Annotated in this window: 48 protein-coding genes and 2 tRNA genes; 17 read left to right on the forward strand and 33 right to left on the reverse strand. The window is 67.1% G+C overall.

The window, feature by feature from the left end; genetic code table 11:
- Positions 1 to 108: 108 nt before the first annotated feature.
- From ACLJK8_RS13325 to ACLJK8_RS13350, 6 genes are all read right to left on the reverse strand, one after another.
- The gene (locus ACLJK8_RS13325; RefSeq protein ID WP_413150774.1) at positions 109 to 1,719 is read right to left on the reverse strand and encodes a hypothetical protein; all 1,611 of its coding nucleotides are present in this window, start codon (positions 1,717 to 1,719) and stop codon (positions 109 to 111) included.
- Between the two features lie 321 nt (positions 1,720 to 2,040).
- Positions 2,041 to 2,670 (reverse strand): 3-oxoacid CoA-transferase subunit B, encoded by a 630-nt coding sequence (locus ACLJK8_RS13330; RefSeq protein ID WP_413150775.1) that lies wholly within the window; start codon positions 2,668 to 2,670, stop codon positions 2,041 to 2,043.
- 42 nt (positions 2,671 to 2,712) lie between these two features.
- Positions 2,713 to 3,513 (reverse strand): hypothetical protein, encoded by an 801-nt coding sequence (locus ACLJK8_RS13335; RefSeq protein WP_413150776.1) that lies wholly within the window; start codon positions 3,511 to 3,513, stop codon positions 2,713 to 2,715.
- Positions 3,510 to 4,601, reverse strand: coding sequence for a GSCFA domain-containing protein (locus ACLJK8_RS13340; RefSeq protein WP_413150777.1), 1,092 nt, complete (start codon positions 4,599 to 4,601; stop codon positions 3,510 to 3,512). Before ACLJK8_RS13340 ends, ACLJK8_RS13335 begins: the two co-directional genes overlap by 4 nt.
- Positions 4,602 to 4,603: 2 nt before the next feature.
- A complete protein-coding gene (locus tag ACLJK8_RS13345; RefSeq protein WP_413150778.1) occupies positions 4,604 to 5,302 on the reverse strand; it encodes a CoA transferase subunit A in 699 nt (232 codons plus the stop codon).
- A gap of 102 nt (positions 5,303 to 5,404) precedes the next feature.
- Entirely contained in the window at positions 5,405 to 6,028 is a 624-nt protein-coding gene (locus ACLJK8_RS13350) for an AAA family ATPase (RefSeq protein ID WP_413150779.1), read from the reverse strand.
- Positions 6,029 to 6,202: 174 nt separating this feature from the next.
- On the opposite strand from ACLJK8_RS13350, the gene ACLJK8_RS13355 reads away from it, so the two are divergent.
- Positions 6,203 to 6,526: a 2Fe-2S iron-sulfur cluster-binding protein gene (locus ACLJK8_RS13355; protein ID WP_413150780.1), complete on the forward strand. Its 324-nt coding sequence runs from the start codon at positions 6,203 to 6,205 to the stop codon at positions 6,524 to 6,526.
- 228 nt (positions 6,527 to 6,754) lie between these two features.
- On the forward strand, positions 6,755 to 8,236 hold the full coding sequence (locus ACLJK8_RS13360; protein WP_413150781.1) for a nucleobase:cation symporter-2 family protein: 1,482 nt from the start codon (positions 6,755 to 6,757) through the stop codon (positions 8,234 to 8,236).
- 124 nt (positions 8,237 to 8,360) lie between these two features.
- Here the strand turns inward: ACLJK8_RS13360 and ACLJK8_RS13365 are convergent, their stop codons facing one another.
- The 7 genes from ACLJK8_RS13365 to tkt form a co-directional block, all read right to left on the reverse strand.
- Positions 8,361 to 9,677, reverse strand: coding sequence for a pyruvate dehydrogenase complex dihydrolipoamide acetyltransferase (locus ACLJK8_RS13365; RefSeq protein ID WP_413150782.1), 1,317 nt, complete (start codon positions 9,675 to 9,677; stop codon positions 8,361 to 8,363).
- An 11-nt stretch (positions 9,678 to 9,688) separates the two neighbouring features.
- Entirely contained in the window at positions 9,689 to 11,068 is a 1,380-nt protein-coding gene (locus ACLJK8_RS13370) for a pyruvate dehydrogenase complex E1 component subunit beta (RefSeq protein WP_413150783.1), read from the reverse strand.
- 12 nt (positions 11,069 to 11,080) lie between these two features.
- The gene (pdhA, locus tag ACLJK8_RS13375) at positions 11,081 to 12,073 is read right to left on the reverse strand and encodes a pyruvate dehydrogenase (acetyl-transferring) E1 component subunit alpha (protein WP_413150784.1); all 993 of its coding nucleotides are present in this window, start codon (positions 12,071 to 12,073) and stop codon (positions 11,081 to 11,083) included.
- Positions 12,074 to 12,174: 101 nt separating this feature from the next.
- Positions 12,175 to 12,519, reverse strand: coding sequence for an FtsB family cell division protein (locus ACLJK8_RS13380; RefSeq protein ID WP_413150785.1), 345 nt, complete (start codon positions 12,517 to 12,519; stop codon positions 12,175 to 12,177).
- Positions 12,520 to 12,643: 124 nt separating this feature from the next.
- Positions 12,644 to 13,573 carry a class I fructose-bisphosphate aldolase gene (locus ACLJK8_RS13385; RefSeq protein ID WP_413150786.1) on the reverse strand — a complete coding sequence of 310 codons (930 nt, stop codon included), beginning with the start codon at positions 13,571 to 13,573 and terminating at the stop codon, positions 12,644 to 12,646.
- Positions 13,574 to 13,620: 47 nt separating this feature from the next.
- Positions 13,621 to 14,814 (reverse strand): phosphoglycerate kinase, encoded by a 1,194-nt coding sequence (locus ACLJK8_RS13390; protein ID WP_413150787.1) that lies wholly within the window; start codon positions 14,812 to 14,814, stop codon positions 13,621 to 13,623.
- Positions 14,815 to 14,851: 37 nt separating this feature from the next.
- Complete coding sequence (gene tkt, locus ACLJK8_RS13395; RefSeq protein WP_413150788.1) at positions 14,852 to 16,870, reverse strand: transketolase; 2,019 nt, start codon at positions 16,868 to 16,870, stop codon at positions 14,852 to 14,854.
- Between the two features lie 225 nt (positions 16,871 to 17,095).
- On the opposite strand from tkt, the gene ACLJK8_RS13400 reads away from it, so the two are divergent.
- Both ACLJK8_RS13400 and ACLJK8_RS13405 read left to right on the forward strand, forming a co-directional pair.
- Positions 17,096 to 17,353, forward strand: coding sequence for a hypothetical protein (locus tag ACLJK8_RS13400; RefSeq protein WP_413150790.1), 258 nt, complete (start codon positions 17,096 to 17,098; stop codon positions 17,351 to 17,353).
- Positions 17,346 to 17,786 carry a cell division protein ZapA gene (locus tag ACLJK8_RS13405; RefSeq protein ID WP_413150791.1) on the forward strand — a complete coding sequence of 147 codons (441 nt, stop codon included), beginning with the start codon at positions 17,346 to 17,348 and terminating at the stop codon, positions 17,784 to 17,786. Before ACLJK8_RS13400 ends, ACLJK8_RS13405 begins: the two co-directional genes overlap by 8 nt.
- A gap of 209 nt (positions 17,787 to 17,995) precedes the next feature.
- On the opposite strand, the gene grxD is transcribed toward ACLJK8_RS13405, so the two are convergent.
- The 5 genes from grxD to purL all read right to left on the reverse strand — a co-directional run bounded on the left by grxD (position 17,996) and on the right by purL (position 22,578).
- A complete protein-coding gene (gene grxD, locus ACLJK8_RS13410) occupies positions 17,996 to 18,358 on the reverse strand; it encodes a Grx4 family monothiol glutaredoxin (RefSeq protein ID WP_413150821.1) in 363 nt (120 codons plus the stop codon).
- A gap of 21 nt (positions 18,359 to 18,379) precedes the next feature.
- Positions 18,380 to 18,622, reverse strand: coding sequence for a BolA family protein (locus ACLJK8_RS13415; protein WP_413150792.1), 243 nt, complete (start codon positions 18,620 to 18,622; stop codon positions 18,380 to 18,382).
- Positions 18,623 to 18,759: 137 nt separating this feature from the next.
- Entirely contained in the window at positions 18,760 to 19,695 is a 936-nt protein-coding gene (locus tag ACLJK8_RS13420) for a YncE family protein (RefSeq protein WP_413150793.1), read from the reverse strand.
- 63 nt (positions 19,696 to 19,758) lie between these two features.
- Positions 19,759 to 20,304 (reverse strand): SRPBCC family protein, encoded by a 546-nt coding sequence (locus ACLJK8_RS13425; RefSeq protein ID WP_413150794.1) that lies wholly within the window; start codon positions 20,302 to 20,304, stop codon positions 19,759 to 19,761.
- Positions 20,305 to 20,370: 66 nt separating this feature from the next.
- The gene (gene purL, locus ACLJK8_RS13430; RefSeq protein WP_413150795.1) at positions 20,371 to 22,578 is read right to left on the reverse strand and encodes a phosphoribosylformylglycinamidine synthase subunit PurL; all 2,208 of its coding nucleotides are present in this window, start codon (positions 22,576 to 22,578) and stop codon (positions 20,371 to 20,373) included.
- A gap of 175 nt (positions 22,579 to 22,753) precedes the next feature.
- On the opposite strand from purL, the gene ACLJK8_RS13435 reads away from it, so the two are divergent.
- The gene (locus tag ACLJK8_RS13435; RefSeq protein ID WP_413150796.1) at positions 22,754 to 23,365 is read left to right on the forward strand and encodes a hypothetical protein; all 612 of its coding nucleotides are present in this window, start codon (positions 22,754 to 22,756) and stop codon (positions 23,363 to 23,365) included.
- Between the two features lie 3 nt (positions 23,366 to 23,368).
- Positions 23,369 to 24,208: an alpha/beta hydrolase gene (locus tag ACLJK8_RS13440; protein ID WP_413150797.1), complete on the forward strand. Its 840-nt coding sequence runs from the start codon at positions 23,369 to 23,371 to the stop codon at positions 24,206 to 24,208.
- 194 nt (positions 24,209 to 24,402) lie between these two features.
- On the opposite strand, the gene ACLJK8_RS13445 is transcribed toward ACLJK8_RS13440, so the two are convergent.
- Complete coding sequence (locus ACLJK8_RS13445) at positions 24,403 to 25,326, reverse strand: LysR family transcriptional regulator (protein ID WP_413150798.1); 924 nt, start codon at positions 25,324 to 25,326, stop codon at positions 24,403 to 24,405.
- Between the two features lie 370 nt (positions 25,327 to 25,696).
- Here ACLJK8_RS13445 and ACLJK8_RS13450 point away from each other — a divergent pair, with 370 nt between their 5' ends.
- The 4 genes from ACLJK8_RS13450 to ACLJK8_RS13465 all read left to right on the forward strand — a co-directional run bounded on the left by ACLJK8_RS13450 (position 25,697) and on the right by ACLJK8_RS13465 (position 28,089).
- Positions 25,697 to 26,131, forward strand: a complete 435-nt coding sequence (locus ACLJK8_RS13450) for a hypothetical protein (RefSeq protein WP_413150799.1) — start codon at positions 25,697 to 25,699, stop codon at positions 26,129 to 26,131.
- 13 nt (positions 26,132 to 26,144) lie between these two features.
- Complete coding sequence (locus tag ACLJK8_RS13455) at positions 26,145 to 26,672, forward strand: hypothetical protein (protein ID WP_413150800.1); 528 nt, start codon at positions 26,145 to 26,147, stop codon at positions 26,670 to 26,672.
- Between the two features lie 95 nt (positions 26,673 to 26,767).
- Positions 26,768 to 27,352 (forward strand): HdeD family acid-resistance protein, encoded by a 585-nt coding sequence (locus ACLJK8_RS13460; RefSeq protein WP_413150801.1) that lies wholly within the window; start codon positions 26,768 to 26,770, stop codon positions 27,350 to 27,352.
- Positions 27,352 to 28,089 carry a polysaccharide deacetylase family protein gene (locus ACLJK8_RS13465; protein WP_413150802.1) on the forward strand — a complete coding sequence of 246 codons (738 nt, stop codon included), beginning with the start codon at positions 27,352 to 27,354 and terminating at the stop codon, positions 28,087 to 28,089. Before ACLJK8_RS13460 ends, ACLJK8_RS13465 begins: the two co-directional genes overlap by 1 nt.
- Here ACLJK8_RS13465 and cbiB read toward each other — a convergent pair.
- On the reverse strand, positions 28,082 to 29,017 hold the full coding sequence (gene cbiB / locus ACLJK8_RS13470) for an adenosylcobinamide-phosphate synthase CbiB (RefSeq protein WP_413150804.1): 936 nt from the start codon (positions 29,015 to 29,017) through the stop codon (positions 28,082 to 28,084). The two genes, ACLJK8_RS13465 and cbiB, sit on opposite strands and share 8 nt — an antisense overlap.
- Positions 28,999 to 29,853: a propanediol utilization protein gene (locus ACLJK8_RS13475; protein ID WP_413150805.1), complete on the reverse strand. Its 855-nt coding sequence runs from the start codon at positions 29,851 to 29,853 to the stop codon at positions 28,999 to 29,001. Before ACLJK8_RS13475 ends, cbiB begins: the two co-directional genes overlap by 19 nt.
- Before the next feature lie 227 nt (positions 29,854 to 30,080).
- Between ACLJK8_RS13475 and ACLJK8_RS13480 the strand changes: the two genes are divergently transcribed.
- Complete coding sequence (locus tag ACLJK8_RS13480; RefSeq protein WP_413150806.1) at positions 30,081 to 30,305, forward strand: DUF1127 domain-containing protein; 225 nt, start codon at positions 30,081 to 30,083, stop codon at positions 30,303 to 30,305.
- 114 nt (positions 30,306 to 30,419) lie between these two features.
- The gene (locus ACLJK8_RS13485; RefSeq protein ID WP_413150807.1) at positions 30,420 to 30,626 is read left to right on the forward strand and encodes a DUF1127 domain-containing protein; all 207 of its coding nucleotides are present in this window, start codon (positions 30,420 to 30,422) and stop codon (positions 30,624 to 30,626) included.
- A 788-nt stretch (positions 30,627 to 31,414) separates the two neighbouring features.
- On the opposite strand, the gene ACLJK8_RS13490 is transcribed toward ACLJK8_RS13485, so the two are convergent.
- Positions 31,415 to 31,491, reverse strand: a tRNA-Asp gene (locus tag ACLJK8_RS13490).
- Between the two features lie 289 nt (positions 31,492 to 31,780).
- On the opposite strand from ACLJK8_RS13490, the gene ACLJK8_RS13495 reads away from it, so the two are divergent.
- Complete coding sequence (locus ACLJK8_RS13495; RefSeq protein ID WP_413150808.1) at positions 31,781 to 31,930, forward strand: hypothetical protein; 150 nt, start codon at positions 31,781 to 31,783, stop codon at positions 31,928 to 31,930.
- Between the two features lie 143 nt (positions 31,931 to 32,073).
- Complete coding sequence (locus ACLJK8_RS13500; protein WP_413150809.1) at positions 32,074 to 32,310, forward strand: hypothetical protein; 237 nt, start codon at positions 32,074 to 32,076, stop codon at positions 32,308 to 32,310.
- Between the two features lie 188 nt (positions 32,311 to 32,498).
- Here the strand turns inward: ACLJK8_RS13500 and ACLJK8_RS13505 are convergent, their stop codons facing one another.
- The 3 genes from ACLJK8_RS13505 to ACLJK8_RS13515 all read right to left on the reverse strand — a co-directional run bounded on the left by ACLJK8_RS13505 (position 32,499) and on the right by ACLJK8_RS13515 (position 33,957).
- Positions 32,499 to 33,368 carry a transglutaminase-like domain-containing protein gene (locus ACLJK8_RS13505; RefSeq protein WP_413150810.1) on the reverse strand — a complete coding sequence of 290 codons (870 nt, stop codon included), beginning with the start codon at positions 33,366 to 33,368 and terminating at the stop codon, positions 32,499 to 32,501.
- A gap of 290 nt (positions 33,369 to 33,658) precedes the next feature.
- Positions 33,659 to 33,784 (reverse strand): type B 50S ribosomal protein L36, encoded by a 126-nt coding sequence (ykgO, locus tag ACLJK8_RS13510; protein ID WP_413150811.1) that lies wholly within the window; start codon positions 33,782 to 33,784, stop codon positions 33,659 to 33,661.
- Positions 33,785 to 33,882: 98 nt separating this feature from the next.
- Positions 33,883 to 33,957: transfer RNA gene (locus ACLJK8_RS13515), tRNA-Val, on the reverse strand.
- Positions 33,958 to 34,095: 138 nt separating this feature from the next.
- Between ACLJK8_RS13515 and ACLJK8_RS13520 the strand changes: the two genes are divergently transcribed.
- Positions 34,096 to 34,956 (forward strand): N-formylglutamate amidohydrolase, encoded by an 861-nt coding sequence (locus tag ACLJK8_RS13520; RefSeq protein ID WP_413150812.1) that lies wholly within the window; start codon positions 34,096 to 34,098, stop codon positions 34,954 to 34,956.
- Positions 34,957 to 35,207: 251 nt separating this feature from the next.
- On the opposite strand, the gene ACLJK8_RS13525 is transcribed toward ACLJK8_RS13520, so the two are convergent.
- From ACLJK8_RS13525 to ACLJK8_RS13550, 6 genes are all read right to left on the reverse strand, one after another.
- The gene (locus ACLJK8_RS13525; RefSeq protein ID WP_413150822.1) at positions 35,208 to 36,461 is read right to left on the reverse strand and encodes a DNA polymerase IV; all 1,254 of its coding nucleotides are present in this window, start codon (positions 36,459 to 36,461) and stop codon (positions 35,208 to 35,210) included.
- 60 nt (positions 36,462 to 36,521) lie between these two features.
- Positions 36,522 to 37,133 carry a class I SAM-dependent methyltransferase gene (locus tag ACLJK8_RS13530; protein ID WP_413150823.1) on the reverse strand — a complete coding sequence of 204 codons (612 nt, stop codon included), beginning with the start codon at positions 37,131 to 37,133 and terminating at the stop codon, positions 36,522 to 36,524.
- 110 nt (positions 37,134 to 37,243) lie between these two features.
- On the reverse strand, positions 37,244 to 38,479 hold the full coding sequence (locus ACLJK8_RS13535; RefSeq protein ID WP_413150813.1) for a DUF3419 family protein: 1,236 nt from the start codon (positions 38,477 to 38,479) through the stop codon (positions 37,244 to 37,246).
- Positions 38,479 to 39,291, reverse strand: a complete 813-nt coding sequence (locus ACLJK8_RS13540) for a UDP-2,3-diacylglucosamine diphosphatase (RefSeq protein WP_413150814.1) — start codon at positions 39,289 to 39,291, stop codon at positions 38,479 to 38,481. The genes ACLJK8_RS13535 and ACLJK8_RS13540 overlap by 1 nt, the downstream gene beginning before the upstream one ends.
- Positions 39,292 to 39,399: 108 nt before the next feature.
- A complete protein-coding gene (gene pyrF / locus ACLJK8_RS13545; protein WP_413150815.1) occupies positions 39,400 to 40,107 on the reverse strand; it encodes an orotidine-5'-phosphate decarboxylase in 708 nt (235 codons plus the stop codon).
- Positions 40,108 to 40,232: 125 nt separating this feature from the next.
- Entirely contained in the window at positions 40,233 to 41,909 is a 1,677-nt protein-coding gene (locus ACLJK8_RS13550) for an SLC13 family permease (protein WP_413150816.1), read from the reverse strand.
- 151 nt (positions 41,910 to 42,060) lie between these two features.
- Here ACLJK8_RS13550 and ACLJK8_RS13555 point away from each other — a divergent pair, with 151 nt between their 5' ends.
- Complete coding sequence (locus ACLJK8_RS13555; RefSeq protein WP_413150817.1) at positions 42,061 to 42,315, forward strand: type II toxin-antitoxin system CcdA family antitoxin; 255 nt, start codon at positions 42,061 to 42,063, stop codon at positions 42,313 to 42,315.
- Between the two features lie 29 nt (positions 42,316 to 42,344).
- On the opposite strand, the gene ACLJK8_RS13560 is transcribed toward ACLJK8_RS13555, so the two are convergent.
- Together ACLJK8_RS13560 and ACLJK8_RS13565 are read right to left on the reverse strand one after the other, a co-directional pair.
- Complete coding sequence (locus tag ACLJK8_RS13560; protein ID WP_413150818.1) at positions 42,345 to 42,935, reverse strand: HEPN domain-containing protein; 591 nt, start codon at positions 42,933 to 42,935, stop codon at positions 42,345 to 42,347.
- Positions 42,932 to 44,011, reverse strand: a complete 1,080-nt coding sequence (locus ACLJK8_RS13565) for a ParA family protein (RefSeq protein WP_413150819.1) — start codon at positions 44,009 to 44,011, stop codon at positions 42,932 to 42,934. The genes ACLJK8_RS13560 and ACLJK8_RS13565 overlap by 4 nt, the downstream gene beginning before the upstream one ends.
- Before the next feature lie 239 nt (positions 44,012 to 44,250).
- Between ACLJK8_RS13565 and clpB the strand changes: the two genes are divergently transcribed.
- On the forward strand, positions 44,251 to 46,851 hold the full coding sequence (gene clpB / locus ACLJK8_RS13570; RefSeq protein WP_413150820.1) for an ATP-dependent chaperone ClpB: 2,601 nt from the start codon (positions 44,251 to 44,253) through the stop codon (positions 46,849 to 46,851).
- The last annotated feature ends 112 nt before the right edge of the window (positions 46,852 to 46,963 follow it).

Here is a 46,963-nt window from a genome sequence, read left to right on the forward strand (position 1 = left end):
TCATGGTCGGTCAGTTCGTACCGGCGACGTGTCATCCAGGGCTCCCTCAGTTTCGAGCCTTGAATCAGCCACACAGCAAAACGCCAACCAGATTTATGGCTTTGCCGCCTAGTCCTGTGCGGCCCGGTCGCGGAGGATGCCGAGGATCATGTTCTCCGCGGGGGCCGGGGCGCTCGCCTCGCGCGGGGCGGAACCCGGGAGCCAGAGTTCGAGATAGCCCTCCTTCGGCACCGGCGTGTGCCAGGTGAAGTTGCGCGCGACCGATCCGGTGGCGGTTGCGAGGGCCTGGGCCGCCTCGGCGTCGCCGGCGTGGAAATAGCGCACGTTGGGCCGTTCCTGCGCGACAGCGACACGCGCGCGCTGGACGTTCGGGAACCCGGCCGCCGCGATGGCGGCTTCGGTCGCGACCACGTCGCCCGTGGTGCCGCCGCCGGGGACGTTGACGACGACGCGGGTGCGGTCCCAGGTCGTGAGGACCGGCGCGGAGGCGGTGATGGGCGGCACGTCACCCGGACGGGCGAGCGGCCGGAGAGCCAGCGGGTCCGCGGGCGCCGCGGCGGGCTCGGGCGCGGCGTCCGGCGCCGGAGTTGGTGTCGGGGCGGCGGCCACCTCCGGCTCCGGGAGGGCGGGCTCGGGCGAGGGCATGAGGCCGGGATCGGGCTCCGGCATCGCCTGGGCGGCTGTGAGCTCCGTCTCGGCCAGCGGGTCCTCGGCCGACGCGGGGAGCGCGGTGGGCTCTGGCATGGTCTGGGGGAGCGGTGGCGCAGGGACGGCCTCCACCGCGGCGGTCTCGACGGAAGCGTCCGGTCCCGTGGCTTCCGCGGTGATCTCCCGGGGGGCGTCCGGTGCGACGGCGGGCGCCTCGGCAATGGCCGCCGGGGCCGGTTCGGCGGTCTCGGGCGCGGTCGGCGCGAGGAGATAGGCGCCGGCGACGACCGAGAGACTGGCCAGCACGACGCCCGCCGCGACCATGCGGGGGTTTCCGCGGCCAAAGCGCACCGCCCCCGTGATCCGGTCGGTGAGCGTCGCGGGGATCGTCACATCCGAGGCCAGAGCCGCGGCGCGTGCGCCGAGCCGGGACAGGAACGGCGGCAGGGCCGCGAGGCCCGCGAGCCACCGCCGCTCCGGGCCGGGCGCGATCTCGATCCGGGGGCGGCGTTTCCGGGGCGCCGCGCCGCGCCCGGATGCTCCGTAGGGATCGGAGGCGTGATGGCGGTTGTCCGGGCTGTCCGGCTCCTGGCCGCCAGCTCCCTGATAGATCGGTTCGTGATGGCTCGACTCGCGATCACCCGGTTCGCCCCAGGCCGGTTCGTCTTCCTCCGCCTGCGCCTGTGTTTCCCCCGTCTCGCCCGCCGCGCGGTCATCCGCCCGACCAGCCACCCCGTAAACCGCCTGCCCGTTCTCGGCGGCGCCACTTTCCGGCGTGTCGCCATCCGCGGTCACGCGGGCGAAGGGGGGGACGAAGACCGGGGCCTCGATGTCGCAGGCGCCCGGATGGGTCGGGAGGATCGGGGGCGTCGCGCGACCGTGCCGCGGAGCGGTCGTGGTACGTGTCGTCGGCTTGGTGGCCGCCCTGGTCGCCAGCGCGATCGCGCGCCGGGCGCGGGCGTCGCGCAGCCGCTCCTCGAAGGCGGCGGGATCGAGAAGCTCCGCCAATTCGCGCCAGCGCCCGTTGCCGGGCGAAACGCCGCCACGATTGAGTACAGTATGCTCTATCACTGCCTGCCCCCTTGCCTCTCTCGCCGGGTGCCAACAGGCCCCGATCTCTTTCGGCGGGTAATGCGCCGACTGACCGTCAGGCCGCCCGCGTTCATCCGCGGATCAGCCGTCCGGGTACCCCGTGAACCACCGCCTTTTTGCCTGCTCCGCGGGTCGGTTCACGTCATCCTGCTGATGAAACGCTAGGGGGGCGTACTCTAACAAGTCAAGGAAAGGTCTTGAGAACAAACGAGATCGGCAGGTATGTGCCAATCTCGCCACAGGTCGGGTCACGATCTTGATGGGTGACCGGGACGGCGCTCTATCCTTAGCGCCGACGCCTCAGGCGACGAGCGTCGCCTCCGTCGCGGCCCTGGCCTCGTCCTCGCTCACGCCATCGGCGAGTTCGATGAGTCTGAGCCCGCCCTCGACCACGTCGAACACGCCGAGGTTGGTGATGATTCGATCCACCACACCGGTGCCGGTCAGGGGCAGGGTGCATTCCTTGAGGAGCTTGGACTCGCCGTGCTTGGAGGTATGGTCCATCACCACGACGACGCGCTTGACGCCTGCCACGAGATCCATGGCGCCGCCCATGCCCTTCACGAGCTTCTTCGGGATCATCCAGTTCGCGAGATCGCCGTTCTCGGCCACTTCCATCGCGCCCAGGATCGCCATGTCGATCTTGCCGCCCCGGATCATGCCGAAGGAATCGGCCGAGGAGAAATAGGAAGTGCGGTCAAGCTCGGTGATGGTCTGCTTGCCGGCGTTGATCAGGTCGGCGTCGAGTTCCGCCTCGGTCGGGAAGGGCCCCATGCCGAGCATCCCGTTCTCGGACTGCAGCGTCACGTCGATGCCGTCGGGGATGTAGTTCGAAACGAGCGTCGGGATGCCGATCCCGAGGTTCACATACATGCCGTCGCGCAGTTCCTGCGCCGCGCGGGCGGCCATCTGATCGCGGTTCCAGGGCATCACTCTCGTCCTTTTCTCGTTTCGTCCCTCGGCGGGGCACATTCAGGCGGCGATGGGAGCATCCTGCCGGGCCCAGTCGAGGATCGACCGGAGGCAGAGGGCGCCGTAGCGGGCATTCATGTGAGAGACATCCTCGTCCGGATGCCGCTCGTTGTTCAGGCGGCTCGACCCCCTGGTGTAATCGCCGGAGGTCAGGCCGTTCGCCATCAGGGTTTCCGGCGGCTGGCGCAGGAAATCGATCCCGTGGCGCGCATGGGCGGCGGCCATGGCGATGAAGAGACGCTCGACCATGGCGCGCGCGCCATCCGGCCGGGCCACCACGGCGCGCCAGGGTGCCAAGAGCGGATTCGAGCTCGCTTCCGCGCCTTCGGCGGGCAGGGGACGGGGGAAGGCGGCGAGCCGCGGGATGCGGGTGCCGAACCACCGCGCAGAGGGCAGGGTCGCTTCCGCGTAGCTGTCGCAGAACGCCTCGAAGGCGGCGCGCGACATCCGCCGGGGCGCCCCGGCGGCGCGATAGCCATCGACGTCATAGGTGCCGATCACGGTCGCGAATTCGCTCTGGAGCAGCGATCCGCCATAGAGCACCACCGCGTCGAAGCCCGCGAGGGCGATCGAGGAGGCGCCGTTGATCTTCTCGGCGGTCTCGACGATCACGGGCTGTTCCGACCTGATCCTCGGACGCGGCGCGTAGACGAGATCGCCCTTCAGCCGGAAATGCCGCCGCAGCTTGTCGGGGACGGCGAAGAAGGTGAGATCGACGTTCTCCGGCTTCGGCGCCATCTCGTCCCAGGCGCGCTTCAATGCGCCGACATGGGAGTTGCCGACGATGGCGAGCCGGGTCATCGGGCAAAGGCCTCCAGCAGCTCTTCCTCGCAGACCACATCGGCCCGGCGCTCTCCCTGGGCCTCGCTCCGGGGGGCGTCCAACTGGGCCGCTGGCTTCCTGGGGCCGTCCGCGACCTTGACGCCATGGGCGCGCATGAAAAGGCCCATCGCGGCGCGCACCCCCTGGTCGGAGACTGAGCGGCGATCATCCTCGTAATAGGCGCCGCGCGCGTTCTGCGAGGTGATGATCTCGTAGGAGGGGAAGTAGTCGATGTCGTCGTATTTCGCGGTCAGCATGCCGCAGACCGCGCGCAGCACCGATTTGGAATAGCTCGTCGCGACCTCGACATGACCGCCGCTCGCCGTCGCGGCCAGCGGTACCGGCGAGACGGTGACGAGGAAACGCACGCCGGGATTCACCGCGCGGAGCCGATCGCGGAAGTGCTCGAAATCCGCCAGCACTTCGAAGGCGTCGTAGTTCTTGAAGGCATGAACCGCGGGATCGTATTCGCCGGCGATCGTGCCGGGCGCGGTCGGATAGACGGTGCCGGTCTCGCGGTGGACGAAGGCTTCGGTGAGGCCGAAGGTGAAGACGAAGAGATCGGCCTGGCGAAACACCTCGGAGACCGAGGCGAGATGCGCCTGCCGGTGTTCCAGCACCAGTTCCGCGCTCTCGAGCCCATCGGGCTCAACGTTCGGCCGCTGCGCGTCATGGAAACGCTCGCCGCGGCGCCAGACCGGATCGGCGGGGGTGACGCGCCCCTCGGCCTCGTCGAAGAGTTGCGCCAGTTGGCGCGCGGTATAGACATTGCCGTAGCGCGCCGAATAGAGCCGGTAGCCGAAGCGATGCGCCATCGCATCCGAGACCCGGGGCAGGGGTTCCGCGTCGAGCACGTTGAACCTCGCCTCGCGCAAGGTCCGGCCCACATGTTGCGCGAAGCAGCTTCCGGCGGTGACCACGCGCATGTCGCGCGTGACCGGGAAGCGCGGTTGAAAGAGATCGCCGGGATCGAACTGGTCCCGCCCCGCCACCGCGCCACGCCAGTAGGCGCGGCGGGGCAGTTTGGAATAGGGCGAGCGCGCCCGGGGCGGGGTCGTCTCAGTCATGATCAGGCGGCGCGGATCGTCCGCTGCTCGATGCGCTTCTCGAACTCGCCCTGGATAATGCGGTGGACGAAGATGCCGGGCGTGTGGATGCTGTCGGGGTCGAGGCTGCCCACCGGGACGATCTCCTCGACCTCGGCGATGCAGATCCGGCCGCAGGTGGCGGCGTTCGGATTGAAGTTCCGCGCGGTCTTGCGGTACATCAGGTTGCCCTGAGCGTCGCCCTTCCAGGCCTTGACGATCGAGAGGTCGGCGACGATGCCGCGTTCGAGGATATAGGTCTCCCCGTCGAATTCCTTGTGCTCCTTGCCGTCGGCGATGACGGTGCCGACGCCGGTCTTGGTGTAGAAGCCCGGGATGCCGGCGCCGCCGGCGCGCATCCGCTCCGCCAGCGTGCCCTGCGGGTTGAATTCGAGCTCGAGCTCGCCCGAGAGATACTGGCGCATGAATTCCGCGTTCTCGCCGACATAGGACGAGATCATCTTCCTGACCTGCTTGGATTGCAGAAGCACGCCGAGGCCGAAGTCATCGACACCGGCGTTGTTCGAGGCGACGGTCAGATCCTTGACGCCGGAATCACGGATCGCTGCGATCAGGTTCTCCGGGATGCCGCAGAGGCCGAACCCTCCGGCGGCGATCAGCATTCCATCCGAGAGCACCCCTTCGAGCGCCGCCGCGGCGTCTGGATAGACCTTCTTCTTCATCTGGATCCCCTGTTCGTCCCGCCTACGCGTTCCTCCCGACCTTAGTCTTGGAAGGCGCCGCCCCTGTCAAGCACCGGCGGGGTATCGGGCGGAACCCCCGGGTCAGAGCCGGTTGAGCAGCGCCGTCAGCTCCGCGCGGAGGCCCGCGACCTCGGCGGCGGCGGTCGAGCGCGGCTGGGTCTCGTTCGCCGTCTCCCCGCTCAGGAGTGCGCGGCTGTAGGCGAGGCGATTGCCGAGTTGCGTCGCGAGGAGAAGCGCGCGCGAGTCGCCGAGAAGCCCGAGCACCTCCTCGATAGAGCCATGGCGGGGCGGCACCCGATTGAGCAGGATGCGCAGTTCGGTCCGCGCCTTGCGCGAGGCGTCGAGCACGGAGGCGAGCGCCCAGACATCCATCGCCGATGGCTGGCAGGGGGCGATGATCAGGTCGCTGTCGCGGATCACGCTGTCGAGCAGGGTCGAGGCGGCCCCGGGGCAGTCGACCAGCACATAGTCATGGGTCCGGCGCGCGCCCTTGATGTCGGAGGAGGCGCGGTAGTCCTTCGTCTCGACGAGGGTCAGTTCGGGATCGGCGCGGACGCCGGCCCAATGGCTGAGCGATGCCTGCGGATCGAGATCGACCAGCGCAACGGACCGCCCCGCCATCGCCCAGGCGGTCGCGAGATGGGCGAGCGCGGTGGTCTTGCCCGAGCCACCCTTCTGCTGGGCGAACGTCACGACCTTTCCCATATGCTGGGCCTCCCCGCCGGTTTTCCTCTTTATATTGCGTTTTCGTGATCAGGGAAGCGGCAATTCGCTCGCTCCGGTCGCGGCCCGCTCGCGCGGCCGTCGCGCGAATGTCTATGGCGGGCCACGTGCGCCGGCACTAAAGAGGGGCCGCCGCCGACGGGAGATGAATAGCGCATGGCCAGGATCACCTATATCGAATACGACGGGACCCCGCACGAGGTCGAGGTCGCGAACGGGCTGACGGTGATGGAAGGCGCGCGCGACAACGACATTCCCGGTATCGAGGCCGATTGCGGTGGCGCCTGCGCCTGCTCGACCTGCCATGTCTACGTCGATCCGGCCTGGGTCGATCGCCTGCCGCCCAGGGACGAGATGGAAGCGGACATGCTCGATTTCGCCTGGGAGCCCGATCCGGAAACGAGCCGGCTGACCTGTCAGCTGAAGGTAACCGACGCGCTCGACGGGCTCATCGTGCGGATGCCGGAGAAGCAGATCTGAGCACCTGCCCGGAGACGCCGCGGGCCCTGTTCTTGGGATATACTTTCAGGCGTTTCCCGAAGGTGTTTCGCAGCCACTTTTGTAGACATGACGGTTCTCTGAACGGATGATGCATCCAAGAGAGGTGCATGCCGCGCGGCTGCTCCGTCCCCGGCAGAAGGGACGACCGGCGCGCTCGGATTGGCCGGCCTAGAAAGGCATCCCTTGGTCGCAACAAGGAGATCGTCGATGGCGGAAGCCGTTCATCCAGTAGACGAAATACTGCCGACGCCCAAACTCTTCACGCTCGGACTCCAGCATGTGCTGGTCATGTACGCCGGCGCGGTCGCCGTGCCGCTCATCGTGGGGCGCGCGCTGCAGCTGCCGCCGGAGGACGTGGCCTTCCTCATCTCCGCGGACCTCTTCGTCTGCGGGATCGTCTCGATCGCACAGTCCTTCGGCTTCACGCGCTGGTTCGGCATCAAGCTGCCGGTGATGATGGGCGTGACCTTCGCCGCCCTCGGCCCGATGGTGTCGATCGCCAACACCACTCCGGGCTATGAGGGTGCCCGGCTGATCTTCGGCTCCATCATCGGCGCCGGTATCCTCGCAATGCTGCTCGCGCCGCTCATGGGCCGGATGCTGCGCTTCTTCCCGCCTGTCGTGACCGGAACGATCATCCTCGTGATCGGCATCTCGCTCATGCGCGTCGGCATCAACTGGATCTTCGGCAACCCGGTCGGGCCGACCGCGCCGAAACTGATCGATCCGGCCTATACCGAATGGCTCAGGGCCGCGACCGACGCGGCGGCGACCGGCGCCTTGCCCGCCCCTCCGGCCGGTTTCGTGCCCGCGGCGACGATGAACAACGTGGCCTACGCGCCGCCCGTCAACATCCTGATCTCGGCCATCGTGCTCGCCGTCATCGTGCTGATCGCGCGCTACGCCAAGGGCTTCCTCGCGAATGTCGCCGTGCTCTGCGGCATCGTCGTCGGCGCCGTGCTCGCGACCATCTTCGGCATGATGCATTTCGACAAGATCGGCGAGGCGTCCTGGTTCGCGCTCATCACGCCGCTGCACTTCGGCATGCCGACCTTCGACCCCATCCTCATCATCACCATGACGCTCGTCATGATCGTCGTGATGATCGAATCGACCGGCATGTTCCTCGCGGTGAGCGAGATCACCGGCAAGCCGGTCGATCAGGCCGAACTGACCGCCGGCCTGCGTACCGATGGCCTCGGCACGCTGATCGGCGGGCTCTTCAACACCTTCCCCTATTCGAGCTTCTCGCAGAACGTCGGCCTGGTCGGCGTGACCGGGGTGCGCTCGCGGTACGTCTGCGTCGCCGGCGGGCTCATCATGGTCGTGCTCGGCCTCCTGCCGAAGATGGCGGCGCTGGTCGAGTCGCTGCCGACCGTGGTGCTTGGCGGGGCGGGGCTCGTCATGTTCGGCATGGTCGCCGCGACCGGCGTGCGTATCCTGACGGCGGTCGATTTCTCGAAGGGCCGCAACAACCTCTTCATCGTCGCGATCTCGGTCGGGCTCGGCATGATCCCGCTGGTGGCGCCGAACTTCATCATGTGGCTGCCCCATGCGATCCATCCGCTGATCGACTCGGGCATCCTGCTCGCCTCGATCGCCGCGGTGCTGCTCAACGCCTTCTTCAACGGCGCGGGCGGAACGGCGGAGGAGATGCGCGCCACGGCGATGGCGAGTGGCGACCACTGAGGCCACGCGCCCTGACAAGATCCGGCCGGCCGCTCCTTCGGGGGCGGCCGTTCTCTTTGGTCCGGGCGTGAACGAAAACAGCCGCCCCGAGGGGCGGCTGCGTAGGCTCCGATCGAACGTCTGGTCAGGCGAGCATGCCGAGCGGGTGTTCGAGGTTGTTCTTTACCGCCTCGAGGAAGCCGGCGCCGAGCGCGCCGTCGATCACCCGGTGATCGACCGAGAGCGTGGTCGACATGACCGTCGCGACCTTGATCTCGCCATCCGGCCCGACAACGGGCTTCTTCACGCCCGCGCCGACCGCGAGGATCGAGGCGTGCGGCGGGTTGATCACCGCGTCGAAGTTCTCGATCCCCATCATGCCGAGGTTCGAGATCGCGAAGCTGCCGCCCTGATACTCGTGCGGCGCGAGCTTGCGGTCGCGGGCGCGCTTGGCGAGATCCTTCATCTCCGCCGAGAGCGCGGAGAGCGACTTCGAATCCGCGTCGCGCAGCACGGGCGTGAAGAGCCCGCCCTCGATCGCCACCGCGACGGCGACGTCGGAGGGCTTCAGCTTGAGCACCCGGTCGCCGGCCCAGACGGCGTTGCAGTCCGGCACCTGCTGGAGCGCCAGCGCGCAGGCCTTGATGATGAAGTCGTTGACCGAGAGCTTCACGCCACGGCCTTCCAGCTCCTTGTTGAGCTGGGAGCGGAACTTCATCAGCGCGTCGAGTTCGATGTCGCGGCGCAGGTAGAAATGCGGGATCGTCGACTTGGCCTCGGTGAGACGCGCGGCGATCGTCTTGCGCATCCCGTCGAGCTTGACCTCCTCGTATTCCCGGCCGTCGTACATCGCCTTGATGGCGTCGAGCGACGGGCCGGCGGGCGCGGCGGCCTTCGCCGGGGCGGCCGCGGCGGCGGGAGCGGCGGCGGCCTCCGCCTTGGGAGCGGCGCCGGGCTTCGCGTTCTCGACATCCGCCTTGACGATGCGGCCGTTCGGACCGGAGCCCTTGATCGCCGAGAGGTCGAGACCTTTCTCCGCCGCGATCCGCTTGGCGAGCGGCGAGGCGAAGACCCGGCCACCGGAGGAAGTGGCGGGCGCCGGAGCGGGCGCGGAGGCCGGGGCGGCCGAAGCCGCCGCCGGTGCCTCGGCCGGCTTCGCCTCGGCAGCGGCCGGGGCGGCCGGCGCCGCGGCGGCGCTCGCGAGCGCGTCGGCCGATTCGCCCTCTTCGAGCAGGATCGCGATCGGCTCGTTGACCTTCACGCCCTCGGTACCCTCGGCGACCAGGATCTTGCCGACGGTGCCTTCGTCGACGGCCTCGAACTCCATCGTCGCCTTGTCGGTCTCGATCTCCGCGAGGATCTGGCCGGAGGAGACGGTGTCACCCTCCTTGACCAGCCATTTCGACAGCGTGCCTTCCTCCATCGTGGGGGAAAGCGCCGGCATCAGGATGTTGATGGACATGTGCCGCCCCCTTAGCGATAGGTGACCGTCTTCACGGCGGCGATGACCTCAGCCGTGGTGACGAGCGCGAGTTTTTCGAGATTGGCGGCGTAGGGCATCGGCACGTCCTTGCCGGCGCAGTTGATCACCGGCGCGTCGAGATAGTCGAACGCCTCCTGCATGATCACCGACGAGACGTAGTTGCCGATCGAGCCCTGCGGGAAGCCTTCCTCGACGGTCACGCAGCGGTTGGTCTTCCGGACCGAGGCGAGCACCGTCGCCGTGTCCATCGGGCGCAGCGTCCTGAGGTCGATCACCTCGGCCTCGACGCCTTCCTTGGCCAGTTCCTCGGCGGCCTGCAGCGCGTAGGTCATGCCGATGCCGAAGGAGACGATGGTCACGTCCTTGCCGGGCCGCGCGATTCGCGCCTTGCCGAAGGGAACGGTGAAGTCGTCGAGCTCCGGCACCTCGAACGAGCGGCCGTAGAGGATCTCGTTCTCGAGGAAGATGACCGGGTTCGGATCGCGGATCGCCGATTTCAGCAGGCCCTTCGCATCCGCCGCCGTGTAGGGCATCACGACCTTCATGCCGGGGATGTTGGCGTAGAGCGCGGCGAAATCGTGGCTGTGCTGCGCGGCGACGCGCGCGGCGGCGCCGTTCGGACCCCGGAACACGATCGGACAGCCCATCTGGCCACCGGACATGTAGAGCGTCTTGGCGGCCGAGTTGATGATGTGGTCGATGGCCTGCAGCGCGAAGTTGAAGGTCATGAACTCGACGATCGGACGGAGCCCGGCGAAGGCGGCGCCGACGGCGATGCCGGTGAAGCCGTGCTCGGTGATCGGCGTGTCGATGACGCGCTTCGGACCGAATTCGTCGAGCAGTCCCTGGCTGATCTTGTAGGCGCCCTGATACTCGCCGACTTCCTCGCCCATCAGGAAGACGTCGCCGTTGCCGCGCATCTCCTCGGCCATCGCGTCGCGCAGCGCTTCGCGGACCGTCTGGGTCTTGAAGGTCGTGCCCTCGGGCACCTCGGGCTCGGCCTTCGGCGGCTCGATCACCTCGGCGGCGGGCTGCGCGGCGATCGGCGCCTCCGTCTTCGGGGCTTCCTCGGCCTTCTCGGCGGCGGGGGCGGGGCCGGCGGCCGCCTCGGCGGCGGAGGCGTCCTCGCCCTCGGCGAGCATGACGGCGATCGGCGTGTTGACCTTCACCCCCTCGGAGCCCTCGGGGACGAGGATCTTGCCCATCGTTCCCTCGTCGACGGCCTCGAATTCCATCGTCGCCTTGTCGGTCTCGATCTCCGCGAGGATCATGCCGGAGGTGATCTCGTCACCCTCCTTCACCAGCCATTTCGCGAGAGTGCCCTCTTCCATCGTCGGCGAGAGCGCCGGCATCAGGATCTGCGTTGCCATGATTTCGCTCCCTTAGGCGTAAACGTCGGTCCAGAGTTCAGCCTCGCCGGGTTCGGGGCTGTCCTGGGCGAACTGTGCCGCTTCGTTGACGATCGCCTTGGTTTCGCGGTCGAGCCCCTTGAGCTCGTCCTCCGTCGCGAGCTCGCCCGCGACCAGCATGTCGCGCACGTGATCGATCGGGTCGCGCTCCTCGCGCATCTTCTGGACTTCCTCACGGGTCCGGTACTTGGCCGGGTCCGACATCGAGTGGCCGCGGTAGCGATAGGTGTTCATCTCGAGGATGTAGGGGCCCTCGCCGGCGCGGCAGTGGGCGATCGCCTTCTCGGCCGCCGCCTTCACCGCGAGCACGTCCATGCCGTCCACGGGCTCGCCCGGAATGCCGAAGGCCTCGCCGCGGGTATAGAGGGCGGGGGTCGAGGAGCCGCGCTTCAGGCTCGTGCCCATCGCGTACTGGTTGTTCTCGATCACGAAGATGCAGGGCAGTTTCCAGAGGCTCGCGATGTTGAAGGTCTCGTAGACCTGGCCCTGGTTCGCCGCGCCGTCGCCGAAGTAGGCGAAGGAGACATTGTCGTTGCCGCGGTACCAGTTCGCGAAGGCGAGACCCGCGCCGATCGGCACCTGCGCGCCGACGATGCCGTGGCCGCCGTAGAACTTCTTCTCCGATGAGAACATGTGCATCGAGCCGCCCTTGCCGCGGGAGTATCCCCCCTCGCGGCCGGTCAGCTCGGCCATCACGCCCTTCGGGTCCATGCCGCAGGCGAGCATGTGTCCGTGGTCGCGGTACGAGGTGACGCGCTGGTCACCTTCCTTGGTCGCCGCCTCGATACCGACGACGACCGCCTCCTGTCCGATGTACAGGTGGCAGAATCCGCCGATCAGGCCCATGCCGTAAAGCTGGCCCGCCTTTTCCTCGAAGCGTCGAATCATGAGCATGTCGCGGTAGTAGGCGAGAAGCTCGTCCTTGGACGCATTCGGCTTGGCGCTGGCACGTCTTGTCGCAGCCATCAGTTCCCTCCCCCAGGGATCAGGATAGTTTAGCATTAAACTATTCGATTATAGCGGGCTCCGCGCCGGATGAAACCCCCTGAATCGCATTGATGTGATGGTCAGCGGATAATGATCTCGTCCGGGCGGGCGAGTCCCAGCACCTGGCGGGCGCGTTCGTCCAGAAGTTCGAGGTCGACCGAGCCGGTCGAGAGGCGCCGGGTCTTGTCGGCGAGCGCCGCCCGCTCCGCCCTGAGCGCGTCGAGTTCGTCCTGAAGGCCGCGGGCCTCGGCTTCCACCTGGAACAGACGGAAGAGCCCGTATTCGCCCTGAAGCGCGGCGAAGGCGAGATAGCCGATGAGCGCGACCACTACGATCACGAAGATCGCTCCGCCCGCGCCGCCCCGGCGCTGTTCGAGATCGTGATAGCTCACCTGGTACTGCCCGCCCTTGTTTCGCGGCAGCATGCCAAAGATCCGGGGGAAAGGGAATCCCCCGGATCGATTTCAATCGCTTGTGGAGCGCGAGGCACGGACCCGCCGGGCCGGACGACGCCGGTCCGGCCTCGCGGATACCGCCCGATCGCGATGGTCAGTCGCGGCCCTTGTAGATGTCGACGAGCTTGTCGAGCATCGCCATCGCATCGGCGCGTTCCCGCTGGAAGGTGTTGCGGCCGATGATCGAGCCGTTGCCGCCGCCGTCGCGGATCGCGCGCGCGTCGTCATAGACGGCATCCGTGCCCTTGGCCGCGCCGCCCGAGAAGACCACGATGCGCCGCCCGGCGAAGGCCGCGTCCATGCAGTGCCGCACGCGGGCCGCCTGGGTCGCCACGTCGATTTCCTGCTTCTCGTAGACCTTCTTCGCCTCGCCCTGTTCGAGATGATCGGTCGAGAGCTTGATCTTGATGATATGGGCGCCGAGCAGCGCCGCGATCTGCGCCGCGTAGGCGCCGACGTCGATCGCCGTCTCGCCCGCCTTGGACAGATCCTCGCCGCGCGGATAGGACCAGATCACGGTCGCGACGCCCTTGGAGGCCGCTTCCTCGCGCATGGCCGAGATCTCCTCGAACATGTCGAGCGCGGAGGAGGAGCCGGGGTAGATCGTGAAGCCGATCGCCGCGCAGCCGAGACGGAGCGCGTCATCGACCGAAGCGGTGATCGCCTGGCTCGGAGCCGAGATCCCGGGAACGAGCGAGTTGGAGGAATTGACCTTCAGGATCGTCGGGATCTGGCCCGCGAATGTGTCGGCGCCGGCCTCCAGCATGCCGAGCGGCGCGGCATAGGCATTGAGCCCGGCATCGACGGCGAGCTGGTAGTGATAGTGCGGATCATAGGCGGGCGCGTTCGGCGCGAAGCTGCGCGCGGGTCCGTGTTCGAAGCCCTGATCGACGGGCAGGATGATCATCTTGCCCGTGCCGGCGAGGCGTCCATGCATCAGCATCCGGCAGAGGTTGCCCTTCACGCCCGGATTGTCGGTCTCGTAGTTGCCAAGGATCTTCTGGACGATGCGCGTGGACTTCATGGTCTTTCCTTTGCGAGTGATCACTGCCGCGGTCGCGGCGGGCGGGCTCAGGCGGATTCGAGGACGGCGACGCCGGGCAGCGTCTTGCCTTCGAGCCATTCGAGGAACGCGCCTCCGGCGGTCGAGACATAGGTGAAGGACTCGGCCGCGCCGCTGGCGTTGAGGGCGGCGACCGTGTCGCCACCGCCGGCGACCGAGAGGAGCTTGCCGGCCCTTGTCAGTTCCGCGGCGGCGAGCGCGGCCGCGTCGGTCGCGGCGTTGAACGGCGGGATCTCGAAGGCGCCGAGCGGGCCGTTCCAGACCAGGGTCCTGGCGCCCGCGAAGACCTCCTTCACCCGTTCGGTCGCCGCGGGGCCGGCGTCGAGGATCATCTTGTCGGGCGGGCAGGCGTTGGCGGCGACCGTCTCGGCGGCGGCGCCGGCCTTGAACTCGCCTGCGACCACGACATCGTCGGGCAGGATCAGCGCGCAGTTCGCGGCCTCGGCCTTGGCCATGATCTCCTTCGCGGTGCCGGTCATGTCATGCTCGCAAAGCGACTTGCCGACATCGATTCCTTGGGCGGCGAGGAAGGTATTGGCCATGCCCCCGCCGATGACGATGGAATCGACCCTGTCGATCAGGTTGCCGAGCAGTTCGAGCTTGGTCGAGACCTTGGCACCCCCGACCACGGCCACGACAGGGCGTTCGGGCTTGCCGAGCGCCTTCTCGAGCGCGCTCAACTCGGCCTGCATCAGCCGCCCGGCGCAGGAGGGCAGGAGGCGCGCGATGCCTTCGGTCGAGGCATGGGCGCGGTGCGCGGCGGAGAAGGCGTCATTGCAATAGACATCGCCGATGGCGGCGAGCGCCTTGGCGAAGTCCGGGTCGTTCTTCTCCTCCCCGGCGTGGAACCGGGTGTTCTCGAGCAGGAGGATGCCGCCATCGGGCAGGTCCTTGACGGCGGCCTCGGCGGCCGGGCCAACGCAATCCTCGGCGAAGAGGATCTTCTGGCCCAGCACTTCCTCGAGCGCGGGAAGCGTGACCCTCAGGCTCATCTCCGGGACGACCTTGCCCTTGGGTCGGCCGAAATGGGCGAGAAGGACAGGCTTGCCGCCCTTCGCGAGGATGTCCTGGATCGTCGGGGCGATCCGCTCGATCCGGGTCGCGTCGGTGACCTTGCCGCCTTCGACCGGCACGTTGATGTCGACCCGCGTCAGAACAACCTTGCCGTCGAGATCGATGTCGTCGAGCGATTTCCAGCCCATGAAACCCCCTGAGTGAGCCGGCCGTCGCGGCCGGCGGTCAAAGCAACGCCTCGGCCTCCGCCGCGACCGCCTCGGCGGTGATGCCGAAATGCGGATAGAGATCCTCGATCGCTCCGGAGGCGCCGAAACCCGTCATGCCGACGAAGCCGGCCTTCTTCTCCGCTCCGCGCTCGCCCATCAGCCAGCGGTCCCAGCCCTGGCGGATGCCGGCCTCGACGCCGACGCGGACCGGACCCGCGGGCAGGACCTTCTTGCGGTAGGCCTCGTCCTGCGCGGCGAAGAGCTCGAAGGAGGGCATCGAGACGACGCGGGCGCCGATGCCCTTGCCCTGCAGGATGTCGCGCGCCTTGAGCGCGATCTCGACCTCGGAGCCGGTCGCGATCAGGATCGCGCGGCGCTTGCCCTCGGCCTCGGCGAGAACGTAGCCGCCCTGGGCGGAGAGATTGCGCCGGTTGTGCTTGGTCCGCACCACCGGCAGATTCTGCCGCGTGAGCGCGAGGATCGTCGGCGCGTGCTCGCTCGTCAGCGCGATCTCCCAGGCCTCCGCGGTCTCGATCGTATCGGCGGGCCGCAGGACCTGCATGTTCGGGATCGCCCGGAGCGCCGCGAGATGTTCCACCGGCTGGTGCGTCGGGCCGTCCTCGCCGAGGCCGATCGAATCGTGCGTCAGCACATAGGCGACCCGCGCGCCCATGAGCGCCGAGAGCCGGATCGCGCCGCGCGCGTAATCGGAGAAGACGAGGAAGGTGCCGCCATAGGGGACGAGCCCGCCGTGAACGGCGATGCCGTTCATCGCCGCCGCCATCCCGTGCTCGCGGATGCCGTAATGGACGTAGCGCCCGCCGCGGTTCTCCGCGTCGAAGATGCCGAGCCCCTTGGTCAGCGTGTTGTTCGAGCCGGTGAGGTCGGCCGAGCCGCCGATGGTCTCGGGCACGGTCGCGTTCACGACTTCGAGCACCATCTCGGAGGATTTCCGCGTCGCGACCTTCTTGGCCGCTTCGGACTGCGCCTTCTTGAAGCTGTTGAGCGCGGAGGCGAGCTTCGGATGCGGGGTGCCCGCGACGGCGCGCTCGAAATCAGCGCGCTTGCTGTTCGAAAGCTTGCCGAGCCGCTCTTCCCAGGCCTCGCGATCCGTCGCACCGCGCGAGCCGATGGCGCGCCAGGCGTCGCGGATGTTCTCGGGGATCTCGAAGGGCGCATGCGGCCAGCCGTAGATCTCGCGGACCTTGGCGATCTCCTCGTCGCCGAGCGGCGAGCCATGCGCGGCCTTGGTGTCCTGCTTGGTCGGCGCGCCCCAGCCGATATGGGTGCGGCAATCGATGAAGGCGGGCCGGTCGGTCGCGCGCGCCTCGGCGATCGCGCGGTCGATGTCCTCGGGATCGTGGCCGTCGCAGGAATGCGTCGACCAGCCGGAGGCGGCGAGACGCGCGACCTGGTCGGTGCGGTCCGAGAGCGAGACCTTGCCGTCGATCGAGATTCCGTTGTTGTCCCAGAAGACGATCAGCCGGTCGAGCTTCTGCATGCCGGCGAGGCCGATCGCCTCCTGGCTGACGCCTTCCATGAGGCAGCCGTCGCCCGCGATCACATAGGTGTAGTGATCGACGATCTTGCGGCCCCAGCGCGCGGCGAGATGCGCCTCGGCGATCGCCATGCCGACCGAGGTCGCGATCCCCTGGCCGAGCGGGCCGGTCGTGGTCTCGATCCCGTTGCCCTGGTGGCGCTCGGGATGGCCTTCGGTGCGGGAGCCGAGCTGGCGGAACCGCTTGATCTCGTCGATCGTCATGCCCGGATGGCCGGTCAGGTGCAAGAGGCCGTAGAGCAGTATCGAGCCGTGGCCGGCGGAGAGAACGAAGCGGTCGCGGTCGGGCCAGAGCGGCGCCGAGGCGTCGAACTTCAGGTATTTCTCGAACAGAACCGTCGCGACATCGGCCATGCCCATCGGCATGCCGGGATGGCCTGAATTCGCTTTCTGGACGGCGTCGATGGCGAGCATTCGCAGCGCCGCGGCCTTCTTCCAGTGTTCGGGGTGCTTCTGACGGAGTTCGTCGATGGTCACGGCTGCGAGCCTTCTTGTTATGGCGCGGAGGCTGTCTTCCCTGGCGGCAGAGGCACTGATAGCAGGCGGTTGCGCCGGGTCAAGGCGGTTCTGGCGTCGTTCAGGGCCGGATTCCGCCCGTTCGGAGCCTCTTCGGGCCATCGTCGGCCGCGGGCTGATTGCAATGCGGTGACGCTCTGCCTAAAACGGCGAAGACATTTTCGAAGGCGCGGAGAAGGCGCGGATATGAGTCAGATCAAAGAGCTTGACGACCAGATCACCGAGGCGCTGGACCGCCTGCGCGCCGCGCTCGACGCGCGCGACGCGGCGGACGCGGCCGATGGGCCGGACCCGCGGGAGCGGATCGCGGCGCTCGAGGGCGAGAAGGCGGAGCTGGTGAACGAACTGGAACTGCTGCAGGCGAAGCGCGACAAGGATGTCGCCGCGCTCGATGACCTGATCGCCCAGCTGAAGCCGCTGATCCAGGAGGTCGGAGATGCCTGAACTGTTGCTTGAGATCGGCGGCCGGATGTTCGAGGTCGCCTGTGAGCCCGGACAGGAGAATTCCCTGCACCGCGCCGCCCGCCTGCTCGATGGCGAGGCGGTCAAGATCGAGTCGGCGATCGGGCGGCAGCCCGAGAAGCGCACCCTGCTCCTCGCGGGGCTCATGCTCGCCGATACGACGAGCGGGCTGGAGGACCGCTTGGCCGCGGCCGAGGAGCGGCTCAGAAGCGCCGAGGAGCGGGTGCGGATCGCCGAGGCGAAATCGGCGATGCTGGCCGCGAACGCGCTCAAGATGGAGACGGAGGCGACGCATCGCATGTCCGCCGGCGATATCGAGAAGCTGCGCGACGAGAACGAGGAAGCGGTCGCCACGCTGACCCGGCTGCTCGGCGAGGTGAACGACCTGACCACGCGGGTTCAGAAGGTCGAGTGACGCGCTCCCCCGCGGGGGCGAAGCGCGGGCCCGGGCGCGAGCCCGGCCTTTGCCACCCGCGCGGCGGAGGCGGGGTGACGTGGGAGTCACGAGCTGACGCCCGTCCTGCGCTGCGATGAGGCCCGCGTCGAGGCCGGCGTCGGGCCGTCGCCTACCGGGTGTCGGGCTGGTCGCCTACCGGTGGCGATGGCCGGATGCCGCGGGGAGCCTCAGCTGTTGGCTTCGCGGATCTTCTCGGCGGCGGCCGCGTCGAAGGCGATGCCCTTCTCCTTGAACAGCTGGTCGAGCTCGCCCGAGAGCGTCATCTCGGTGACGATATCGCAACCGCCGACGAATTCGCCCTTCACGTAGAGCTGCGGGATCGTCGGCCAGTCCGAGAAGCTCTTGATCCCGTCGCGAATGCCCGGATCGGCCAGAACGTCCACGTCCTTGTAGGACACGCCCAGATAGTTGAGCACGCCGGCCACGCGGCTCGAAAAGCCGCACTGCGGCATCTGCGCGTTGCCCTTCATGAACAGGACAACGTCGTTCCCGGTGATATCGGCGCGGATGCGGTCGTGCGCCTCGGTCATGGTGTCGGTCGACATGAATGGTTACTCCGGTGCCTTGGTCGTCAGCGCGAGCGCGTGCAGCTCGCCGTTCGAACCGTCCATCTTTCCCTTCAGCGCCGCGTAGACGAGCTGGTGCTGCTTCACCCGGTTCAGGCCGCGAAACTCCTCCGCCGTCACGGTGGCCGCGTAATGGTTGCCATCCCCGGCGAGGTCGGTGATCTCGACCTTCGCGGTGGGGAAGGCCTCGCGGATCAGGTGTTCAATGTCAGCGGCTTCCATCGCCATCGCTGCCGTCTCCTTCGGGGGCTCGCACCAAATCTAGGCTGGGCGGCCGGTGGGTGCAAGGGCGGGGCCGGTCCCTCGGTCGGCCGTGGCGCCGCGGCGGAGCGCCGCCCGGCCGTGCTGGCGCCAGCGCCTCGCGCTCAATCCAGGATGAACTCGCCGAACGAGCGGGGACCGTCCCCGGTCTCGATCTCGCCCGTCACCTCCATCGCGTCCGGATCGATCCGGCTCACGGTATTGTCGAACCAGTTCGCCACATAGAGCGCGCCGCCATCCCTGGTCGCGTCGATCCCCTCCGGATAGTCGCCGACATCGATCGTGGCGAGAGGTGCGAGGCTCGCGAGATCGAAGACCGTGACGCTGTTGCCGTAGGAATTGGTGACGAAACCGCGACCCCGGGCCAGCGCGACGGCATAGGGCCTCTCGCCCGTCTCGACCGTGCCGACGATCCGCCGCGCGGCGATGTCGATCACGCTGACCTGGTCGGCGTAGACATCGGCGGTATAGGCGCGCTTGCCTTCCGGGTCGATGGTTACGCCGAACGGGTGTTCGCCGACCGGAATGACCGCGATCCGCTCAAGGGTCCGCGCGTCGATCATGCTGATCTGGTCGGCGTCGCGGTCGGCGGTCAGGATGGTGGCGCCGTCCGGAGTCACGGCTACGCCGGAAGGCCCGGCGCCGGTCTCGACCGACGCGGTGACCTCGCCATCCCGGATCACGCGGAGCCGCGCGGCGTACCAGTCGGCGACATAGATATCCTCGGTGACCGGGTTGACGGCGATGCCGAGCGGCCCGCCGCCGACTTCGATCGGCGCGAGCTCGGCGGTTTCCCGGTTGATCGCCGTGACCGTGCCGGTTTCGGGGCTGGTCACATAGACGAGCCCCGAAGGCGCGATCGCGACGCCCGCGGGCGCGCCCGGCACCGGCCATTCGCGCAGCTTCTCGCCGCTTGCGAGATCGATCTCCCAGACCGAGTTCGAGCCCTGATTGGTGACGAAACCCACGTCCGCCTGGGCGGAGCCGGTGAGCGTGCCGGCGGCGAGAGCCGCCAGCGCGATGGCGCGGGCACCGATCACCTCGAACCCGCCCCGCTGGCCTTTCCGGCCAGGGCGGCACCGGCGCGGGTCACGCGGCTCACCTCAGCCCTGTGGCGAGGCTTCGATCTCCGCCTTCAGCGCGTCGAGACCGGTGCGGTAGAGCTGGTTGACCGCGTTGACCGCCGCCTCGTCGTTCAGCTCGGGCGGCGGATCATTGTTGGGGAAGCCGCGGTAGAAGGCGCCCTTCCAGCTCACGGTGCTGCCGGCCTCCGAGGGCCTCACCTCGATGGTCGAGGCATAGTTGGTGACCGGCAGGACCTCGACCGCGACGGAGTTGATCCGGTACTTGTACGACATCTTCTCCGCGTCATATTTGTCGAGCTCCTCGACGATCTTCGGCCCCTCGGCGCTTTCGAGCGTCAGCGTGCGGATCGAGCCCTTCTCGTTGCCCTTGTCGGCCTCCGTCGAGAAGACGCCGGGCAGCCAGGACATGTCGTCGTAACTGCCGATCCGGGCCCAGACCGTCTCGGGCGGCGCGGCGATCTCGACGGTCTGCTCGACCTTCTGGCGCACCGGGCCATGCGCCGAGGCGGCCAATGGAACAAGGGCGACCGCCGCCGCGGCGATCGCGAAAGACAAGGTTCTCATGTTTCCTCCCCATGCGGATTCACCGGACGGATTCACCGCTCGCGGGGGATGTTGAACCCGGCGCGATCAGCTTTCAACTGCGGGTGTCTTGTACATTAGTCTAGGGAGCGCCCCTTCGAAGGCGGCGCGGAGGTCGGCGAGCGGTACCGCGTCGGTGCCGAGCACGATCGAGGACCCGCCAGCCCGGCCAATGAGAACCGCGGGAACCCCCGCTTCGCCCGCGGCGGCGATCAGACCCTCGGCGTCGGTCGTGGCGATCAGATAGCGCGCCTGATCTTCGCCGAAGAACCAGCCGAGCGGTTCGCCCGGCGCCTCCACTAGCTTCACGCCGACATCGCCCGCCAGCGCCATCTCCGCCGCCGCGATCGCGAGCCCGCCGTCGGCGAGGTCATGCGCCGCGGCGACCAGCCCCTTGCGATGCGCGGCGCGCACGAACTCGCCCGCGGCGCGCTCGGCGACGAGATCGACCGGCGGCGCGTCGCCTTCCTCGCGTCCGTACAGCTCGGAGAGCAGGATCGACTGGCCGAGATGCCCGCGCGTCTCGCCGAGAAGCACCAGCGCGTCGCCCTCGCGCGGCGCGACCCCGATCACCTCGTCGAGCGAGGCGAGCAGGCCGACCGCGCCGATCGTCGGTGTCGGCAGGATCGCCGCGCCATCGGTCTCGTTGTAAAGGCTGACATTGCCCGAGACGATCGGCATGTCGAGCGCCGCCACCGCCGCGCCGATGCCTTTGACGCAGCCGACGAACTGCCCCATGATCTCGGGCTTCTCGGGATTGCCGAAATTGAGATTGTCGGTCGTGGCCAGCGGCCGGGCGCCGGAGGCCGAGAGGTTGCGGAACGCCTCCGCCACCGCCTGCATGCCGCCGCGCTCCGGATTGGCGCGGCAGTAGCGCGGCGTCACGTCGGAGGTGAAGGCGACCGCCTTCCCGGTTCCGTGCACGCGCACGATCCCGGCGTCCGAGCCGGGGCGCACCACGGTATCGGCGCCGACCATGTGATCGTACTGCGCCCAGACCCAGGCGCGGCTCCCGAGATTGGGGCTCGCCATCAGCCGCAGGAGCGCCATGCCGGGCGCTATCCCGGGCAATTCGCCGAGCGGGGCCGGGGGTTTCGAGGGCACCCAGGGCCGGTCGTATTCCGGCGCCTCACCCGAGAGCGCCTTTAGGGGCAGGTCCGCCTTCACCTCGCCGTTCAGCATGATGAGGAAACGGTCTTCCGGGATCGTCTCGCCGACGATGGCGAAATCGAGGTCCCATTTGTCGAAGACGGCGCGCGCCTCGGCCTCCTTCTCCGGGTTCAGGACCATGAGCATCCGCTCCTGGCTCTCCGAGAGCATCATCTCGTAGGCCGACATATGCGTCTCGCGCACCGGCACCTTCTCGAGGTCGAGCCTGATGCCGAGATCGCCCTTGTCGCCCATCTCGACGGCGGAGCAGGTGAGGCCGGCGGCGCCCATGTCCTGGATCGAGATCACGGCGCCGGTGGTCATCAGCTCCATGCAGGCTTCCATCAGCCGCTTCTCGGTGAAGGGATCGCCGACCTGCACCGTCGGGCGCTTCTCCTCGATCGTCTCGTCGAATTCGGCCGAGGCCATCGTCGCGCCGCCCACGCCGTCGCGCCCGGTCTTGGCGCCGAGATAGACCACCGGCATGCCGACGCCGCTCGCCGCCGAATAGAAGATCGCATCGGTGCGTGCGAGCCCGGCGGCGAAGGCGTTGACGAGGCAGTTGCCGTCATAGGCGCGGTGGAACCGCAACTCGCCCCCCACGGTCGGCACGCCGAAGGCATTGCCATAGCCGCCGATCCCCGCGACCACGCCCGAGAGCAGCGCGCGGGTCTTCGGATGCTCGGGCCTGCCGAAGGAAAGCGCGTTCATCGCCGCGATTGGCCGCGCGCCCATGGTGAAGACATCGCGGAGGATGCCGCCGACCCCGGTCGCCGCGCCCTGGAACGGCTCGATATAGGAGGGGTGGTTGTGGCTCTCCATCTTGAAGACCAGCGCGTCGCCATCGCCGATATCGACCACGCCCGCGTTCTCGCCCGGCCCCTGGATGACCTGCGGCCCCTCGGTCGGCAGCGTGCGAAGCCATTTCTTCGAGGATTTGTACGAGCAATGCTCGTTCCACATCGCCGAGAAGATCCCGAGCTCCGTCAGCGTCGGAACGCGCCCGATCAGGTCGAGAATGCGCTGATACTCATCGGGCTTCAGCCCATGCGCCCTGACGAGATCCTCGGTGATTTCGGGCTCACGATCGAGAAGGGCGCCGGACATTGGGGAACCTCACGGGGGAATGGGACGGGGCGCTTTTACTGGGGAGGAGGGGGTAGGGGAAGGGGTGTGGCAACGGTAACGGATCGGGCAGCGGCGAGAGTGCGAGTCGCAGTAATTTTCTTGTATTGTCACATTAAATATGTCACAATCGCATTGGTGATAGGGGGTCGATCACATGTTGATATTACTTCAGGAAATGGGTTTTTCTATATTTTTATTATGTATTTCTATAATATGCGGTGGGTTTGTTTCGGGATTGGTGATTTTTGGCACGGTCGATATGTTATTCAGGGCGGTAATAAATAGGTCTTCTATGGAAAAGTTATTTCCGGGTCAATCTCTAAACATTGCTAATTTAGTTGGTGTTTCGTCGCTATTTTCAATGCACTATCAGCAAATGTGCGGGCAGATCATGGCATCTCTGGAGTTTTCGGAAAGAAATGGCCTAATGGACATCATTGGCGGTCGTTCTGAGCGGGATATAGAGACGATAGCAGGAAAAATGGACAAGGCGGTCAGGCGGATAGATGGCCTGCAGGTGCTTATAATACGAACTACTAATAGATTTGTATTCCAATGGTCATTTATTTTTTGGTTTTTCATGTCTGGCTTGATAGCAATATCAATTGATACATACGAAAAGAGTTCTAACTTTATTATTGATATACTGGGTAGCATTCATAGCATTGCCCTCGCGGGTGTCCTGGCACTGCTGATCGCGTTCGCTTCATCCGTGGTGGCATGCGTTACATTCTCTTGGCTCGACAGAACGGCGGCGAGGCGATAGCCGATGCGAGAGCACGCCGTAGCAGACATTTCCCTACGGGCCGGTCTGGCCAGACTGGCCGCGGACGCTCGATACAAGTATGAGGCGCGGGGCACGGCCACCCGCCGGGTGGTTCTCGTTCATGGATTCAACGTCAGCGAGAACGGAGCGATCCGGGCATCCCGTGATTTTCGAGATAGCATAGCGGATCACTCTGCCAAGCTCGCGAGGGAAACGCTCATCCTGACTTGGCCTGGTGACTGGCCGGTGCCACTGGTGGCGCCGGGCGCCTACCCGCTGCTAATCGGCAATGCGGTGAGTTCCGGGCGCGTTTTCGCGCGCGAGGTCTGCAAATGGTATTCCGAGACGGGCGGGCCCGAGGAATTGATAGTCGTCGCGCATTCACTGGGATGCCGTATGACGCTGGAAATGCTCCTTGAGCTCGGCCGTCTCGGGAAACCTTCTGGATTAAAGGTGCTGGCAGTAGTCTTAATGGCGGCAGCGGTTCGGAGTGACGATGCTGGCTTGTTGGTCGATTCGGCGGCAGTTTCGAATGCCATGGTGGCGTTGCATAGCGACGCGGACGGGGTGTTGCGAATTGCTTTCCCACTTGGCCAGACCGTTGCGGGCGAGGGTTGGATGCCGGAGGCGGTAGGACTGCGAGGCCAACCGAACGGCCCGTGGCTGGCAAAGCATGGCATGACGGGACTCGATCATTCGCAATATTGGGGAGATCACCAGACCGCCGAGATTGTTTGCCGGCTCATCCGGCACCTCTCGCCAAGCCTGGCGCTACGAAACCTGCCGGTACCAAGAAGGACTCTGCGCGTGAAGGTACTTCCGACCGTCCGCACGGCGCCATAGCACGAAAAAAAGGCCGAACCAAAAGGCTCGGCCCAAGTCCAACAGGGAGGATGAAGAGATGCGCGCCCAGCGCGCCTCGTCTTCGGGAATGAATATAGGCCAACAAACCTTTCCGAACAATGACCGGACACTCGCTTTTCGTGCATGCCCGCCATTCCCCTGGCGCATGGCTCGCCCCCGTCGTCAGGTCGCGGTCAGTTCGCCGCCGGGCGCGCGGTGCCGGCGGCGGGGTCGAGGCTGCGCTTGTAGGCGGTGATCTCCTCCAGGATGAAATCGCGGAAGGCGGTCACGCGCTTGGAGTGACGAAGTTCCTCGACATAGGCGAGATAGACCGGAATCGGCGCGCTCTGGTCGTCGCCGAGCACCGGGACGAGTTTCGCGTTCTCGTTGATGATGTAGTCGGGCAGCGCGCCGACGCCGATGCCCTGCATCACGCCCTGCAGAATCCCGAAATAGTTGTTCACCGTCAGCACCGACTCGGTATTGCCGAGCAGGAACGGCAGCACGAAATCCGCCCCGGCGCGGACCTGCGGGGAGGCGGGGCTGTGCGTGATCAGCCGGTGGTTCGCGAGATCCTCGGCCGTCTGGGGCAGGCCGTGTTTCGCGACATAGTCCTCGCTCGCGTAGAAGCGGATGCGGACCTCCATCAGCCGGCGGCGGATCAGGTCGGCCTGGCTCGGCTCCTTCATCCGGACCGCGACATCGGCCTCGCGCATCGCGAGGTCGAGCACGCGCTCCTCCAGCATCAGGTCGATCTTGAGCTTGGGGTAGCGCTCGAAGAGCCGGGGCAGGCGCGGCGCGAGCCAGAGCGTGCCGAAACCGGTGGTGGTCGTGACGCGCAATTCGCCGAAGACCTCGTCCTCGCTGTCGCGGATGCGCGCGGCGGTGGCGTCGAGACGCCGGGTCATCGTCCGCGTCGCCTCGAAGAGCAACTCGCCCTGCTCGGTCAGGATGAGGCCCCGCGCGTGCCGGCGGAAGAGCGTCGTGTTGAGGCTGACCTCCAGCGCGCGGATCTGGCGGCTGACGGCCGACTGGCTGAGGTGGAGCGTCTCGCCCGCGTGGGTGAGGCTGCCCGCGTCGGCGACGGCGTGGAAGATTCTGAGTTTGTCCCAGTCCATTTTCTTGGTCCGTTCGAAGTCCCTGTCCCAAGCCCCGTTCGGAGGCTTTTGCCCTCCATACCACAGATTTGCCCGCGAGGCGCAACTTATTGTGCGCCGCAGCAAAGGCCGGGCGGGCAGGCCGGGCGGGTTCGGAGCGCGGTGGCGGCGCTTGCCGGTTCGCCGCCGTCGCGCTAGTATAAGCCTCTGTCCCGCAAGCGGAATGCCGCCTGGCCAGCGGGGCCGCCGCGGATTTGGGCGCGGCGCGGACCGTGGGTTTCCGGTGGCCGACCAGGGGGGCGGAACGATGGTGTCACGCATCTGTGCTTTCGCGAGGGTGTCCGTCGCGCTCGCAGGGTTCGGGCTGCTCGCGGGCTGCGCGGGAGGGGGATTGCCGCTCGGACCCGACGTCATGGTGAGCGGCCAGAATTTCGCCGCCGCCCAGGGCGAGGCGGATGTGGTGGTGCGTACCCATATCGTCGATCCCGATGGCGCCGAGCGCGAGGTCGCGGGCGCGGTCTGCGATGTGGGCAGCGTGCTCTATTCGGCGAAGCTCACGACTCCCGCGCGGCTCAGGCTGCCGAATTTCGGGGCGCAGTCGCCGGATCTGATGTTCGACTGCGCGGCCGGGGAGCTGCGAGGGTCGGCGGCGCGGCCGATCACGACCGTCTGGCGCACGCCGCCGGGCTACTCAGCGTATGGGGGCTGGTACGGTCCCGGCTGGTACGATCCCCGCTGGTACGGTCCGGGGTGGGGGCCGTGGGGTTATCCGGAACCGCGATACCCGGTGTCGCTTTACCCGGATGTTTCCATCCAGCTCAGGTGAAGGGGAGAGGCCGGTGATCAGGATACGAGGAACGCGGGTCGCGGCGCTCTGTCTGGTGCCCGGTCTCCTGCTGGGCGCCTGTGCGACGAGCGAGTCGGCACCGCCGCCGCCACCGACGACGCAAGCGGTGCCGCGGGCGAATACGGTGATGCCGCCCGCGCGGGGCGTGACCACGGTCGTGGTGCGGACCACGCCCGCCGGTGGCGGCGCTGGCGGGACGGGTGCGACCTGCGACTTGTCAAGCCCCTACACGACCGCGCGTTTCACCGCGCCCGCGACCGTCGCCGTGCCCGACCTCGGCTCCGCGACGCCGGCCGTCCGGGTCAACTGCGCCTCGGGCGGGCTCAGCGGCGCGGCCGAGGCGCAGCCGGCGATGCGGGTGGCGGACAGCGGCATGAGCGGCTGGCCCGCGATCGGCGTCTCCGTGGGGACGGGCCGGGGCGCGACCGGCGTGAGCCTCGGCGGATTCTGGAACGGCGGCTGGGGCGGCGACACCTGGACCAAGGTCGTCTATCCCGATCTGCTCGTCACATTGCGCTGATCCGCGGCCTTCGCGCGCTTGCGGCCCCGGCCCGGGAGCGCGATACCCGGGATTGGTTTCTCCGGATTGGTTCCTAGGGAAGTGGGAGAGTTCAGATGTCGCTATCGGTGAACGAGGCCGCCGCGGTTCTGCGCGAGGCAACGCGCGAGACGTTCCGCCGGCGCTCGATGCTGTTCATGATCCAGGGCGGGCTGCTCGCCTTCGCGGGCGTGGTCGCGCTGATCTCGCCGATCTTCGCCTCCGCCTTCTTCGTCATCTTCCTGGGCTGGCTGCTGATCATCGCCGGGATCGCCCAGGCGATCAGCCTGATCGGCGCCACGAAGGTCCACTACTTCTGGCTGCAACTCGTCTCCGCCGTCCTCGCGATGATCGTCGGCTTCATGCTGATCTCCCGGCCGGAAGCGGGGCTTCTGGCCGCGACGCTGCTGATGGTCGCCTATTTCATGGTGGACGGGCTCCAGCGCGTGGTCTTCGCGCTGATGATCCGGCCGATGCGGAACTGGGGCTGGCTGCTCATGAGCGGCGTGCTGGGGGTCCTGATTTCCTTCATACTGGTCTGGAACATGCCGGAAGTGGCCGGATGGCTGCTCGGCTTCCTGCTCGGGGTCAATCTGATCGCGGTCGGCGGCGCGATGGCGTTCCTCGCCTGGGACCTGAGGCGCGGCACCGCGCTCGACTGATGCGCGCGACGCGGCGCGCGGTGATGGGCCGCGGGCTGATGGCCGGTCTCGCGGCGCTGGGCGTGAGTCACCGCGCGGCGGCTGGACCGGTTTCCTCGATCGGCGGGGCGGTCTTTCCCGAAGTGGTCTTCTCTGGCCCCGCCGATGTAGCCGCGCTCGCCATCACCGTCGACGACGGGCCGGACCCGGAGACGACGCCGCTCATCATGGACGCGCTCGAAGGCGCGGGGGTGCGCGGGACCTTCATGCTGATCGGAGAGAATGCGCGGGCGGCGCCGGAGACGGTGGCCGCGATCGCCGCGCGCGGGCATGAGATCGGCCATCACATGGATCGCGACGAGATGACGGCGTGGCTCGACGACGCCGCCCTAGAAAGCGGGATCGGCGAGACGGCGGAGTTCCTGCGCCGCTTCGCGCCGGTCCGATTCCTGCGCCCGGGCTGGGGGGTGCCGACGCGGCGCATCATCGACGCCGCCGCCCGTCACGACCTGACCGTGGTGGTCGGCGACGTGGCGCCGATGGACACGAGCGCGCCGCAGCGGTCGTTCACCGAACAATGGTTGCGGCTCAATGCTCATCCCGGCGCGATCCTGACCGTCCACGATCTCGGCGAGCGCGGCCGGTCGACGGCGGCGGTCATCGGCGATGCCGCCCGCGCCTTCCTTGCCTGGGGGCTGACGCCGGTGACGCTCAGCGAACTCGTGCCAAGCGCGTCCGAGCCGCCGGGCCTCAGGTGAAGGCGGCGATGCCGATCAGCCCCACGATCATCAGGACGCTGGCGCGGCCTGCCAGGCGTAGGGCCGCGCGGATGTCGCCTGCCTTCGGGTCAGGCGCGCCCGCGTTCAACCAGGGCTCGTCGGCCACGCGATCGGCGTAGACGCGCGGGCCGGAGAGGCGGATGCCGAGCGCGCCCGCCATCGCCGCTTCCGGCCAGCCGGCGTTCGGCGAGCGGTGACGGCGCGCGTCGCGCCGCATCGCCGCGAAGCTGCGTCCCGGCGCGGGCGCGGCGAGGGCGAAGAGAAGGCCGGTCAGCCGCGCGGGGATCAGGTTCACGAGATCGTCGATCCGAGCCGAGGCCCAGCCGAAATCGTCGTGGCGCGGCGTCCGGTGCCCGATCATCGAATCGAGCGTATTGATCGCCTTGTAACCGGCGATCCCCGGCAGGCCGAGGAGCGCGCCCCAGAAGGCCGGCGCGACGATCCCGTCGGAGGCGTTCTCGGCGAGGCTTTCGATCGCCGCCCGGGCGATGCCGGCCGTGTCGAGCTTCGCGGGATCGCGCCCGACGATCCTCGCGACCGCGCGGCGCGCGCCATCGAGATGGCCGGCTCCGAGCGGCGCGGCGACCGCCGCCACATGGTCGCGGAGCGACCGGAGAGCGATCAACGGCCAGGCGAAGAGCCCGGTCAGGACGGTGCCCGGCCAGCCGCCGGGGAGCAGCGCGGCGATCCCCGTCGCCGGCAATACGGCCGCCGAGACAACCACCACCGCGCAGGCGGCCCCCGCGAGCTTCCGCCGCCCCGGCGATCCGTGATTCCAGCGGCTGTCGAGTGTTGCGATCAGCCGGCCGAGCCAGGTCACGGGATGGCCGATTCGTGCGAAAAGCGCGTCCGGCCAGCCGAGACAGGCGTCGAGCGCGAGCCCGACGATCATCGCGCCGGCGAACATGCCGAACCTCCCGCGCGAAACCGCGTCACCTGCTGGAACCCCGCCTTCCGCAGCGCCGCCGTCGCGGCGGCGGGGACCTCGCCGGGGCGAAAGAGCAGCGCGCGGGCCGAACCGGTATGGGCGATCGCGAAGCCGAGCGCGCCGAGCCGATCCGCCAGCGCCTCCGTCGGATCGGCCAGGCCCTTGTGGCGATGGCCAAGGACGCGCCGCGCACTCTCGCTGGCGAGCCGGGCCGCCGCTCGGGCGTCCGACACCGCGCGAGGCCAGGCTTCGGCGAGATCGGCGATGTCGGGAAAATCATGGTCCCGGGGGTCGGTGCGCCGCGCTGGTCCGAAAAAGCCGCCGATGACTTCCAGCGGCGGCGGCGGCGGCAGGGTCGCGAGGACCCGCCCCGCGCGGGAGCCCCAGAGCAGCCGCGCCGGTTCGGGATACATCAGCGGATCGCTGGCGCCCTCGCTCGCCACGCAGGCGCGCGCGAGCGCGGGGGCTTCCGGGACGGGAAGCCCGGCGGCTTCGGCGGCGGCGCGGGCGAAGGCGACACGGGCGGCCGTCGAGGCCCCGGCGCCCCCGCCCGGCGGGAGCGCGCCGGAGAGGCGGAAAGCCGCCCGCGCCGGCAGTCCCAGCCGGCGAAGCAGCGCGAGCGCCGCCCGCTGGCCGATCACCGCCGGCCCGATCTGGCGGAGGGCGAAGGGACCCGGGCGCCAGTCGCAGCGGATGGCAAGGGCCGGGCAGGGCAGGGTCACGAGCGCCACGGGTCCGTCCGGACCCAAACGGCCCTGCAGGAGTTCCCCGAAATGTCCGGCCACGCGCTGCGACCGGGTCAAGCCGCCGGCCACGTTCCGCGCTCCTTCATTTCCCCGGCGCCATAGAGCATGGGCGCCGGGAGGCGGCAAGCACGGGGCTCGACGGCCTTGTTCATCATGCGAGGCCGAGACCCGCGTTTCTTGCATGGCGGCTCTGACGGCATGTTCGTTGTGGTTCATGTGAGTTGGTTTATATCGGTGTTCATCAAGGAAACGCGCGAAAGCGAACATGCTGAGAGCGCATTGAAAGGATCAAGACGATGACGACCGCGTTTGCCAACCCGCACACCGGCCTTCAGGCGACGGTCGCGGAGACCGGCGCCGCGGGCGGAGCCGGCGCCCTTCTCCGCGCTGTGAAGGACTTCCTGCTCTACCGTCGGACGCTCACCGAACTGCGCGCGCTCAGCGCCGCCGATCTGGCCGACCTCGGCCTCTCGCGGTTCGAGCTCAAGCATGTCGCCCGCGAGGCAATCCGGGGCTACTGACCCGCCCGCGAATTCGCATTGGGGCCGCCCGGATGGGCCGAGCGGCCGGGCCCCGAAAGGGCCGAACCTCCTGATGGCGGGCCATGGGATGGCCGCCGACGAAAGGACACTGCAATGGTCTACGCCGTATCCAACTCCGAACACCTCCGCCGCCCGATCGGTCTCGACACGCCGCGCTTCTTCAGGGAAGTCGCCGACTGGCTGCTCTATCGCCGGACGCTGAACGAGCTTCGCGCCCTGAACGAGCGCGAACTCGCCGACCTCGGCCTCTCGCGGTTCGAACTCCGCGCCGTCGCCCGGGAAGCGGTCTACGGCGCGTAAACCTCCCGATCGGGATCACCAGGCAAGCCCCGGCGCGAAGGCGTCGGGGCTTTTCCGTGGCACGACGCATCGCGGAACGGATCAGCGGCAAGCACCGCTTCTCCTCCATCATGCGGCGGCCATTCTGGCCTTGCCTTGAAGTCTCGTGTTTCGCTCCGATGGCTGAGCGGAGCTTGGCATCGGGGATGAGATCGCGGATTGTTCGCGAGAGGGTAGCGCCCCGAGCCTGTGTCGCGAATGTTGCGCGGCGGACGGTGGGTCGGCTTAACATTTCAGCCATCCTCAACGCGGTCTAGCGCGACATCCCGGCTGGAAACGTCATTGGCACCGTGATCGACAACGTCTCCTCGCACAAGACGTCCGAGGCGATGCGTTGGCTCGAACGTCGTCCGCGCTGAACCTTCCATTTCGCTCCGACATCGGCGTCATGGCTGAACGAGGGCTTCTTGACCCGGCGGCGTCTGGGACACGGCGACTTCCACTCGCCGGTCGACTTGCAAGCCGCGATCAACTCTGAGCGAACCCCGGAGCCTGCCGGACACTCCCTTGTACCGGGTCGATCCTGACACGAGCGAGAGGCCTGCCACCGATGGGGGCGCTTGCACGAAAACGCCGCGCAACCACCGTGCGATTCCTCAACGGAGGCCGCGGCAGCGATTGGCAGACGCGACTAGAGAATCATTAGGGGGCACGACCACCCTCAATCACGCCGGCGACCGTCGGCCGCCTGAAATCCGCCGAAAGCTTCGATTCCAGCAGTCGGACGATGCTCTACTTGACTGATAAGGTGGCGCGGTTGACGGGGCTCGAACCCGCGACCTCCGGCGTGACAGGCCGGCACTCTAACCGACTGAGCTACAACCGCGCATTTCGTGAGGCGATCCGGGAGCGTCAGGCGGAAACCCGCGCCGGCCAGTGCCGCGTCACCGGGGCCTTTTAGGAGGGTGCCGATGGGGCGTCAAGGGGCGCCGTGACGCTTGCGCGACGAATCCTTCGCGGTCCGGAAATGCCACGCGGCGGGATTCCGCGCGTGCTCACGCAGGCTCGTGAATCCGCCGCGGCGATCGCATAGAGTGCGGCTGAGGCGTGGACTCGGCTGATCGAGCTTATGCTGTGTAACGCGGTAATCGTATCGCGATAGTTGAGAGGTGCCCGTGATCGAAACGCGCGTCATTTCTTTAGTCATTCTGATCGCCGGCGTCGCCGTGGCGGTTGGAGTTTCGCAATTGCTCCGGATGGTCGCCCGCGACATCGCCGATCGAGCCAAGGAACGGGAGGCTTCCGAGGCACGGTCTTTCGACTGATGGTCTTCGATTGGCGGCTTTCGCAGGAAAGTCGTCGGCCCGTGTCGTCGCTGGAGGCGGAGGCGCGGGGGCAGCCGGAAAGCCGTCCTGGTTGCAACGATTTGCGCCGGCACGCGTTTCTTCCCCGCAATCAGGAGAAACGCATGTACAAGCATTCGATCGATATCTGCCCCGACGATCCCGAGGAACTCACCCGGCGACTCGACTCGCTGGCCGAGACGGGGGCCGAGATCATCAATGTCATCTGGCAGCCGCGGCGCGCGCAGGAGGGTGACCAATCCGCCGCCTTCGACACGAGCGGCAGCTTCCTCGTCATCTCGCGGAGCAACGCGATGGCCGAAGTCGTCGCCATGGACGGGAAAGCCGAACACGTCGCCTGACAGGGCGTAGGCACGAGGCACGAGGCGGCTCCGACCGGGCCGCCTTTCTCTTGTGCGCGGTGATCGATCCGGTCGGGAGTCACGGTCTGCCGCGCGGGGTCTTCCGGGAAATTCCGGCGGACCCCGCGCTTGGCGCGCCCGGAGGGACAGGCACGCCATCCCGACCGCCGCGAGCCCTTCCCGGGGCCTCAGGCGGCGGCTATTCCCACCACCGGCACGCGAAGCTCGGCGCTGAGCTCGTCGATCGAGCGGCCAGCGGGCACCTCGTCGCACCACACCTCGAATTTCTCCATCACATGCGGTACGAAGGTGGTGACCATGGAGACATCAGCGGCGTCGAGCCCGCGGACCATCAGGATGCGTCCGATCCGGGGCACGTTGTAACGGGCGTCGAACGTGTACCAGCGCCCGCCGAGGAACACCTCGAACCAGGCGCAGAAATCCATCGGCTCCGGGTTGCGTGGAACGCCGATGTCGCCGAGAAACCCGCTGCCGTAGCGGGCGGGCATGTTGAGCGCGCGGCAGAAGGCGATCGCGAGATGCGCGAAATCGCGGCAGACCCCGCGACGCTCGCGGTAGACGTCGAGCGCGGATTTCGTCGGACGGGCGTGGTGATAGCCGAATTCGATCTGGCCGTGCACGAAATCGCAGACGGCCTGTGCGCGGGACCAGCCCGCCGGGACGTTGCCAAAGAGCCGCCACGCATCGTTCGAAAGCTGGTCCGATTCGACGAACCGGCTCGGCGCCAGATAGCGGAGGGTTTCGGCGGGCAGGTGATCGACGGGGATCTGCTCCGCCCAGTCATGTATCGCATCCGTGTCGCCACTGTCCTCGACGACGAAATCGCTCGTGAGGGTCACGAGGCCGCCGGGGCTCGTCAGTCGCGTCATGCGGTTGCCGAAGGTATCGATATAGGTTTGCACCGGGAGGCGCGGATTGGTCCGAACGCCACCGTCGCCAAGGATCGGCTTGACCTCGGGCCGCGGCGAAAGCGCGCAAAGCACGGGAGTTGGTCCGTCGCAGCGAAGGGTAATCTCGAAACCAGCACGAATGAACAACGCCAAGTCTCCTTCCTGGGATCCGGCCATCAAAACGACGCTCGGAAGGCGTCTTGGCCGTTCAACCGGGATCGGCGCGGTTTGTTCCGCGCGAAGGAGGCCGGTGGCGTGGAAAGGCGGCGAGGGATGGTGTCGTGGAGCCCGCGGCCGGTGGGCTCGTGACCGGTGGCCGGCGGGTCGGGTGCTCCCCGGCGCTCGCGGGCGCGGCCCCGCCAAACGAAAAATCCGCGCCGGATGGCGCGGATCGTCGAAGTCCGGTCCTGGCGTGGCCGGTCGCCCGGCCGTGTCCGTCAGCCCTGGCGGGCCTTGAACCGGCGCTGCGTCTTGTTGATCACAAAGACGCGACCCTTGCGGCGCACAACGCGGCAGTCGCGGTGGCGCTGCTTCAGGGAGCGAAGCGAATTCACGACCTTCATGGCCTCTCTCCTTTGTCAGCGGCGCGCGGAGCGATCCTGCGCCTTGTTGCGGTCAGCCCTTTCGGGCGGAATGTGGGGGCCAGACCCCGAAAGGGGAATGGTGGGCGTAACTGGGATTGAACCAGTGACCCCTTCGATGTCAACGAAGTGCTCTCCCGCTGAGCTATACGCCCGGGTGTCGGCGGCTCTCGCCTCCGAAACCGTGGCGTGTCCTTAAGGGAAGCCGTGCGAAGGTTCAAGTGATTTCCAAACGCACTCGCTTCGCATTATATTCGGCGGGGGGCAGGGCGCGGCGCGCCGAGGGAGGGTGCATGGACATTCCGGTCTATCTGCTGCGCGAGCCGTCGGAATATGCGTCCTGCGCCATCTTCAGTTCGCCCCATAGTGGCTCGCAATACCCCCCGGCGTTCCTGAGCGCCGCGCTGCTGGATCCGGTCCGGATCCGCTCCTCCGAGGACGCTTTCGTGGATGATCTGTTCGGGGGCGCGCCGGGTCATGGCGCGCCGCTCCTCGCCGCGACGGTCCCCCGCGCCTTCCTCGATCTCAACCGCGCGCCGGACGATCTCGATCCCGCGCTGATCGCCGGCGCGTCGCGCCGCTTTCTCAATCCCAGGATCGTGGCAGGGCTCGGTGTCATCCCGCGGGTGGTGGCCGAGGGGCGGCCGATCATGCATGGCAAGCTCTCGCTCGAGGAGGCGGAGCGGCGGATCACGACCTACTGGCATCCCTATCATGCCCGGCTCCGCGCGCTGATCGAGACGCAGCGATCCCGGTTCGGCATGGCGATCCTGTTCGATTGCCATTCGATGCCGCGCGATGCGCTGAACGCGGGGCTGGGCATCGGGCAGAAGCGGCCGAATATCGTGCTCGGCGACCGGTTCGGCGCGGCCTGCGACCGCTGGCTGGTCGACGCCGCGACGGCGATCTTCACCTCCGCGGGTTTCGTCGTGGCGCGGAACATGCCGTTCGCAGGCGGGTACATCACCCAGAACTACGGCCGGCCGGCGCATGGTGTGCAGGCGCTGCAGATCGAGGTGGACCGCGCCCTCTACATGGACGAGCAGACCATCGCGCGGTCGCCGGATTTCGCCGATGTGGCGCGGGCGATCGACGGCGCGATGCGGGAACTCTGTCTGCTCGGTCCGCGCGAGATGCGCGTCGCGGCGGAATAGCGCCCCCCTCGACGCGTCGGCGTTCCGCTCCGAAAGCTCCTCCCCCCAAAAAAAGAGGCCGTGCACAAGGCACGGCCCAAGTTTAGGGAGGAAACGCCCGTAGGGCGTGTGTGATGCAGCGCATCACGCGATCATATTTATGCGGCGGCGCAACAGAGGTCAAGCGCCCTGTGCCGTTCGATGTTCGCGCATCTTCGGAATCCGCGCATGGCCGGTAGAATTGTGATAATTATGTCACGATACCGCGCGTCTCATGGTAAAGCGCGCCCCAAAACGATCGCTTTCGCGCCGAATCTGGAGCGGATCGCATCCGCCGCGCGTTCGGCCTGGTGGCGTTTTCGCGCGCCGCTGTCGAGCAGATCGTCGCCGGGGTCGCATCGTGCCGCGGGCGCGAGATCGGAGAGGCCGACGCCGATCAGCCGGAACGGACCCTCGCGCAGGTCGCGAACGAGCGGCGCCTCGGCCGCGCGGAAGACGCGGTCGGCGAGCTGGGTCGGCGCGTCGAGCGTGTGCCGCCGGGTCAGAAGCGTGAAATTGGCGCGTTTCAACTTCAGAGTGACGGATTTTCCGCCGATCTCCTTGGCCTTCGCGCGGGCGGAAAGTTCCTCGCTCAGCAGCCAGAGATGGCGCCGCAGTGTCGCGAGGTCGCCGACGTCGCTCTCGAAGGTCGTCTCATGCGAGATCGATTTCGCTTCGCGGCTCGGGCTCACCGCGCGCGCGTCCTCGCCCTGCGCGAGCCGCCAGAGCCGGTCGCCGAGCGTGCCGAATCGCTCGATCAGATGCTTGCGCTCGCGGCGGCGCAGGTCGCCGATGGTGCGGATACCCTCGCGGCCGAGGCTTTCCACCGCCGAGGTCCCCACACCCCAGATCAGGCTCACGGGTTTCGGGTCGAGGAAGGACCGGGTTTCCGCGCGGCCGATGACGGCGAAGCCGCGCGGCTTGTCGAGGTCCGAGGCGATCTTGGCGAGGAACTTGTTGTGCGACAGCCCGACGGAGAGCGTGATCCCGACCTCCGCCTCGACCCGCGCCTGCAGCCGCGCGAGAAGCACGGCGGGCGGGGCGCCGTGCAGCCGTTCGGTCCCTGCGAGATCGAGGAACGCCTCGTCGAGCGACAGGGGCTCCACCAGCGGCGTGAGGTCGAGCATCATCGCCCGGATCTCGCGGCTGACCTCGACGTATTTCGCCATGCGCGGCGGGATCACCACCGCCTCGGGACAGAGCCTGAGCGCCTTGAACATCGGCATCGCCGAGCGGACACCCTTGATCCGCGCGATATAGCAGCAGGTCGAGACGACGCCGCGCTTGCCGCCGCCAATGATGACGGGCAGGTCACGCACCTCCGGATTGTCGCGCTTCTCGACCGAGGCATAGAAGGCGTCGCAATCGACATGAGCGGTGGAGAGCCGGGTCAGTTCGGCGTGCCGGACCTGACGCGGCGAACCGCAGGCCGGGCAGCGCCCGGCGGCGGAATGCGGTGTCAGGCAATCTCGGCACAGGGCGGGTATCATCATCGCGAGAGGATAGCAGGGCGCCGCGTCCCGCGCGAGCGGCCTCGGCCAGCGCCGTCAAGCCTGGCGCATCAGCACCCCGTACTGCGCATAGGAGCGGCGCAGCGGCGCCCAGACGGCGGTTCCGCCGATCGCTTCCGCCTCGGCCGAGAGCGCGCGGGCGAGATCGTCGCGCGGCGCGACATGGAAGCGGCGGAGCCAGGCGCGGAGCCCGGCGTCGAACCAGCGCGGCATGCAGGACTGGTCGCCGAAGTCGACGACATGAAGCTCGCCGCCCGGCGCGAGATGGCGCGCGGCTTCCGAGAGCGCGCCGCGCCAGTCGGGGATCATCGACAGGCTGTAGGAGAGGATCACGCCATCGAAACCCTGCCGGCCGAACAGCGCCCCGGCGTCGAAGGACCGCGCATCTCCGCTCTCGAGCCGCGCCCGGCGCCCGAGCCGCTTCGCCGCCGTGGCGAGCATCTCCGCGGAAATGTCGAGCCCGTAGACGCAGACCTCCGGGTGACGGCGCAGCACGCCCGCGAGATTGCGCCCGGTGCCGCAGGCGATCTCGAGCACATGACCCCTCGGCGGAGGTGCCAGCCGGTCGAGCAGGTGCTCGCGGCCGAGGAGATATGGCCGGCGGGTCAGGTCGTAGACATGCCGCTGGTGCCGGTAGATCCGGTCCATGAGTTCGGCATGGCTCGAACGGGCCGGGTTGGACGTAGCTCGATCGGGCGAGGCAGGTTCTGGCGAGGCCGGTTCTAGCGAGGCCGGGCCGGCCGGGAGCGGGCGGGTGCTCATGCCGTCTTCTTCCTGTAGAGATGGGTGGCGCCGTAGATCGCCGAACGGTCGGCCGCGGAGGCGGCTTCGGAGGTGGCCTGGTCGTAGTCCCAGCGCGCGAGAAGCTCCGGCGCCAGACGGCCGGGCAGGATGTCGGGAACACCCCCGGTCCGGAACAGGACCCGCGTGCCCGGCGCGGCGGTCCGGGTGATCTGGAGCCAGAGCGCGTCGAGCTGCGCATCGCTCATCCAGTCCTGCGCGTCGAGCAGCACATAGGCGTTGAGCCGTCCGGCGGGCTCGCCTTCGAGCAGATCGGTCAGCGAGCGGTTGAAGATGCGCGCGCGGGCCGCGTTCTCTCGGACGGTCTCGAAATTCGCCGGTGCGAGATAGGGCGGCAGCGCGGCGTCGGGCGCCGTGTCGTAACCGCGGGCCAGCGCCTGCCAGGCGAAGTAGTTCTCGCGGATCGGGAAATCGCAGATCAGCCGCCGCGCCCGCTCGCGCAGCACGGGGAGCACATCGCCGCCGCCATCCGCGGCGAGCTTGTCGTATTGCGCGGGTGGGATGCCGAGCCCGAAGAGCGCCGCCCGGCGGCGCGCGAGGAAGCGCACGGCGGCCGAATCGAGGAGCGGGTCGATCTCCGTCTCGAAGAAGCGGCGCTGATCCGCCAGCGTGCGCGCGGTCAGGAGCCGACGGAAATCGACGCCGCCGAGCCGGGCGAGGAGATGCGTCGCCCCGATGAAGCGCCCGAGCAGTCCGTGCCGGTGGAAGCCGCGGGTGAACATGGCGATCCGCCGGCCCTGGAGGCCACGCGCCTCCCAGTAGGCGCGGCTCTCGCCGTCGAGATTGGGCGCGAGGTAGCGGTCATAGAGCGCGGGATTGTGCCTCAGGTCCGCCGCGCCGAAGAAGCCGTGGAAGGCCGCGTGGTCGGGCAGATGCCGGGCGGCCGCGAGCTTCAGCCGGCAGAGCGCCACATGCGCGGGCGAAAGGTCCACCGCCGTCACCGACGCCGGTCCCGCGGTCAGATAGGACATGAGGTTGCAACCGCCCGAGGCGATGCAGATCACCCGGTCCCGCGGTCCCAGGTCGAGCGCGGTCATGTCCGCGACCGGGTCTTCCCAGATCTGCGCGTAGACGAGGTCCTGGAACAGCCGGGCGAACAGCCGTTCGAGCAATGCGACCGGCGCGGAGGTGGAGTTCCCCCGCACGGCGTCGCGGAGCTGGTCGGCGGAGGTCGGGACTTCGGTCAGGGCCATCAGGCGGCCGCTCCTGTCTTGCCGGTGGCGGGCTCGGCCTCCGGCTGGTTGGAAATGGCGCGAATCGCGGCACGGCGGCGGTGCTGGGCCGCCCAGTCGATCAGGCGGAGCGCGCCGTCCGGCTCCTCGCCGACGGCGGTGCAGCTCTCGACCCAGTCGCCGGTGTTCACATAGGCGATTTCGCCGATCCGCCGGAGCTGGGCCGCGTGGATATGGCCGCAGATGATGCCGTCATAGCCGTTGCGGCGCGCCTCGTCGGCGAGGACGGATTCGTATTCGCCGATATAGTTGACGGCCTGTTTCACCTGGCTCTTGCACCAGTTCGAGAGCGACCAGTAGGGCCGGCCCCAGAGCGCGCGAAGCCTGTTGAGCCGGGTGTTGAGCCAGAGCGCGACCTCGTAGGCCACGTCGCCGACATGGGCGAGCCATTTGGCATTCATCACCACCGCGTCGAACTGGTCGCCGTGGGTGACGAGAAAGCGCCTGCCGTCCGCCGTCTTGTGCACGGCCTGCTGGACGACCTCGATACCGCCGAAATGCGTCCCGGGATAGGCGCGGGCGACCTCGTCGTGGTTGCCGGGGATGAAGACGATCCGCGCGCCGGCATGGGCCTTGACGAGCAATGCCTGAACCACGTCGTTATGGCTCTGCGGCCAGTGCCAGCCGCGGCGCAGGCGCCAGCCGTCGAAGATGTCGCCGACGAGATACCAGGTCTCCGCCTCGGTCCGCGCGAGGAAATCGAGCAGCATTTCCGCCTGACAGCCGCGGGTGCCGAGATGGACATCGGAGAGAAAGATGGTTCGATACCGCACGCCGCTCCCGCCGCCCTTGCTACGTCCTGGCGGTTGTCTAGCGCGGGCGTGCGACGGAAATGTCGCGCCGCGGCGAAGGTTCCGTGAAGCTCGCGTGTCGGGATTGTGTCAGCGCGGCGGCAGTTCGGCGACGATCGTCTCGGCCGCGGCCCGCGGGTCGGCGGCGGCCCAGACCGGGCGGCCGACGACGATGTGATCCGCCCCCGCCGCGATCGCATCGCCGGGCGTCATGACCCGTTTCTGGTCGCCGAGCGCGCTGCCCGCCGGGCGCACGCCGGGGGTGACGATGAGCCGTCCCGTCGCCTCGGGCAGTGCCCGGATCGCCACCGCCTCGCGCGGCGAGGCGATGACACCATCGGCGCCGGCGAGAAACGCGCGGCGCGCGCGTTCGGTCACGAGATCCTCGACCGCTCCGGGAACGATCATCGCCGCGTCGAGGTCGTCGCGGTCGAGCGAGGTCAGGATCGTCACTGCGAGGATCTTCGTCGCCGCCTTGCCCCGCCCGGCCACGGCGGCGCGGACCACATGCGGATCGCCATGCACCGTCAGGAAGTCGAGATCGAAGGCCGCGAGGCCGCGCGTCGCCGCCTCGACGGTCGCGGAAATGTCGAAGAGCTTCATGTCGAGAAAGACGCGCTTGCCCATCCCCTTCAGCTCGTTCGCGACCGCGAGCCCGCCGGTCGTCAGCATCCCGAGGCCGATCTTGTAGAAGACCGCGCGCGAGCCGAGCCGCTCCACGAGTTCCAGCGCCGCGGGGGCATGCGGCAGGTCGAGGCCGATTATCAGGCGGTCGTCGGGCAGGCGGTCATCGGACATTTCCGGCTCCGGTTTCGCGGCGTGCCGCCGGAAATGCGGGAGCGGGATCGGGGAGTCAAGGCGGGAGCCCCGGGGGCCGGGGAAGGGCGGGCGGGCGCGGCCACCGCCGCGCCCGGGTCCCCGGATCAGAACCGCAGTCCGAGGGCGAAGCCGCCCAGCAGGTAGCAGAAGAAGGTGATCAGGATGATGCCGACGATGTTGAGCACGAAACCGCCCCGGGCCATCTGCGCGATCGTCACCGCGCCGGTCCCGAAGACGATGGCGTTGGGCGGCGTGCCGACCGGCAGCATGAAGGCGNCGAAACCGCCCCGGGCCATCTGCGCGATCGTCACCGCGCCGGTCCCGAAGACGATGGCGTTGGGCGGCGTGCCGACCGGCAGCATGAAGGCGCAGGTGGCCGCGAAGGCCGCCGGGATCAGGAGCGTCATCGGATCGGCGTTGATCCCGACCGCGACCCCGCCCAGCACCGGGATGAAGGTCGCGGCGGTCGCGGTGTTGCTGGTGATCTCGGTCAGGAACAGCACGATCGTCACCACGGCGGCGACGAGGGCCACGATCGGCAGCACGCCGAGCCCGGTCACCTGCTGGCCGAACCAGCCGTCGAGGCCGGTGGCCGCGACCGCGCTCGCGAGGCTGAGGCCGCCGCCGAAGAGCAGCAGCACGCCCCAGGGCAGGCCGTCCTCGGCATCCTTCCAGTTCAGCACCATCTCCGTCCGGCCGCGCGCGGGCATCAGGAACATGGCGATTCCGGCGGCGATGGCGATCGCGGTATCGTCCATGTCGCCGAACCAGCCGAGGTGGTCGCCGATGAACGGAAGGCTCGCGAGCAGCCCCGGCACCACCCAGAGGAACGCCGCCGAGCCGAAGACGATCATCACCATCTTCTCGCCCTGGCTGAGCTCCCCGAGCTTCGCGATCTCGTCGTCGATCATCTGCCGCCCGCCCGGGATCTCCTTCAGATCGAACCGGTAGAGCACATAGGTCATCAGGAACCAGCCGATCACGATGAAGACGGCGGCGACCGGAACCCCGAGCATCATCCATTCGAGAAAGCCGATCTCGCGGCCGAGCTCATCGGCGGCGTAGCCCGCGACGATGGCATTGGGCGGGCTGCCGAGCAGCGTGCCGAGCCCGCCCATCGTCGCCGACCAGGCGATGGCGAGCACGAGGCAGACGCCGAAGCGGCGGATGTTCTCGTCCTTGATGAAATCCATGTGGCCGGGCTTGTGCTCCGGGATCACGCCCGAACCGGTGCGCTCGGCGACGAGCGTCAGGACCGACATGCCGATCGGCAGCATCATGAGCGTCGTCGCGGTGTTGGAGACCCACATCGAGAGAAACCCGGTCGCGACCATGAGGCCGAGCACGATCCGCTTCGGCTCGACCCCAACGCGGCGCAGCGTCAGGAGCGCGATCCGCCGGTGCAGGTTCCACTTCTCCATGGCGATCGCAATGAGGAAGCCGCCGAGGAAAAGGAAGACGATGGAACTCGCATAAGGAGCGGTGGCCTCGGAGACCGTGCGCTCGGTCAGCATCGGGATCAGCACGATCGGAATGAGCGAGGTCGCGGCGAGCGGGATCGCCTCGGTCATCCACCAGACCGCCATCAGCGTCGCGATCGTCGCCACCCAGCGCGCATCCGGCGTCAGCCCCTCGGTCGCGCCGAGCGCGATCCAGACCACGAGCGCGGCGACCAGCCCGCCGATACGCAACCCCCAGGTGAGTCCCGCGGAACGATGGCTCGGCCCCTCGTCCTCGATATACTCCTCATACTCACCTTGCTGCCGGATTTCCTCGGCCATCGCTCCCCCCGGGTTCCTCGTTGCTTTTCAGAGACTATTGCGACGAAATGCTGGCGAGGCAATACAATCCGGTGGAGGGGAGAACGGTGGGCGGCGCCCCGCCTTGCGCCGCGCGCCCCGGTGTATCCGTCTTGCAGCACGGAGGTGTAGCATGGGCGCATTGAACATCCGGGATCTCGGGGACGAGCGAAAGGCAGCGCTTACTGCGGAAGCGAAGGCGCGGGGGCTGTCGGTCTCCGAACTCGCCCGGCGGTTCATTGACGAGGGGATCGACCGCGCGCAGGCCGAGCGGGCGCGCGAGGCATGGGTCGCGGAGGCGCGGGAGGGATTCGTTCACGAGGCGGAGCATCTCGCGGCACATGGCGCATCGCTCGCGCGGTATCGGTGGATTCGGGCCGGGCTGTGACTCGGTGGGGGCGAACGCTCGCGAAACGCTCACCGCGAAATATTTCTTACGACAAACAGAAACTCCAAGCCAAGATCGCGAAGAAAATTTATCGAGTCATGCACATCAATTTCGTATACTGGCCAGTATGAAAAGTTTAGTGAGCTGGGAATGAAATCTCCCTCATGCGCGATTCTATTTCGCCACTCCCAGATCCTATCAAGATTGGCTTTTGTCTGGCGGGGATCTTTCTGAGTGAGTTCTTGGTGGGTGAGCCAAATCCTCACGTCGATGATTTTAAATACATCAGAAATCTTAGATGAGGATACGAATGATTTGTAGGAATTATTCTTACGTAAGTGGAGGTCGATCTCGTTTGAGAGGGTTGCTGATCCGTCGGACGTTAAACAAGAGTAGGGAATCTCCATTCTTACGTTTCCGTTCCGAGATCTAGCACGATCAACCACCTCGATCCGGATGATTTCGTGGATCAGAAAATCGAATGCTCCGACGGCAAGTAGCAACGCTCCGCGCAGAGCGGCTGATTGTGTGCCGCTTGGCAAGGCAGCCGACGCCTTGAGCAGGCTTGACGCGTCGTTGAGACAACGTTGGAATGCGTCCTCGGAAAAAATAAATCTCAAAGCTTGATATCGGCAATTAACTGGAGGATCTTTTGCGCCCCGTCGCCGTATATATTATTGAATTTCTTAACGCTAGACAATTGATTTTTCGCAACAGAGCCGGACGATTTGATTTCTTCGCTAGACAGAGAGAATACAGGTTTCGATAGGTCTTGAGAAATCGCCATAAGGCTATTAAAGTCGGGCACTTCCATCAGAAAATGAGTTGGATCGGCATTCGCTTTTAAGTAAATTTCATTTGAAAGCAACAGGTTGGCGGAGTTTAGTGCATTGTAGAGATCAGTCGAGATAATCGCTTTGAGATCGTCAAACCACTTCTCGAATGCCCGCGTCGGGCGCTCTTCGCCGTCCCGCATCCTTTTTCTGTAATTCTGCACGACCGATCCGAGAAACTTGACTGGCTTCCCATTCCAAGGATAGTCGGCCTGCCGCAAGATTGCATTCAAGCCTGCGGACTTTGACCATTCGGTCCAGAGCGGCAGAGTTTTTGCCAACGAGCGAAGCGCCATGCCCGAGAAAAAATCTGGAGCCATTGGAATAACAAATGCATCACTGCTCATGAGTATATTTTGATTGAGAGATCCCAAACTTGGGCTGAGATCAATTAGTACGACATCTATCGAATTTTTTTCTGCCGCTATTTTCATGGCGTGTGACAGAGCGCCGGGAATATTCTGAAAATTAGCAAGAGATCCCGATAGTTCATGAGCTATCGATAGGCGGCTTTCATATTCGGATAAGCCAACGTGGCCCGGCAGTATGAACAGATTGGCTCGCTCGGGGACAGACTGAACTTCTGCGACCGATATCGGACGTGGTCGTCCGTCGAACGCTGGCGCTACAGCATCGCGAATGTTTCTCGGATTATCGAGTTGGGTTGATTCGTAGGGATAATTGTCAACTTGTGAATACTCCAGAACCAATCCGGTAAGATTACATTGTGGATCGCAATCAACTAATAGAACTTTTTTACCAAGTTCTGCAAGTTTCCATCCAATATTAAAGGCTGAAGTTGTTTTAGATACACCGCCTTTATGATTAAAGAATGAAATCTTTGGTGCTATCTTCGTTGCCAATTTTACGCTCCGAGCCGGCTGGTGTAGATTACTTCTGCCAAATCAATCGGCGGTTGTTAGCTAATGCGATGCATAGAGCTTTAAGGTGGCTATGTGAAGGTGCGTTAGGCGACTATAGGCAAGCGAGGGGCGCAACCTTGTCCCACACCCCCTCCCTCCCTACCTAATCCCCTGAGATCCCCCACCCGCTGCGCCGCGAGGCGGGCAGCATTGGGGGGATGCCGGAGAGGGAGATATTGATGAATTTCGAGAAGTTCTCGGAACGGGCCCGCGGCTTTGTTCAGGCCGCGCAGACGATCGCGCTGCGCGAGGGCAATCAGCGGTTCATGCCGGAGCATCTGCTCAAGGCGCTGCTCGACGACGACCAGGGGCTGGCGAACAACCTCATCAAGGCCGCGGGCGGCGATCCGCAACTCGTTCGCGCGACGAACGAGGCGGCGGTCAACAAGCTGCCGAAGGTCGAGGGCGGCGACGGGCAGCTTTATATCGACACCCAGACGGGCAAGGTGCTCGCCGAGGCGGAGAAGATCGCGACGCAGGCGAAGGACAGTTTCGTCACCGTCGAACGGCTCCTGACCGCGCTTGCCATCGTGAAATCGGCGGCGAATGACGCGCTGAAGGCCGGGGGCGTGACGCCGAACGGGCTCAACACCGCCATCAATGACCTGCGCAAGGGGCGCACGGCCGATACCGCGACGGCGGAGCAGGGCTATGACGCGCTCCGCAAATACGCGCGCGACCTGACCGAGGCGGCGCGCGAGGGCAAGATCGACCCGATCATCGGCCGCGACGAGGAAATCCGCCGCTCGATGCAGGTGCTGAGCCGGCGCACGAAGAACAATCCGGTGCTGATCGGTGAACCCGGCGTCGGCAAGACGGCGATCGCCGAGGGCTTGGCCTTGCGGATCGTCAACGGCGACGTGCCCGAGAGCCTCGCGGACAAGCAGCTTCTCGCGCTCGACATGGGCGCCTTGATCGCCGGTGCGAAATACCGGGGCGAGTTCGAGGAACGGCTGAAGTCGGTGCTCTCCGAGATCCAGGCGGCGGCGGGCGAGATCATCCTCTTCATCGACGAGATGCACACGCTCGTCGGCGCCGGCAAGGCGGATGGCGCGATGGATGCGTCGAACCTCCTGAAACCGGCGCTGGCGCGGGGTGAGTTGCACTGCGTCGGTGCGACGACGCTCGACGAATACCGCAAGCATGTCGAGAAGGACCCGGCGCTGGCCCGGCGGTTCCAGCCGGTCTTCGTCGCCGAGCCGACGGTCGAGGACACGATCTCGATCCTGCGCGGCATCAAGGAGAAATACGAGGTTCACCACGGCGTGCGGGTCACGGATTCCGCGCTGGTGGCGGCGGCGACGCTCAGCCATCGCTACATCGCCGACCGGTTCCTGCCGGACAAGGCGATCGACCTGATGGACGAGGCCGCCTCGCGGCTCCGCATGGCGGTGGATTCGAAGCCCGAGGAACTCGACGCGCTCGACCGCGAGATCCTGCAGAAGCAGATCGAATCCGAGGCGCTGAAGGTCGAGAAGGATCAGGCGAGCCAGGACCGGCTGCAGAAGCTGCTGGTCGAGCTTTCCGCGTTGCAGGACCGTTCCGCCGAGATGACGGCGCAGTGGCAGGCCGAGCGCGACAAGATGAAGGGCGCGGCGGAGCTGAAGGAGAAGCTCGATCAGGCGCGCGTGGAACTCGACAACGCCAAACGGGTCGGCAATCTCGCCGAGGCCGGGCGGCTCTCCTATGGCGTGATCCCGCAGCTCGAGCAGGAGCTTCAGGCGGCGGAGGCCAAGGGCGGCGACGCGCTGGTCGAGGAGGCGGTGACGCCCGAGCAGATCGCGCAGGTGGTCGAGCGCTGGACCGGCATTCCGGTGGACCGGATGCTGGAGGGCGAGCGCGAGAAGCTCCTGCACATGGAGGAGTCGCTGGGCAAGCGCGTGATCGGCCAGCGGGAAGCGGTGGTCGCGGTCTCGAACGCGGTCCGGCGCGCGCGGGCGGGTCTCAACGATCCGAACCGGCCGCTCGGCTCGTTCCTGTTCCTCGGGCCGACCGGTGTCGGCAAGACCGAGCTCACCAAGGCGCTCGCGGCGTTCCTCTTCGACGACGACCAGGCGATGGTCCGGATCGACATGAGCGAATACATGGAGAAGCACTCCGTCGCCCGTCTGATCGGCGCGCCTCCGGGCTATGTCGGTTATGACGAGGGCGGCGTGCTTACGGAGGCGGTGCGGCGGCGTCCGTACCAGGTGATCCTGTTCGACGAGGTCGAGAAGGCGCATCCGGACGTGTTCAACGTGCTGCTGCAGGTTCTCGACGACGGCCGTCTCACCGACAGCCAGGGGCGCGTGGTCGATTTCAAGAACACGCTGATCATCCTGACCTCGAACCTCGGCTCGCAGGCTCTCTCGACCCTGCCCGAAGGCGCGCCGGCGGAAGGGGCGCGCGATCAGGTGATGGCGGCGGTGCGCGCGCATTTCCGGCCGGAGTTCCTGAACCGGCTCGACGAGATCGTGCTCTTCGACCGGCTGACGCGGGCCAACATGGACGGGATCGTGCGAATCCAGATCGCGACGCTCCAGAAGCGGCTCGCGGGGCGCGACATCTCGCTCGAGGTGACGGAGGCGGCCGAGACCTGGCTCGCGAACCGGGGCTACGACCCGGTTTACGGCGCCCGCCCCCTGAAGCGGGTGATCCAGAAGGCGCTGCAGGACCCCCTCGCCGAGAAGCTGCTCGCAGGCGAGGTCATGGACGGCGCGGTGGTGAAGGTCGGCGCGGATTCGGAAGGCCTGACCTTCGGCGAGACGGCCGAACCGAAGAAACCGGCGGCGGTGCACTGAGCGCCGGCGAACAGGGTGGGTGGATTCCATCGCGAAGCGCAACGGCTCAAGCAAACCGGATCTGGACGTCCCTGCCAAGTTCGGAGAGGAACGCCTCGACCGGGGATGTGTA

The sequence above is a fragment of the Amaricoccus sp. W119 genome, from assembly GCF_047275745.1.
GTDB lineage: Bacteria > Pseudomonadota > Alphaproteobacteria > Rhodobacterales > Rhodobacteraceae > Amaricoccus.

Bases quoted from the DNA above. Each gene is read 5' to 3' on its own strand.
- ACLJK8_RS13380 (WP_413150785.1), bottom strand. From the start codon at position 12,519: ATGCTGCCGCGAAACAAGGGCGGGCAGTACCAGGTGAGCTATCACGAT.
- ACLJK8_RS13465 (WP_413150802.1), top strand. From the start codon at position 27,352: ATGCGCGCGACGCGGCGCGCGGTGATGGGCCGCGGGCTGATGGCCGGT.
- ACLJK8_RS13330 (WP_413150775.1), bottom strand. From the start codon at position 2,670: ATGCCCTGGAACCGCGATCAGATGGCCGCCCGCGCGGCGCAGGAACTG.
- ACLJK8_RS13335 (WP_413150776.1), bottom strand. From the start codon at position 3,513: ATGACCCGGCTCGCCATCGTCGGCAACTCCCATGTCGGCGCATTGAAG.
- ACLJK8_RS13500 (WP_413150809.1), top strand. From the start codon at position 32,074: ATGTACAAGCATTCGATCGATATCTGCCCCGACGATCCCGAGGAACTC.
- pdhA (WP_413150784.1), bottom strand. From the start codon at position 12,073: ATGGCTGCGACAAGACGTGCCAGCGCCAAGCCGAATGCGTCCAAGGAC.
- purL (WP_413150795.1), bottom strand. From the start codon at position 22,578: ATGTCCGGCGCCCTTCTCGATCGTGAGCCCGAAATCACCGAGGATCTC.
- ACLJK8_RS13390 (WP_413150787.1), bottom strand. From the start codon at position 14,814: ATGGGCTGGAAATCGCTCGACGACATCGATCTCGACGGCAAGGTTGTT.
- cbiB (WP_413150804.1), bottom strand. From the start codon at position 29,017: ATGTTCGCCGGCGCGATGATCGTCGGGCTCGCGCTCGACGCCTGTCTC.
- ACLJK8_RS13345 (WP_413150778.1), bottom strand. From the start codon at position 5,302: ATGAAGAAGAAGGTCTATCCAGACGCCGCGGCGGCGCTCGAAGGGGTG.
- ACLJK8_RS13350 (WP_413150779.1), bottom strand. From the start codon at position 6,028: ATGGGAAAGGTCGTGACGTTCGCCCAGCAGAAGGGTGGCTCGGGCAAG.
- ACLJK8_RS13435 (WP_413150796.1), top strand. From the start codon at position 22,754: ATGTTGATATTACTTCAGGAAATGGGTTTTTCTATATTTTTATTATGT.
- ACLJK8_RS13415 (WP_413150792.1), bottom strand. From the start codon at position 18,622: ATGGCGATGGAAGCCGCTGACATTGAACACCTGATCCGCGAGGCCTTC.
- ACLJK8_RS13530 (WP_413150823.1), bottom strand. From the start codon at position 37,133: ATGGACCGGATCTACCGGCACCAGCGGCATGTCTACGACCTGACCCGC.
- ACLJK8_RS13485 (WP_413150807.1), top strand. From the start codon at position 30,420: ATGGTCTACGCCGTATCCAACTCCGAACACCTCCGCCGCCCGATCGGT.
- ACLJK8_RS13360 (WP_413150781.1), top strand. From the start codon at position 6,755: ATGGCGGAAGCCGTTCATCCAGTAGACGAAATACTGCCGACGCCCAAA.
- ACLJK8_RS13445 (WP_413150798.1), bottom strand. From the start codon at position 25,326: ATGGACTGGGACAAACTCAGAATCTTCCACGCCGTCGCCGACGCGGGC.
- grxD (WP_413150821.1), bottom strand. From the start codon at position 18,358: ATGACCGAGGCGCACGACCGCATCCGCGCCGATATCACCGGGAACGAC.
- ACLJK8_RS13340 (WP_413150777.1), bottom strand. From the start codon at position 4,601: ATGACTGAGACGACCCCGCCCCGGGCGCGCTCGCCCTATTCCAAACTG.
- ACLJK8_RS13400 (WP_413150790.1), top strand. From the start codon at position 17,096: ATGAGTCAGATCAAAGAGCTTGACGACCAGATCACCGAGGCGCTGGAC.
- ACLJK8_RS13555 (WP_413150817.1), top strand. From the start codon at position 42,061: ATGGGCGCATTGAACATCCGGGATCTCGGGGACGAGCGAAAGGCAGCG.
- ACLJK8_RS13440 (WP_413150797.1), top strand. From the start codon at position 23,369: ATGCGAGAGCACGCCGTAGCAGACATTTCCCTACGGGCCGGTCTGGCC.
- ACLJK8_RS13370 (WP_413150783.1), bottom strand. From the start codon at position 11,068: ATGGCAACGCAGATCCTGATGCCGGCGCTCTCGCCGACGATGGAAGAG.
- ACLJK8_RS13460 (WP_413150801.1), top strand. From the start codon at position 26,768: ATGTCGCTATCGGTGAACGAGGCCGCCGCGGTTCTGCGCGAGGCAACG.
- ACLJK8_RS13365 (WP_413150782.1), bottom strand. From the start codon at position 9,677: ATGTCCATCAACATCCTGATGCCGGCGCTTTCCCCCACGATGGAGGAA.
- ACLJK8_RS13520 (WP_413150812.1), top strand. From the start codon at position 34,096: ATGGACATTCCGGTCTATCTGCTGCGCGAGCCGTCGGAATATGCGTCC.
- ACLJK8_RS13405 (WP_413150791.1), top strand. From the start codon at position 17,346: ATGCCTGAACTGTTGCTTGAGATCGGCGGCCGGATGTTCGAGGTCGCC.
- ykgO (WP_413150811.1), bottom strand. From the start codon at position 33,784: ATGAAGGTCGTGAATTCGCTTCGCTCCCTGAAGCAGCGCCACCGCGAC.
- pyrF (WP_413150815.1), bottom strand. From the start codon at position 40,107: ATGTCCGATGACCGCCTGCCCGACGACCGCCTGATAATCGGCCTCGAC.
- ACLJK8_RS13480 (WP_413150806.1), top strand. From the start codon at position 30,081: ATGACGACCGCGTTTGCCAACCCGCACACCGGCCTTCAGGCGACGGTC.
- ACLJK8_RS13425 (WP_413150794.1), bottom strand. From the start codon at position 20,304: ATGAGAACCTTGTCTTTCGCGATCGCCGCGGCGGCGGTCGCCCTTGTT.
- ACLJK8_RS13535 (WP_413150813.1), bottom strand. From the start codon at position 38,479: ATGGCCCTGACCGAAGTCCCGACCTCCGCCGACCAGCTCCGCGACGCC.
- ACLJK8_RS13355 (WP_413150780.1), top strand. From the start codon at position 6,203: ATGGCCAGGATCACCTATATCGAATACGACGGGACCCCGCACGAGGTC.
- clpB (WP_413150820.1), top strand. From the start codon at position 44,251: ATGAATTTCGAGAAGTTCTCGGAACGGGCCCGCGGCTTTGTTCAGGCC.
- ACLJK8_RS13385 (WP_413150786.1), bottom strand. From the start codon at position 13,573: ATGAAGTCCACGCGCATCGTCCAGAAGATCCTTGGCAACTACGAGACC.